The sequence below is a fragment of the Streptomyces sp. NBC_00377 genome (assembly GCF_036075115.1).
Taxonomy (GTDB): Bacteria; Actinomycetota; Actinomycetes; order Streptomycetales; family Streptomycetaceae; genus Streptomyces.
Map to the genome: position 1 here is coordinate 3262722 of NZ_CP107958.1, position 57671 is coordinate 3320392.

Sequence of the window (57671 nt, forward strand, 5' to 3'; positions counted from 1 at the left end):
AGCCGAGCAGGAACCGGTACCAGGGCAGGTCGAAGGCGAAGAAGGACACGTCGAGGTGGAACTGCGGGTCCTCCTGGTGGAAGGGCACCCCGTTGACCCACATCAGCCAGGTCCGCCACTGGCCCGCCGCCGAGGCGCCCGCGATCAGACCGACCAGGGCGGTGATGCCGAGCAACAGCCAGGTCTTGTACGGCGCGATGCCCATGCGATAGCGGTCGAGACTCTGCTGCTCCACCGACATCGCGCTGAGCGGCGGCCGCAGCCGGTGGGCCAGCCAGATGTTGAAGCCGACCGCCAGGGCCATCAGCAGGCCGAACACGAAGAACAGCCCGATCTTGGTCCACAGCGTGGTCGTGAAGACCGACGAGTAGTTCACCGAGCGGTACCAGAGCCAGTCCGTCCAGAACCCGGCGAACATGGTGAACGCCATGCCGAGCACGGCAAGGACGCCCAACGTCATGAGCAGGGTCCGGACGCGCCGGGACGGGCGGCCCACTCTGATCCGCGGCCCCGTGGGGCCTCCGCCGCGGTCCGGCATCTGGAAAGCCAAGGTGCGCACCTCGAAAGTCGCGATTGATCCGTCAGGCCCGCGTGTTCGTGGACCGTTCGTGGCCCCCCGTGATCGCGGGCCCACACCTATGCAACTTACTCACCGTTTACTCGGTTCCCGATTCCGCCCATGAACGAGGCAGGATTGTGACCATGTCCAACACTCCCATGGCAGCGAGCCCGCTCACCCGGGCCGTACTCGAGATCGACGAGTACGCCTCCGGCCTCGGCTGGGACCAGCCCGCCCGCCTTTTCGCCCTCGTAGACACCGCTCGGCTGCGGACCCAGGAACCGTCGCTCGCCGCACAGCTCGGCCTTCAGGACGAGCCCGAGACCACCGGTCTCACCCCGATCGAGCAGGAGGAGGTGCCGACGGACAAGCCGCTCGACGAGTTCCTCGCCACGATCGCCTGGCCCGACGCGGTGGTCGGCTGCGCCCTCACCGTGGAGCGGCTGATGCTGCCCCCGTCCGCCGAGGCCCAGGTCCCGAAGGGCCTGAGCGACGCGAAGCTCGCGACGTGGGTCGGGGAGCACCCCGACCGTCAGGAGGTCCGGATGACGGTGGGCGTCCTGCGGGACGGCACCCGCGACTCGGCCCTGCGGCTGCGCGAGAAGGATGCCCCCACGGAGGTCCTCACCGGCGCGGGCCTGGTGCCCGGTCTCGCCGAGGCGCTGTCGGCGACGTTCGCGGAGTAGCCCGCCGGGCTACTTCGTGCACTTCGGCAGGTCCGCGGTGTCGCCGTCGCGAATGTCCCCGAGGGCGGTGAGGGCGTCGTCGATGGTGTTCACCTTGACGAGCCTGAGCCCCGAGGGGGTGTCCTTGGCGGCGGCCGCGCAGTTTTCCACGGGCGTCAGGAAGTACTGGGCGCCCTGGCTGCGCGCGCCGACCGTCTTCATCTCGATCCCGCCGATCGGCCCCACCTTGCCGGCGTCGTCGATGGTCCCGGTGCCGGCGACGAACTTGCCGCCGGTCAGGCTGCCCGGGGTGAGCTTGTCGTAGATGCCGAGCGCGAACATCAGGCCGGCGCTGGGCCCGCCCACGTCCGCGAGCTTGATGTCGATGGTGAACGGGAAGGTGTGGTCCGTCCCGGCCGAGATCCCGACGATGGCCCGCTTCGCGCCGCTGTCGTCGGAGGTCGCTGTGGTGATGGTGACGTCCTGGGTCTTCGTGGCGGCCTTGTTCGCCTTCTCGGCGGCCGCCTGTTCCTTCGCCGGGACGATGCGGAAGACGACCTTGTCCCCCGGCTTGTGCCGGGTCACCAGCTTGGCGACGTCGCCCGGCTGTTTCACCGCCGCGCCGTCCACCGCCTTGATCACGTCACCCGCGTGCAGCCGGCCCTCCGCCGGGGAACCCTTGACCACCGTGGAGACGATCACCCAGGACGACACCGGGACGTTCAGCTCCTTCAGGGCGGCCACCTTGGCGCTCTCCTGGGACTGGCTGAACTCCTCGGCGTTCTCCTGGGTGGACTGCTCCTCGGTCTTGCCGTCCGGGTACAGCGTGTCGTGCGGGACGACCTTGTTGTCGTGCGCGAGCCACCCGTAGACGGCCTCGACGAGGTTCATCCGGTAGTCGGCGCTGGTGACCCGCACGGTGGTCATGTTCAGGTGACCGGAGGTCGTGTATGTCCTGCGTCCGGAGATCTGGAGCACCGGCTCGCCGTCGTGATCGCCGAGTGTGTTCACCGTCGGCCCCGGGGACATCTCCGCGTACGGCACGGGGATGAGCACGCCCGCACACAGGAGCGCGATCAGCATCAGGGTGGAGGCGAGCATCGTCGCGGTGCGGCGTGGCATGCCTCGACATTACGGGACGCGTCTGTCAGCGCACCGTCAGGGCTGCCACCCGGGTCACGTATGCGAGTGGGGCCTCTCCATGGCCGCACGGAAGCGCGCGTATCCGTCCAGCTCGGGACCGTCGCCGCGGGCCTTGCGGGTCCGGTTGGCCCAACTGCCCCACAGACCGGCGCCGATCGCGGCGACGAGCGGAATCAACAACCAGGCGAGCGCAGCCATGCCGGCCTCCCAACCCCAATGAGCCACTGCAACTGACTGATCAGCAGATTAACCATTCGCACTGACAACGCTCACGGCAGGGGTGTGGTTACGCAACCGGACGGACGGCACGGCCGGCGGCCGGGTGGGGCGAGGGATTCAGCAGGCGCCCACCCACTCGTCGGTGCCGTCGGAGAACTTCTGGTGCTTCCAGATGGGCACCTCGTGCTTGAGGTCGTCGATCAGCTTCCGGCAGGCCTCGAACGCCTCCCCGCGGTGCGGGCAGGAGACGGCCACCACGACGGCGAGATCACCGACCCCGAGGTCCCCCACCCGGTGCACGGCGGCCAGCGCCCGCACCGGGTACTCGGCGACGACCTTCTCCGCGATCCGCCGCATCTCCGCCTCGGCGCCGGGATGGCAGGAGTATCCGAGCGCGTCGACGTCGGCGCCCCCGTCGTGGTTGCGGACCGTGCCCACGAACAGCGCCGTTCCGCCGGCCGAGTCGTCCCCGACGGCCCTGAAGACCTCGTCGAGGGAGAGCGCGGTGTCACGGATGGCGATCAGCTTGATGGGGTCCTGCGCTGCTTGCTCGCCCGGATGCTCGTCGATGGCTGCCATACCTCCATCGTGCCGCACCGCAGTGAGCGGGCGAAACTGCGTGATCACCCGGCACACGCGCGTACCTCTTTGGAGCGACCTCCGAAGTCGGCTAGTCCGGGTGCACCCGCTCCGCCGGAGTCGCGAGGGCCGGGGCCCCTTCAGGGCCGAAGGGAGGGTGTGCGGTCTTTAGCCTCCCCCGGAGGGGGAACGGGGCAGGGAACGGGCGGCGGGGGCGGGAAAGGCCGGCCGCGCACCCCGCGCTCACCTCCGCCGGGCCTTGCGAGCCCGTCGTACGACGGCCGCCGCACCCAGCAGAGCGACCGTCGCGCCTGCCGCGCCCGCCGCCGTCGCGTCCTTGCGCCCGAGCCGCCGGCCGACGACGGTGTGCCGTCCGGCCACCTCCTCCAGCAGCTCCGCGAGGACCTCCTCGTTGGTCCACTGCGGCCGCCACCCCGCATCGTGCAGCCGGCTCCCGCTCACCACCCAGGGGTACATCGTGTACGCCAGGTCCCCGGCCGGGGAGGGCGTCAGCCCGATCCGGTGCAGCCGGGCGGCGGCGCCCAGCGCGACCGCCGAGGGCAGCTCCATGCGCCGGATCCCGCTGAGCTCCTCGACCTCCTCCTGCTCCAGCCAGCCGTCGCAGCCGACGGCCAGCTCGCCGTCGACCTTCTCCAGGACGGCGTACTCCAGCGCGCTCACCAGGTCCTCGGCATGGCAGAACTGCCAGGCCGGCCGTGAGCCGGCGACGACCAGCAGCCGCGGGGACTCGAAGTACCGCGTCAACGCGGTGTCCGTGCCGCCGACGAGCACCGCGGGCCGCACGACGGTGACGTTGAGCCCCGGATGCGCCCGGGGCGCACGCCGGGCGAGCCGTTCGATCTCGAGCAGGTCCCCGACGCCGGTCGCCTCCGCCGTCGCCCTCAGCTCCGCGTCCTCCGAGAGCGGCAGCTCGTTGTCCTCGAGCGCGCCGTAGACCATCGCCGAGGTGCACAGCACCACGCGGCGCACCCCGGCCGCGGCGGCGGCCGTCAGCACGGTCTGCGTGCCCCGCACGTTGTAGGCCGTCCGGGCGGCGGCGTCACTCCCCAGGTCGAGGTCGAGCGCGAGGTGGACGACGACGTCCACACCGCGCAGCTTGTCGGCGATCGCCGGGTCACGGACGTCGAGGATGTGCCACTGCGCCGCGTCGCAGTCGCCCCGCCGCTCGTCGACGGCGACGACCTGCTTGACCTCCTCCGACGCGGCGAGCCGCTCGGTGAGCAGCGCGCCGATCCCGGTCGCGGCGCCGGTCACGGCGACGACGGGCCCGCGCGCACCGGCCGGGGTCGGGCGGTTTCGCGCTGCGCGAACCTGCGGATCTGGGGAACTCACCAGGTGTCTCCAGCGGTTGTCTTGGCATACGGGCGCGAGTAGAGCGTACGTACCAGGTGGCATCCATCCTGCCGCAGGCCGGGAGTCGGCGAAGCACCGAGGCCCGATCGAGCCGGGGTGTCTACGCTGGGTGGTGTTGCAGGGCAGCCGCCGCCGGCCGAGAACCGGTGGCCTTACCAGCCGAGGAACCCCGTGAGTGACACCCCATTCGGATTCGGCCTTCCGCCGGAGGAGCCGGAAGACGGCGACGAGGGCAAGAAGAAGGACTCGCAGAGCGGCGGTGGTCAGGGACCGGCCAACCCGTTCGGTTTCGGCGGCCTGCCCGGCGCCGGGGGCTTCGGCGCCCCGGGCGGCCCGGGTGCCGAGAACCCGCTCGCCGCGATGTTCGGTTCGCTGAACCCCAACGACCTGGGTGCCGCGTTCCAGCAGCTGGGCCAGATGCTCTCCTACGAGGGCGGCCCGGTGAACTGGGACATGGCCAAGCAGATCGCCCGGCAGACGGTCGCCCAGGGCACCGCCGACGGCGTGAAGGACTCCAGCATCGGCCCCTCGGAGCGCACCGCGGTCCAGGAGGCCGTCCGCCTGGCCGACCTGTGGCTGGACGACGCGACGTCCCTGCCGTCCGGCGCGGGCACGGCGGTGGCGTGGTCCCGCGCGGAGTGGGTCGAGGCGACCCTGCCCGCGTGGAAGGAGCTCGTCGACCCGGTCGCCGAGCGCGTCGGCGCGGCCATGGGCGATGTCCTGCCGGAGGAGATGCAGGCCATGGCCGGCCCGCTGATCGGCATGATGCGCTCGATGGGCGGGGCGATGTTCGGCTCGCAGATCGGCCAGGCCGTGGGTGTGCTCGCGGGCGAGGTCGTCGGCTCGACCGACATCGGTCTGCCGCTCGGTCCGGCCGGGCGCGCCGCGCTCCTGCCGGCGAACATCGAGGCGTTCGGCAAGGACCTGGGCGTACCGCAGGACGAGGTGCGGCTCTACCTCGCCCTGCGCGAGGCCGCCCACCAGCGCCTCTTCGCGCACGTGCCGTGGCTGCGCTCGCACCTGTTCGGCGCGGTCGAGGGTTACGCGCGCGGGATCAAGGTCGACACGGCCAAGCTGGAGGACGTGGTCGGTCAGTTCGACCCGCAGAACCCCGAGCAGTTGCAGGACGCGCTCCAGCAGGGCATGTTCCAGCCCGAGGACACCCCGGCGCAGAAGGCCGCCCTGGCCCGTCTGGAGACGGCTCTGGCGCTCGTGGAGGGCTGGGTGGACGCGGTGGTGCACGCGGCCGCGAAACCGCGCCTGTCGTCCGCCGACGCGCTGCGTGAGACGCTGCGCCGTCGCCGCGCGTCCGGCGGTCCCGCGGAGCAGACGTTCGCGACGCTGATCGGCCTGGAGCTGCGGCCGCGCCGCCTGCGGGACGCCTCCCGTCTGTGGGCGTCCCTCACGGACGCGCGCGGTGTCGACGGCCGCGACGGCCTGTGGGCCCACCCGGACATGCTGCCCACGGCGTCCGACCTGGACGACCCGGACGGCTTCGTCCACCGCGAGCAGCTGGACTTCTCCGAGCTGGACAAGATGCTCGGCGAGGCGGCGAGCGGTGCCTCCGGCGAGAAGCCGAACCTGAAGAAGGACGACGCCGCCACCGACTCCGAGGACGACGACACCGAGTGAGCCTGTACGACGACGCGGTCCTCGTCCTGAAGGGGTACGAGGGCCAGGAGGAGCTGTGCCAGGCCTACCTGGACCATCTCGCGACGCACCCGGACGGCATGTGGAAGGCCTGCGGCGACGGCCACGTCACGGCGAGCGCGCTGGTGATCGATCCGGAGTCGGGCCGGGTGCTGCTGACCCTGCACAAGAAGATGCGGATGTGGCTCCAGATGGGGGGCCACTGCGAACCGGTCGACGAGACGCTGCGGGCCGCGGCGCTGCGCGAGGCGACCGAGGAGTCCGGTATCGCAGGGCTGACCCTGCTCCCGGGCGGTCCGGTGCGCCTGGACCGGCATCACACGCCGTGCGCCTGGCACTACGACGTCCAGTACGCGGCGCTCGCCCCGGCCGGGTCGGTGGAGACCATCAGCGACGAGTCCCTCGACCTGCGCTGGTTCGGCTACGACGAGGTGGCGGACGTGGCCGACGAGTCGGTCGTACGCCTGCTGGAAGCGGCCCGCGCCCAACTGTGAACCGGAACGAGTAAGGGGCGACCTTCCGGCGGCCGCCCCTTACGTCTGCTTTCCCGGACGGTCAGCTCCAGGCGTTGCCCTGGTTCTGCGCCCGCACGCCCTGCTGCCCCATGCCGTACTGGGCGCTCAGACCGGAGCCGATCTGGGCGTTCTGCGGCGGCAGCAGCTCGCTGGGCTGGACGAGCGCGTAGCCGCTGCCCATGAAGCTGAGCTCCCAGCCCTCACCGGTGTTGCCGCGCCGGCGCCACACCCCCGAGGAGTGCGTCTGGGCCTGCATCTGCACCCGCAGCCCGGTGGACCAGGCGACGATGGCGTCGGCGTCGCAGTTGACGTACTTGTCGGGCGTGACCTGCATCATCAGCGGCGCGCCCGAGGTCATCAGGGCGACCTTGCCGCGGCCGGTGATGTTGAGCTGGTACTTCCCGGAGCCGGAGATGCCGTAGAGGCTGTCCACCGCGATGACCTCGTGGTGCAGCGAGGAGTCCATGGCGAGGACATAGCTGCTGTCCACGGTCAGGCCGTCCTGCTCCACGTCGAGCACATGGATGTGCTGGGCCAGGTTGGCGAGGTAGACCGTGCCCTGCCCGTGGCAGCGCATCAGGTCCAGGCCCTCGCCGGTGTACGCCCGTGCCCGCCCCTGCTGGTTGTTCTGGTACTCGGCGTCGAACTCCATCAGGCCCTGGTAGGCGACCATCGTGCCCTTGCGGGCGAGGATGTCGTCGTGGCCCTCGAGCGTGACCCGGAGCATCTGCTTGTTCTGAAGACTCCAGCGCTCCTGGGTCTGCGAGTCGTTGTGTGCGAAAAGTGAGCTCTGCATGGCGTTTCTGGCTCCCCCTCAGCCCCGGACCCGGAGGCGGTCGGTGCTGTCCTCACTGGGCTGGACGACGACGATGCCCTGGCCGGAGAAGGCCATCTGGTAGGCCTCGCCGCTGCCCCGGCCGATGAGCGACTGCGCCTTGAAGCTGCGCTTGCCCTTCACCTTGAGATTCGGGGACCAGGCGACGAGCGCGTCGGGGTCGACGTACGTCTCGTCCTCGCCGCCGCCGCAGTCGACGACGATCGGCTTGCCCCGGGAGGTCAGCGCCACCCAGCCCTGGCCGGAGATCTTGGTGTTCCACAGGCCCTGGCCCGCGAACTTCGCGAGCCCCTTGACGCGCTCGACGCCCCAGGTGAGGTGCGCGTCGAAGGCGAGCAGGTTCGTGGCGTTGACGGAGATGCCGTCGCCGTTGAGGTTGATCACCACGACATCGGCGCCGTAGTCGGCGAGGTAGAGCAGGCCGTCGCCCGAGCACTTCATCAGGGGCGCGCCCTCGCCGGTCATCCAGTCGCGGGCGATCTGGCGCACGGCCAGCGGATTGGGCTCGTACTGCACGAAGCCCTCGTAGGCGACCATCGAACCCACGCGCGCGAGGAGGTCGTTCCCGGTCTGGAGGGCCACCTTCAGCATGTGGTTGCCGTGGTTCTCCATACGGGCGGTGACGGGTGCGGGGGCATAGCCCGCGAGTGGCTGGTTCATGACGGGCTCCCTCAGACCTCGTACGGCTGGACGACGATGAAGTTGCCGGGGGCTGCCCGGAACTGGAGGTTGACGCTCTCCCCGGTGTCGCCGGGATAGGCGTTGCGGCGCATCCGGACCTGGCTGGAGACGACCACCTGGGCGGCGGACGACCAGGCGACGACGGCGTTGCAGTCGGCGAACGTGGTGGGGGTGACCGGCAGGACGACGGGCGTGCCGTGCGTCTTCACGACGATCGTGCCGGTGCCCGTGAACTGCATGGTGAACAGGGCTCCGCCCGGGATGCCGTGCCCCTCGATCCGGCGGACCTCGTACTGGAGGCTCTCGTCGAAGGCGAGGACGTTCTCCGCGGAGACGCAGATGCCGTCGCCCTGGAGCTCGATGGGGTGCAGCATCGTGGAGTTGTCGGCGAGGAACACCTGGCCCTGGCCGGTGCAGCGCATCAGCTGCATCTCCTGGCCGGTGGCGTTGCCGACGATCCGGCCGGCGAATCCGGCGCCCTTGTAGCTGAAGTCGACCTTGCCCTGGTAGAGGACCATGCTGCCCTGGCGGGCGAGGACGGGCTGGCCGCCCATCCCCAGGTCGACGCGGATCAGCTTCTTGTTCTGCTGGGTCCAGCGCTGTCCGGTGGGCGTTTCCTTGAACTTCTGGAGCGCCGCGGTCACTCCGGCACCGGCCTGGGGCGCGCCCTGCGGTACGCCGTACGCCTGCTGGCCCGGGACCTGCCCGAACGGGGGCTGCTGGCCATAGCCGGGCGGCTGGCCGTAACCGGGCGGAGCCTGCGGGGCCTGAGGCTGCTGGCCGTAGCCGGGCGGGGCCTGCGGGGCCTGCTGGCCGTAGCCGGGGGGCATGGGCGCGGTCGGCGCGGGGCCCTGACCGTACGGCTGCTGGGGCGGCTGGCCGTACGGCGCCGGCGCCGGCGCGGGAGGCGGGACGTGGCCGCCGCCGGGCGGGGCCAGGGGCGCGACGATGGTCGGCGCGGCGTGCACCGAGGGCGCGGGGGCCGGAGCGGGTGGCGCGGTCGCGCCGGGCGGGGGCGCGAAGCCCTGCGCGGCGGGCTGCGGCTGCGCCGGAGCGGGCGCGGGCGCGCCGAACGCGGGCGGGGCGAAGCCGGGAGTCGCGGCCCCGGTCTGCTGCTGCGGCGCGGCGGGCGCCTCCTCCTCGGCGACCTCGCCGCCGAAGTTCTTCAGCAGGGCGTCCAGGCCACCGTCGAAGCCCTGTCCGACGGCTGCGAACCGCCAGACGTCCTTCAGGTAGAAGTCGCCCAGCATCACGGCCCGCTCGCTGGAGAACTCGGAGCCGTTGAACGCGTAGCGGGCCACTTCCTCACCGCCCGCGACGATGCGGAGGTAGCCGGGGTTGATCTGCGACATCTGCCCGGCGCCGTCGAGGGTCGCCGTGAAGGACAGCTTCTTGATCTGCGGCGGGACCCGGTCGAGAGTGATGCGGAAGGACTCCGTGTCGCCCGCCTGCGCGCCCAGGAGCTGGATGGACTCCTCGGGCGACTTCGGCTGGTTGAAGAAGACGAAGTACCGGTCGTCCGAGAGCCGCTCGTCGGCGTCGAGGCCGAAGCAGCTGATGTCGAAGGTCAGCCCGGGGGCGGTGATCTGCACGCCTACGTACAGATCGGTGCCCGCGGTGAGGTCACTGATCCTGGCCTTGTGGCCGCGCTGGAATTCCCTGGACATGCGTAACGACCGTCCCCCATCCCGATTGTGAATGCGTCGCGTCAGGCTAACGGCAAAGTCGGACAACGGACGATGTCGGTACAGACCCGGTACACAACCCGCTGCGCGCACCCCGGGGCGCGTTCACCCCGCGCGCGCCGCAGGTCACTCCTCGCTGGTACCGGGTGGGTGGGGCAGCCGTTCGGCCGCGACGACGCCCTCGAGGTAGCCACGGGCGCGCTCGGTGCGCGGGTAGGCCTCCAGCAGCCGCCAGAAGTCGGGGCCGTGGCCGGGCACGAGCAGGTGGGCGAGTTCGTGGGCGAGGACGTAGTCGATGACGTACTCGGGCATGCCCTTCAGGCGGTGCGACAGGCGGATGCTGCCCTCGGCCGGCGTGCACGAGCCCCAGCGGGTGTTCTGGTTGGTCACCCAGCGCACGGAGGCGGGCCTGGCCCGGCCGCCGAAACACTGGGCCGACAGCCGCCGCGCGCGCTCGGCCAGCTCGGCGTCGCCCGGCACGCGCCGGCTCTCCTGGGCGGCCAGCTTGTCGAGCATGACGCTCACCCAGCGTTGCTCCTCGGCCTCGGACATCCGGGCAGGGATGAGCACGATGGTGCGGTCGCCCTCGCGGTACGCGGAGACCGTACGCCGTCGGCGGGAGCTCCTGCGGACCTCGATCGCGCTCGCCCGTGAGCCGCTCGGCGGCTGGCTCGTCGTACTGCGCTGTGGTGCTCCGGCGCGTTGCAGTGGGTCGGCGGACACGCCCCGACGTTACCTGCTGCACCTGGGGGAAGTCCCGACTCCGGGGCGGTCCTGTTCCGATCCGACCTGCCGTTTTTGCCTCGTACGACGCATTTGTACGATGAATGCTTCGGCCTGTGGACAACTTCGGGCGGGCTTCCGGCGGGTCCGGGCATGCTGGCATTCGTCGGCGGAGCGAGGACACCCCACGCCCCCGCTCCGCCGATCCGACGGGGAGTTCTCCAGACATACGGGGGCCTTGATGCATCCGATGGTGAAGCCGGCGCTGCGGCGCGGCTGGCGTGACCTCGACACCGTGCAGTTCGGAATGACACCGGCACACGCAGTGACGCTCGGCCCGGTGGACACGGCGACGGGCAGTTTCCTCGACCTGCTGGACGGCACCCGCGGACTCGCCCTTCTGCGTGAAGAGGGCCGCCGTATGGACCTGCCCGACGGCCATGTCGACCGGCTGGTGGAGCGCCTCGCGCAGGCAGGGCTCCTGGACGACGCGCGCGGCGGCGGACCGAAAGCCGATGCCCTGCGGGAGAGGAAAGAGGTTCTGGACCGGCTGCGCCCCGACCTGGCCACGCTGTCCCTCCTCACCTCGGAACCGGGTGACGCGATCGAGCACCTGACCGCCAGGCGCGGGCTGCGGGTGCAGGTGCGGGGTGCGGGCCGGGTCGGCGCGGTGCTGGCCGCACTGCTGTCTGGCGCGGGAATCGGCGAGGTCGACGTGCGGGACGGCGGCCGGGTGGAACCGGGGGACCTCGCACCGGGCGGTCTGCCCGCCGAGTCGGTCGGCGAACGGCGGGACGAGTCCGCCCGCCGAGCCGTGCGCCGGGCCGCCCCCGGCCCCGCACCCCGCAGAGGCCCCGGGTCACCGGCCGAGGCGGACACCCCCGGCCTCTCGCTGGTGATCATCGCTCCACGGGAGGACGTGTCCGTGCACGTGCCCGGTCCTGCGGCGGCGGAACCCCTGATCGCCTCGGGCACACCGCACCTCTACGCCGGGGTCGTGGAGGGAACCGGCGTCGTCGGCCCACTCGTGCTGCCGGGCGAGACGGGCTGTGCCGGCTGTCTGCACCAGGTACGGACCGACCAGGACCCGGCCTGGCCGCGACTGGTCGCCCAGTGGCAGTCGGGGCGCCGGCGTGGAGCACGCGCCTGCGATGTGACGCTCGCCACGACCGTCGCCGGGCTGGCGGCCGCCCACGCGCTCACGTTCCTCGACGGCAGGACCCCCTCCAGCGCGGGCGCCCGCTGGGAAGTCTCCCTCCCCGCCCTGCGGTGGGACGCACGACCGGTGCGGCCCCACGCCGCCTGCCCCTGCGGGGCCGCGGAGAAAGGTAAGCGGGAACACACCCCCGAGGACCGGGGAGCACACGCGACAATGGCAGTGCAGCATTCGACGGAGTTTCGCCGTAGGACGGACACGGCGCGGCTGCCTGGGACCTGGAGGGCGCATGTCTGATCTTCCCCGGAAGGCGGTCACACGGACCGCCAAGCTCGCCGCGCTTCCGCTCGGCTTCGCCGGGCGGGCGACCTGGGGCCTCGGCAAGCGGATCGTGGGCGAATCCGCGGAGATCGTCGGCCGCGAGCTCCAGCAGCGCACCGCTGAGCAGCTTTTCAAGGTGCTGGGCGAGCTGAAGGGGGGTGCGATGAAGTTCGGGCAGGCCATGTCCGTCTTCGAGTCCGCCCTCCCCGAGGAGGTCGCCGGTCCCTACCGGGCGGCCCTCACCAAACTCCAGGACGCGGCCCCGCCGATGCCGACCCGCACCATGCACTCCGTGCTCGCGGAGCGGCTCGGCGAGGACTGGTCCGAGCTGTTCCTGGAGTTCGACGACAAGCCGGCCGCCGCGGCCTCGATCGGCCAGGTCCACCGAGCGGTGTGGCACGACGGCCGCGAGGTCGCGGTCAAGGTCCAGTACCCCGGGGCCGGCGAGGCCCTGCTGTCCGACCTGAACCAACTCAGCCGTTTCGCGCGCCTGTTGGGCCCGCTCATCCCGGGGATGGACGTCAAGCCCCTGATCGCCGAGCTCAAGGACCGGGTCTCCGAGGAGCTCGACTACGCCTTGGAGGCACAGGCGCAGCAGGCCCACGCGGACGAGTTCGCGGACGATCCCGACGTGGTGGTCCCGGCGGTGGTCCACCAGTGCGACCAGGTCCTGGTCACCGAGTGGATCGACGGTGTGCCGCTGTCCGAGGTGATCACCGAAGGCACCCGGGAACAGCGCGACCGCGCCGGCCAGTTGCTGTCCCGGTTCCTCTTCTCCGGCCCGGCCCGCACCGGACTCCTCCACGCCGACCCGCACCCCGGCAACTTCCGTCTCCTGCCCGGCGGACCGGACGGGCCGGACGACTGGCGGCTGGGCGTCCTGGACTTCGGCACGGTGGACCGGCTCCCCGGCGGCCTGCCCGACCCGATCGGCGAGTCCCTGCGCCTGACCCTCGACGGTCAGGCGGAGGCGGTCTACGAACTCCTGCGCAGGGAGGGCTTCGTCAGGGACTCCATCGAGCTGGACCCCGACGCGGTCCTCGACTACCTCCTGCCGATCATCGAGCCGGCCCAGGTCGAGGAGTTCACCTTCACCCGGGGCTGGATGCGCAGCCAGGCGGCCCGGATCGCCGACATCCGCTCCCCCGCCCATCAGCTGGGCAAGCAGCTCAACCTCCCGCCCGCCTACCTGCTGATACACCGGGTGACGCTCAGCACGATCGGCGTGCTGTGCCAGCTCGGCGCGACGGTCCGGCTGCGCGAGGAACTGGAGGAGTGGCTGCCCGGCTTCCTCGCCGCGGACGACCTGGAGGACTTCGAGGCGGAGGGATCCGTCGCGGAGGCCTGAGCCGCGAGCGAGGCCCCGCGAGGGGGCACCCTCTCGTCGACCTGTGACGCATTTCACCCCGCCCTCGGTCCGGATCGTCCTCGGCCACTCGGGGTCCGCACCTGCTCTTGCCGCTCAGGGTCCGGGCGCGACACTGCGGAGGCCGGTCGCCCCTCGACACTCCGGGGCCGGGTCGTCCCCCGATCGCCCTGCGGCTCTCGGGCGGAACCCCCTCGCAACGCACCGCGGGGGCCGGTCCGTTCGGACGGACCGGCCCCCGCGGAAAGCTTCGCCTCCTGCCGGGAGGCCACCGCTTCAGGTGTGGGTGATCACTGCATCACGGCCATGGCGAGCGCCCGCCGGGCGCGCATCGAGGCGCGCTCGGCCCGGCGCTGCATCCGGCGAGCGGTCGCCAGGCGCAGGGCCCGGCGTTCCCGCTCGGCCTCGTGCAGCCGGTCGTGCATATGCGCACGAGCCAGGGCTTCTGGGATGAGTTGCATCTCGCGTGTCCTGTTCTGACGCGAGTCGTACGCGCCGGTGGTGGTGATGTCTTCGGTCGCGGAGCCTGCGGGCTCGCTGGGGAACGGCTTCATCGGGGCCTGCTTCTTGGGGTCTTGCGTGAGGGGGCGGTCGATCGTTCCTGCGGTGTTCATGCTGTGACCGGGTTCTTGCGCGGGCGGCCACGCGGCCGCTTGCGGGCGACGACGACACCCTGGACGAACAGCTCGCCGCCCCAGACACCCCAGGGCTCGCGCCGCTCCTTGGCGCCGGCGAGGCAGGCCTCCATCAGCGGGCAGGTACGGCAGAGGGACTTGGCGTACTCGACGTCGGCCGGCGACTCGGCGAAGAAGACCTCCGGGTCGTAGGAGCGGCAGGGGACGGGCACGCCGAGGTTCTCGATGGCGTCGTCGAGCGCGGTGAGCGCCGTGAGCGGGGTCAAGGTGGAGTCCTCCGTGAGGCCGGGCGGGGGGATCGTTTCGGAAGGCGGTACTGACGGGGCGTGCGCTTCGAGTTGCACGGTCGTCTTTCCTCGTCTGTCGGTCCGGTCCTGTGGGACCGGGTGTCGGCTGGGTACCGGGTTCTTTTCTTGTCCCGAGGCCCCTTCGCTCCGTCATCCCCGTTCGGGGAAAACAGAAGGGCCGCGGATCCCGGGTGGGGTTCCGCGGCCCTGAAGGCGCCGGCCTGATCGACGATCAGGCTGGATCACTCCAGGGTTCTGGCCCACGGAAGGCCCACATCAGGTGGTGCTGCGTCGTCTGCTTCCGGTCTCCGGCACCGGCTGCCGCAAAGGCATAGGCATGCGCCTGTGCTCCTACTGCTTCCAGTGCCTCGGTCGGTCGCTCATTGCGCTCGCGGCTGGGAAGACCCACGGAGGCAACGGAGGAGGACGCCGGCCGGTCGGCACGGATGCCGGACAGACCGGTGCCCAGGATCGAGGCGTCGAGGATGCACGTGGAGACGACCGAGTGATCGGTCAGTTTGGCGGTGGAGCTGCGGTTGATGATCGTCACTGGAATCGCCTCCTCTCGGCGTCTCGGGGGACCGGGGGTGAATCCGGTCCGGCGGGTATGCAAGTACAGCACGGAATCAGGGCCTTCGAGAAGGCCGCCGTTCCCGTGCCTAAGAACCTATGGGGATTGCCGGGGCATGCGCAAACTATTTTTCCGACGAGTTCGGATCAGTTCCTGGACCCCTCGTCCTCAGTCCGCCTCGTCGCCCGTCCCCACCTCTTGGCCTGCGCAGATGGCCAGGACATCGGCTCCGTAGCGATGGAGCTTGCGCACGCCGACCCCCGGGATCCGAGCGAGCTCGCCCTCCTCCTCGGGGACGGTCTCGGCGATCGCCATGAGCGTCTTGTCGGTGAAGACGCAGAACGCGGGCTGTCCCGCCCGCCGGGCCTGGACCGCCCGCCAGTCGCGCAGCCGTTCGTAGAGCCCCTCGTCCATGTCGGAGGGGCACTCCTCGCAGCGCATCAGCTTCATCTCGCCGGCGTCGGTCAGGGTGCGCCCGCAGACCCGGCAGCGGGCCGGCGTCCGCTGGGTCCGCCGCCGTACGACGGGGGCGCCCGCAGCGGCGCCGCCGAAGCCTCGCTCGATGCCTCCCCCGCCTCCTCCGCCACCACGCCCTGCCGCGGCGCCCGAGCCGGGGCGCAGACCGTCGAGGAAGCGGCTGGGCCGACGGCTCGGGCGGCCGCCCGGTGAACGGGAGAGCGCCCAGGAGACATGGAGGCGCTCACGGGCCCGGGTGACCCCGACGTAGAGGAGCCGGCGCTCCTCCTCGATCTGCTCGTCGGTTCTGGCGTAGGTGATCGGCATCATGCCCTCGGCGACGCCGACCAGGAAGACGACATCCCACTCCAGACCCTTGGCCGAGTGCAGGGAGGCCAGGGTGACCCCCTGGACGGTCGGGGCGTGCTGGGCGTTCGCCCGTTCGTCGAGCTCGGCCACCAGGTCGGCGAGTGTGGCACCGGACTGTGCTGCGGCGAAGTCCTGCGCGAGGTTGACCAGCGCGGCCAGGGACTCCCAGCGTTCCCTGACAGCTCCGGAACCGGCCGGCGGCTGCGGGGTCCAGCCCTCTCCCGAGAGGACGGCCCGGACCTGGGAGGGCAGGTCGACGGCGTCCTCCAGCAGGGCGTCGTTGCCGCCGAAGCGGGCCGCGCCGCGCAGGGCGACGCCCGCCTTGCGCACCTCGGGGCGGTCGAAGAAGCGCTCGGCCCCGCGCAGCTGGTAGGGGATCCCGAGGTCGGCGAGGGCCTGCTCGTAGGTCTCCGACTGCGCGTTGGTGCGGAACAGGACGGCGATCTCCGCGGCCGGGACCCCGGCGTCGAGGAGCTCGCGGATCCGGCGGGCCGCGCCCTCCGCCTCGGCGGGCTCGTCGGGGTACTCGGCGTAACCCGGCTCGGGTCCCGGGTCCCGCTGGGAGACCAGCTCCAGGCGGTGGTCGGCGGCGCGGCCGCTGGCCTGGGAGAGCAGACCGTTGGCGAGGTGGACGACCTGGGGGGTCGAGCGGTAGTCACGCACGAGCTTCACGACGGTGGCGCCGGGGTGACGGGTGCGGAAGTCGAGCAGGTGGTCCGGGGTGGCTCCGGTGAAGGAGTAGATCGTCTGACTGGCGTCCCCCACCACGCACAGGTTGTCGCGCTCACCGAGCCACAGCTCGAGCAGCCGCTGCTGGAGGGGGCTGACGTCCTGGTACTCGTCGACCACGAAGTGCTGGTACTGGGCGCGGACCTGCTCGGCGATGTCCTGCCGGTCCTGCAACACGGCGACGGTCAGCAGCAGGACGTCCTCGAAGTCGATGACGCCGCGCTGCCTCTTGAGGTCCTCGTAGGCGGCGTAGAGCTGGGCGATCTCGGCCGGGTCGCGGGGGACCTCACGGCCGGCCTTGACGGCGGCCGGGGCGTAGTCGGCGGGGACGGTCTGGGTGACCTTGGACCACTCGATCTCCGCGGTGACGTCCCGCAGCTCACCCCGGTCGAGCCGGATGCGGCAGGCGGCCGCCGAGTCGGCGACGAGCTGGATCTTGCGGTCCACGAGCCGGGGCAGGGAACCACCGATCGCTTTCGGCCAGAAATACTGCAGCTGACGCAGGGCCGCGGAGTGGAAGGTGCGGGCCTGGACCCCCTGCGCGCCGAGCTGGCGCAGCCGGCCCCGCATCTCCCCGGCGGCCCGGTTGGTGAAGGTGACGGCCAGCACGCTGGAGGGGTGCAGGATGCCGGCGCGCACACCGTAGGCGATGCGGTGGGTGATCGCCCGGGTCTTGCCCGTGCCCGCTCCCGCCAGCACGCACACCGGACCGTGCAGGGCGGTGGCCACCTCGCGCTGCTCGGGGTCGAGCCCTTCGAGCACCGCGTCGGCCGAGTCCGGTACCTGCGGGAAAAGGGGGGAGTGCGTTGCTGCTGTCACATGGCCATGCTGCCAGGTCGGCGGAGACGGGCGGGCCGGTTGTCCACAGGCGGGCCCTCGCGGTCGTACTAATGCGGCGCGTGTCACTCCCGGCTTCCGCACCGAACAGCGCCACGCGGGAATGGTGGCCCTTTCACGTACGTTCCCCTCCTGCGGCCACCTGTTCCCCGACCCGCCGAAGGAGCACAAGAGACATGCTGGGCACTGTGACGATGTACAGCACCACGTGGTGCGGCTACTGCCAGCGGCTGAAGAAGCAGCTCGACCGCGAGGGCATCGGATACACCGAGATCAACATCGAGCAGGACCCGGAGTCCGCGGCGTTCGTGGAGAAGGCGAATGGCGGAAACCAGACGGTCCCGACCGTTCGGGTAGTGCCCTCCTCGGGCGGCAACGAGGTCGTGATGACGAACCCGAGCCTTGCCCAGGTGAAGCAGGCTCTCGCGGTCTGACGCTCCCCAGCGCTGCGGCCCCCTCCGGTCATGGTCACCGCACGAACCACTTGCCGGCGCAGGTGAAGCAGAAGATCGGCGTGTGCGTGCAGCGGTAGCGCACCGGGCGGCCCCCGAGGTTTTCGGGGGCCGCCCTTTTCACGCCGTGGGTCAGGTGAAGCTGCGGGTGGGCAGCGGCTTGCCGTACCAGAGCTCGATCAGCCGGGCCGCGATGGAGATGCCGTAGGGGGGCAGCACCTCGCCGGACTCGAAGGCGGCGCCGAGTTCGTCGCGGGAGAACCAGCGGGCCTCGTGGATCTCGTCGCCGTCCACCTCGATGTCGGTGGACGTGGCGCGGGCCGTGAAGCCCAGCATGAGGCTGGACGGGAAGGGCCAGGGCTGGCTGGCGACGTAGTCGACCTGGCCGACGGTGATGCCGGCTTCCTCGAAGACCTCGCGGCGCACGGACTGCTCGATGGACTCACCGGGCTCGACGAAGCCGGCGAGGGTCGAGAAGCGTCCCTCCGGCCAGTGGACCTGGCGGCCTAGGAGGATGCGGTCCTCCTCGTCCGTGACCGCCATGATCACGGCGGGGTCGGTGCGCGGGTAGTGCTCGGCGCCGCAGGCGGGGCAGCGGCGGATGTGGCCGGCCGCGGCGATCACCGTGCGCTCGCCGCAGCGGGAGCAGAAGCGGTGCAGGCGCTGCCAGTTCTCCAGGGCGACCGCGTGGACCATCAGCCCCGTGTCGCGCGGCGACAGCAGCAGGCCGGCCTCGCGCAGTCCCGCCGGGCGGGCGGACTGGTCGATACGGCCGGGCAGCGCGTCCTTCTGGAGGGCGAAGTAGCTGACGCCGTCCTCGTCGGTGCCCAGGAAGTAACGGTGCGCCTCGGTGAGGGGCGCCTCGAACGACGGGGTCATGACGAGTTCGGTGTGGCCGTCGGAGGTCTCGTCGATGAGGACCTGACCGCCGGAGACGACGAAGCAACGCGTGGTGGGGTGGCTCCACGCGGCGGCGAGCCACGCCTCGTCGAGCCGGTGGTGGGCGGCCCGGTCGACACCGCTGGGCGCGGTGAGCGAGATGGGTCGATCGGCGTTCTGGTCGGTCCAGGTGGTCACGGGTACTTCCAACTCCCCCGGTGGAACGGTTGTTTCGGCGGGCGGTTCAGCGGGACGTACGGCAGAGGACCGGTTCCGGTGCGGTGTCGCGGTGCGGGGCGGCCTGTCCAGTGTGCCCCGCGCGCGTGTCCCGTCCGGACCGAGCGGGGGCGTCAGGGCGCACGGCGCCAGTTCTCGGAGAGGTCGCTCCAGAGGTACGCGGTGGTCTCGACGCCTTTCATCAGGAGATCCAGCTCGACCTTCTCGTTCGGCGCGTGCCAGCCGTCCGAGGGGACGGAGATGCCGAGGAAGAGCACCGGAGCGCCGAGGACTTCCTGAAGGTCGGCGGCGGGTCCGGAGCCGCCCTCCCGGGTGAAGCGGACAGGCCCCCCGAAGGCGCGGCCCATGGCGCGGGCCACGGACTGCAGGGCCGGGTGGTCGAGCGGGGTCAGGCACGGTCGTGTGGCCGGGCTGAACGTGATCTCGTGCCGGATGCCGGCGGGCAGCTGCTCGGCGGCCCAGGCGCGGACGGCCTTCTCCACGTGCTCGGGGTCCTGGCCGGCGACCAGCCGGAACGAGAGCTTCACGAAGGCCGAGGACGGGATGACCGTCTTGCTGCCGGGGCCCTGGTAGCCGCCGCCGATGCCGTTGACCTCGGCGGTGGGACGGGCCCAGACGCGCTCCAGGGTGGTGTGTCCGGCCTCGCCGTGCGTGGCGTGCGACCTGGCGGTGCGCAGCCACTGCTCCTCGTCGAACGGCAGCTCGGCGAAGAGCCGGCGCTCGCGGTCGGTCAGCTCGACGATGCCGTCGTAGAAGCCGGGAACCGCCACGCGCGCGTGCTCGTCGTGCAGGGCGGCGACGAGACGGGCGGCCGCGGTGGCCGGGTTGGGTACGGCGCCTCCGAAGGAGCCCGAGTGGATGTCCTGGTCGGGCCCGGAGAGCCGGATCTCGCACTCGGCGAGGCCGCGCATGCCGGTGCAGACGGTGGGGGTGTCCTCGGACCACATTCCGGTGTCGGAGACGATCACCGCGTCCGCGGCCAGCCGCCCCGCCCGCTCCTCGACCAGCGCGCGGAAGTTCGGGGAGCTGGACTCCTCCTCGCCCTCGATCAGCAGCTTGAGGCCGACGGCCGGCGTGCGGCGGCCGGTGGCGGCGAGGTGGGCGCGGATTCCGAGGGTGTGGAAGAAGACCTGGCCCTTGTCGTCGGCCGCGCCCCGCGCGTACAGGCGGTTGCCGCGGATCACGGGCTCGAAGGGGTCGGTGTCCCAGCCGTCCTCGCGAGCGGCGGGCTGCACGTCGTGATGTCCGTAGACGAGGACGGTGGGGGCCTGCGGATCGCCGGAGGGCCACTCCGCGTAGACGGCCGGCGCGCCCGGCGTCTGCCAGACCTCGACGGTGGGGAAGCCGGTCTCCTTGAGCTTGGCCGCGAGCCAGTCCGCGCTGCGCCGTACGTCGGGGGCGTGGTCGGGCTGCGCCGACACCGACGGGATGCGCAGCCACTCCGCGAGGTCGTCGAGGAAGGCGGCGCGGTGCTGCTCGATGTATGTGCGGACGGCGCTGACGGCACTGTCAACGGTATGGCTCATGGTCACGAGCCTATCGGCCCGCGCCGACATCCTCGCCGGGCCCTTGGGCGGCGTCCGCTCGCGCTGCCTCTGCGCCGTGCTCGTCCGCGGCGCTCGTTTCCCCGGTCAGCAGGCGCTCCAGGGCGGCACGGCCGGGCAGACCCGGCGGTCGTACGACCTCTCCGGTACGTACGTAGAGGAACGCCGCTGTGACGGATTCTACGGGCACACCCTGCTGCTCGGCCCAGGCGAGCCGGTAGAGGGCGAGCTGGAGGGGATCGGCGGTGCGGGCCCGGTGGGTCTTCCAGTCGACGATGTCGTAGGTGGCCGAGTCCGCGTCGCCCTCTTTGTAGACGGCGTCGATACGGCCCCGTACGACGCGACCGGCCAGGGCGAGCTGGAAGGGGGCCTCGACGCGGTAGGGCGTGCGGTGGGCGTACTCGGTGCGCTCGAAGGCTTCCTTGAGGGCTTCGAGGTCGCGCTCGTCGGCGATCTCGGCGTCCTGGCCGGGCAGCTCGTGCGGCTCGAGCAGGGGGAGCGTCAACTCCTCGAAGCGGGCCTCCACCCATGCGTGGAAGCGGGTGCCCCGGCGCGCGGCCGGTTGCGGGGGGCGTGGCATGGGACGTGCGAGCTCCTGCGCGAGGCCGTCCGGGTCGGCGGCGAGCCGCAGCACCTGCGAGGCGGTCAGGGTCGTGGGCAGGGGTACGTCGGTGACGCTGCGGCGGGTGCGCAGCAGTTCGCCGGCGAGCGCGTCGAGGTCACGGTCCCAGGAGGCGACGGCGCGGGCTTCCTCGGGGGTGAGGGAGGTCCGGCGCGGGCGGCTCGCCGCACGCCCGGGAGCCGTGGCCTGGTGGGGCACGGCGGGGCGGCCGGAGGACCACGGGCCCTGGCCGGCGGTGTCCTCCGGATGCGGGGGGCGGTCGAAGGGGACGTTCTCGTGGGGCACGTCCTCGTTCGGCACGTCTGTGTGGGGCGCGTCTGTGGGGGGCACGTCCTCGAAGCGCGTGTCCTCGAACGGATCGGACTCGCCGTACGGCGGCTCGTCGTCCGGGGGGCCGCCGTACCCGGGTTCGTCGTAGTGCGGCTCTTGGGCGAGTTCGTCCTCGTCCGGCGGTGGGGGCCAGTCCGGGTCGTCGTAGGTGTCCGGGTCGTGGGTGGCGTCCGAGTGGCCGTCCTGATGCGAGGCGACGTCGTCCAGGTGGGCGAGGACGGTCTCGGCGGCGGCCCGACGGCGGGCGAGGGCGTCGTCGTCCAGGGGGAGCGGCCAGACCTGGTCGGCCGTCGCCGCGTGCAGGACGGGGTTCTCCTCGTCCTCCTCCGGTTCGTCCGCCCAGACCTCGATCTCGCCGTGGCCGGCCGCGCAGTGCTCGTACAGCTCCTGGAGGAAGTCGGACGGGCCGCGGGGCTTCTTCTGGGTGGGGCCCCACCAGTGGCCGGAGCCCAGGAGCAGGGAGCGGGGGCGGGTGAAGGTGACGTAGCCGAGGCGGAGTTCCTCGGTGTGCTGGTGGTCCTTCATGGCCTCGTGGAAGGCCTTCATGCCCCGCGCGTCCCAGGAGCCGAGGTCGGGGAGGGTGGCTGCGTCACCGCGCAGTCCGTGCGGCAGCACCTTGGCCTGGGCGGTCCACTTCTCGCGGCCCTGGCTGCTGGGGAAGGTCCCGCTGACCAGGCCGGGGACGGCGACGACGTCCCACTCCAGGCCCTTGGACTTGTGGGCGGTGAGCACCTTGACGGTGTTCTCGCCGCCGGGGAGGGCGTTGTCGAGGCCCTTCTCGTACTGTGCGGCGGTGCGCAGGAAGCCGAGGAAGGCCAGCAGGCTCGCCTGGCTCTCGCTCGCGGCGAAGGAGGCGGCGATGTCGAGGAAGTTGGACAGCGTCTCGCGGCGCCGCGCGGCGAGGGCGTGGGGCGAAGCCGACAGTTCGACCTCGAGGCCGGTCACGGCGAGGACGCGGTGCAGGACGTCCATCAGGGGGTCGGCCAGGGACCGGCGCAGGTCGCGCAGTTCGGTGGCGAGTCGCGCGAACCGCACGCGCGCGTCCGGCGAGAAGGGCAGCCCGTCGTCGTCCCCGGTACCGCCGTCGCTGTAGAGGGGCGTCTCCAGGAAGGTGTCGAGGGCGTCCGCGAGCGATATCACCTCGGAGGGGTCGACCCCCTCGACGGCCTCGGCGAGGCGTCGGTCCCGGTCGTCGTCTGCGCCGCCGCGCGCGTGGCCGACGAGCAGCCGTGCCCGTCGGCCCAGGAGAGCGAGGTCGCGGGGGCCGATGCGCCAGCGCGGGCCGCTGAGCAGGCGGACCAGCGAGGCGTTGGCGCCGGGGTCCTGGAGGACCTCGCAGACGGCGACCAGGTCGGCGACCTCGGGCAGGTGCAGGAGGCCGGAGAGACCGACGACCTCGACGGGGACGTCCCGGGCGACCAGCGCGGCCTGGATCTGCGCGAAGTCGGTGGCCGTGCGGCACAGGACGGCGATCTCGCCGGGGGCCTTTCCGGTGCGCACGAGGTGGGCGACGGAGTCGGCGATCCAGTCCATCTCCTCGGCGTGGGTGTTCAGGAGGGCGCAGCGGACCGCTCCGTCGCGTTCGGCGCCGGGGGCAGGGCGCAGCGCCTCCACGCCCGCGTGCATGGCGCGCAGGGGCTCGGCGAGGCCGTTGGCGAGGTCCAGGAGGCGGCCGCCGCTGCGGCGGTTCTCGCTGAGCGACTGGCGTCGTGCCGTGCTTCCGTCGGCATGCGCGAAGTGTTCGGGGAAGTCGTCGAGGTTGGCGACGGAGGCGCCGCGCCAGCCGTAGATGGCCTGGCACGGGTCGCCGACGGCGGTCACGGGGTGCCCGGTGCCGCCGCCGAAGAGACCGGCCAGGAGGATGCGCTGGGCCACCGACGTGTCCTGGTACTCGTCGAGGAGGACCACCCGGAACTGCTCGCGCAGGATCGGGCCCACCTCCGGGACCTGGGCGAGCCGGGCTGCCAGGGCGATCTGGTCGCCGAAGTCGAGGAGGTCGCGCTCGCGCTTGGCTGTCCGGTAGCGCAGCACCAGGTCGGCCAGTTCGCGCCGGGCGGCGGCCGTCTCGGGCACCTTGCGCAGGTCCGCGTTGGTGAGCCTGGCGCCCTCCAGGCCGCTGAGCAGTGCGGCGTCCCACGCGCGCAGGTCCTCGGGGCGCACGAGGTGCTCGGCGAGTTCGGCGTCGAGTGCGAGGAGGTCGCTGATCAGGTCGGCGAAGGACCGGGTGAGCGACGGGTAGGGGCCGGGGGCCTCGCGCAGCACGCGCGCGGCGAGCTGGTAGCGGGTGGCGTCGGCGAGCAGACGGGACGTGGGCTCCAGGCCGATGCGCAGGCCGTGGTCGGTCAGGAGGCGGCCCGCGAAGGCGTGATAGGTGGAGATCACCGGCTCGCCCGGCGGGTTGTCCGGATCGATGACGTCGGGGTCGGTGACGCCTGCCCTGATCAGTGCCTTGCGGACGCGCTCGGCGAGTTCTCCGGCGGCCTTGTTGGTGAAGGTGAGGCCGAGGACCTGGTCGGGAGCGACCTGGCCGGTGCCGACCAGCCACACCACGCGTGCGGCCATCACCGTCGTCTTGCCCGACCCGGCTCCGGCCACGATCACCTGCGGGGCGGGCGGCGCGATGATGCAGGCCGTCTGCTCCGGGGTGAAGGGAATCCCGAGGAGCTCCTTGAGCTGCTCGGGATCACTGATACGGGCGGGCATGGGGAGAGGCTAGCGGCGGGCACCGACAGTCGATGACAAATCGCCTGCGAGGATCGAGAGAAGCGCAGGTCAGCGCGTGTGGTGCGGTCCGTCACACGGTTCTGTCACTCGACCACGTGCCGGCCCTCGGGCCGGGCGCTGCACGAGGCGCGGAATGCGCAGTGGGTGCACTGCTGGCCGGCGGTCGGGGTGAACCGCTCGTCGAGGACCTTGCCGGCCGCCGTGGCGAGCAGCTCACCGACCCACTCCCCCGCGGCGCCGCCGTCGAGGGCTTCCTGCGCCTGCACCTTGGGCAGGGTCTCGCCGCCGTCCCGCTTGGCGGCGCTCTGGCGCAGCTGGACGAGTTCGGCGCCGCCCGGTGCGGGCCGTACGCCGTCGAAGGCCTCGTCGACGGCGCCCTCGCGGACGGCCAGCTGGTACACGGCGAGCTGGGGGTGGCGCTCCATCTCGCGGGCGGTCGGCGCCTGTTTGCCGGTCTTGAAGTCGACGACGTAGGCGCGGCCTTCGGCGTCGGCCTCGACGCGGTCCATCTGGCCGCGGATGCGCACCTCGTACTCGCCCGCTTCGAGGGTGACGTCGAAGTCGTGCTCGCTGGCGACCGGTGTGCGGCCCGCGCGGTCCATCACGTGCCACTTCAGGAAGCGTTCGAGCGCCACACGCGCGTGCGTCTTCTCCTGCGTGGACTTCCACGGCGCGTCGAAGGCCAGCGCGTTCCACACGGAGTCAAGGCGCTCCATGAGGACGTCGAGGTCGGCCGGGGTGTGCCCGGAGGCCACTTCGTCGGCGAGGACGTGAACGACGTTGCCGAAGCCCTGGGCGACGGTGGCGGGGGCGTCGGCCTTCACCTCGCGGCCCAGGAACCACTGGAGGGCACAGGTGTTGGCGAGCTGGTCGAGGGCGCTGCCGGAGAGCACGACGGGCTGGTCGCGGTCGCGCAGCGGCACCTTGCTCTCGGTCGGCTCGAACATGCCCCACCAGCGGTACGGGTGGGCGGACGGCACCAGGGGCCTGCCGTCCTCGTCGGAGAGCGCGGCCAGCCGGGCCAGTCGGCGCGCGGCGGCCTCCCGGAGGGTCGCGGACGCGCGCGGGTCGACGGTCGTGGCGCGCAGTTCGGCGACCAGCGCGGAGACCGCGAGGGGGCGGCGCGGGCGGCCTGTGACGTCCTTGGGCTCGACACCGAGTTCGGTGAGGAAGCGGGAGGGCTGGTCGCCGTCGTCGGCGGGCGCCTTCACGGCGGTGACGACGAGACGCGCGCGTGCACGCGTGGTGGCGACGTAGAACAGGCGGCGTTCCTCGGCGAGGAGCGCCCCCGGGGTGAGCGGCTCGGCGAGTCCGTCGCGGCCGATGCGGTCCGCCTCCAGGAGTGAGCCCCGGCGGCGCAGGTCCGGCCACAGGCCCTCCTGGACGCCCGCCACGACGACCAGGCTCCATTCCAGGCCCTTGGCGCGGTGGGCGGTCATCAGGCGTACCGCGTCGGGGCGCACCGCACGCCGGGCGAGGGTGTCGGCTGCGATGTCCTCGGCCTCGATCTCGGCCAGGAAGTTCAGGGCGCCCCGGCCGCCGGTGCGCTCCTCCGCGCGCGCGGCCGTGGCGAACAGGGCGCACACGGCGTCGAGGTCCCGGTCGGCGTTGCGGCCGGCCGCGCCGCCGCGTCGGGCGGCCCGCTCCAGCCGTCCGGGCCAGGGTGTCCCGTCCCAGAGGGCCCACAGCGCCTCCTCTGCCGTACCGCCACGCGCGAGGCCCTCCCGGGCCTTCGCCAGCAGTGCGCCGAGGCGCTGGGCGCCGCGCGCGTACGTCGGATCGTGGGCGACCAGCCGCTCCGGCTCGGCCAGGGCTCGCGTGAGCAGCTCGTCGGAGGGCGGGGGCAGGGCGTTGCCCGCGGCGCGCTCCTCCTCGCGCAGGGCCCGTCCGAGGCGGCGCAGATCCGCGGCGTCCATGCCGGCGAGGGGGGAGGCGAGAAGGGTGAGGGCGGTCTCGGTGTCGAGCCAGCAGGGGCCCGGGTCAGCCTCGCTGGCCTCGCTTCCCGCCGGTGACGCGGCGGCCTCGGCCGTCGCCACTGCCCGCAGGGCCGTCAGCAGGGGGGCGACGGCCGGTTCATGGCGCAGGGGGAGGTCGTCGCCGTCGATGTCGAGGGGGACGCCTGCGGCGGTGAGGGCGCGGCGGACCGTCGGGATCGACCGGGAGCCGGCGCGTACCAGTACGGCCATCTCGCTCCAGGGCACGCCGTCCTCGAGGTGGGCGCGGCGCAGGATGTCGGCGACGTTGTCCAGCTCGGTGCCGGAGGTCGGGTACGTGTAGACCTCGAGGCGGCCGCCGTCGCGTGCCGCGGTCAGTTCGCGGTGGGCGCGGACCTTCTCGGCCGGGAGGCGGGTCAGCGGCATCCGCCGGGTGAGCAGCCGGGTGGCGGCCAGGAGGCCGGCGCCGGAGCGGCGTGAGGTGCGCAGGACCTCGACGGGGGCGGGACGGCCGTCGCGGCGGGGAAAGTCGTCGGGGAAGTCGAGGATGCCGTTCACGTCGGCGCCCCGGAAGGTGTAGATCGACTGGTCGGGGTCGCCGAAGGCGACGAGGGTGCGGCCGCCGCCGGCGAGGGCGTGGAGCAGCCGTACCTGGGACGGGTCGGTGTCCTGGTACTCGTCGACGAAGACGGCGTCGTACTGCGCGGCGAGCCGTTCGGCCGTCTCGGGGCGGTGGGCGAGGAGGACCGCGCGGTGGACGAGTTCGGCGTAGTCGATCACGCCGTGCAGGTCGAGCACGTCGAGGTACTCGGCGAGGAAGGCGGCGGCGGCGCGCCAGTCGGGGCGGCCGATGCGGTGCGCGAAGGCGTCCAGGGACGCGGGGTCGAGGCCCAGTTCGCGGCTGCGGGCGAGCACCGCGCGGACCTCGTCGGCGAAGCCGCGGGTGGTGAGGCAGGCGCGCAGTTCGTCCGGCCAGCGCACATGTGCGAGGCCGAGCCGTTGCAGGTCGAGCTGGCCGGCGAGCAGCTCGCGGACGGCCACGTCCTGCTCGGGGCCGGAGAGCAGCCGCAGCGGTTCCACGAAGAGGTCGGCGTCCTGGTGGGCGCGGACCAGGGCGTAGCAGTACGAGTGGAAGGTGGTCGCCTGGGGCGCGTGGGCGGCGCCCATGCGATGCGCCATCCGGTCCCGCAGCTCCACGGCGGCCTTGCGGCTGAAGGTGAGCACCAGGATGCGGGCGGGATCGCCGCCGCGGGCGACCCGGGCCGCCACGGACTCGACGAGTGTGGTGGTCTTCCCGGTGCCCGGTCCCGCGAGGACGAGCAGCGGACCGGCCGCGTGGTCAACCACGGAGCGCTGTGCGGCGTCCAGACCAGGGGGAACCACCCGCGTCGGCGGGGTACGCACCAGTCGGTAAGCGCCACGGTTCCCCTGTCGCCCCTGGGGGTGCGACAGGCGCCTGATGGAGGAAGAGGAGCTCACGTGGTTCGCCGGTCCTGGTGGGTGTACTGGTTGACGGAGCACCGCCCGGAAAGAGCGGTGATCACGGGATGAGGGGGACGCGTGCAGCCGACGCTACGCCGAGGAACAGTCCGGAAGGATGGCTTCTGCTTCATCTCTCCCGGCTCGCACGGCCCTCACGTCCCGCACGTCCCTCACCCCCCTCACGGCCCGCGCGCTACGCGCGTCTCTCGCCCCTCGAACGTACGCCATCGCGCGGACGTGCCCCCTTTGCGCCGTTTCCCCCGTACGGGCCACAAGCTCCCGCGAACCCCGTCCGATGGCGGAAGCTGTCAGGTGTGACCTTCCGCGCGTTCGCCGCCGTCCCACCGCGCTCGCTTCATGTCGAGGCGCGGCAGGTGTCCCCCGGCGGCCCTGCTCGCCTCCTTCAGGGGGGTGCCCTCGACCCGGTAGCGGTCCAGCGCCCGCAGCTCGTGCCCCGGGAGCAGCACTCCGTCCGCGCGCACCACACGCCACCACGGGACGGCGCCGCCATAGAGGGCCATCACCCGGCCGACCTGCCTCGGGCCGCCTTCGTCCAGCCACTCCGCGACGTCTCCGTACGTCATGACCCGTCCGGGCGGGATCAGCTCCGCGACCTCGAGGACCCGCTCGGCGTACTCCGGCAGCGCGTCCGTGTACTCCGGGCGGGCGTCGTCCGGCAGGCTCTGCTCGCTCATCCGCCCCATCCTGCCCCACGGCACCGACAATGCGACGGGCCCGCGACCCTGTGTGACCCTCGCCCCGGGGCTGCGCTTCAGGCAGACTGTGCGCCCCCGCGTCTGCACCCTGATGCCCCCGTGTGTCGGTGCGGCATGCCACCATCGTGCGGGCGGTGACCGGTGATACGAGACCAAGAAGAGACGATGAAGCAGCAGGGCGTGCATCCTGAGGGCGCGGAAGGCACCTCTGACGCTGCGTCGCGCCCGGACACCGCCGACGAGGCACGGGAAGAAGTGCACATCGACGAGGTCGAGGGCGACGAACCGCTGCTTCCCGCGCGCGTGCACCGCCCTTCCGACCTCATGCGACTGCTGGTCGGCGTGCTCGCCGTCGTCCTCCTGCTGGGCATCGCCGCCTTCGCCCACGGGACGACCTCGGGCCTCGAACAGGACATCAACAAGGGCACCGGACAGGCACCCGATCTCCTCATCAAGATCGCGGGTCTGGCGTCGAGCATCGCGATCCTGCTGGTGCCGGTCGCCTTCGCGATCGAGCGGCTGATCAAGCGGGACGGACTGCGCATCGCCGACGGCGTACTCGCCGCGGTCCTCGCCCACGGTGTGACGCTCGCCACCGACCTGTGGGTCGCCAAGGCCGCCCCGAACTCCATCCAGGAGGCGCTCACCCAGCCCTCCCCCGGCGACATCCACGCCCTCACCGACCCGGTGCACGGCTACCTGGCGCCCGTCATCGCCTATATGACGGCCGTCGGCATGTCCCGTCGGCCGCGCTGGCGCTCGGTTCTGTGGATCGTGCTGCTCCTCGACGCGTTCTCGATGCTCGTCACCGGCTACACGACACCGTTCTCGATCATCCTCACGGTGCTGATCGGCTGGACGGTGGCGTACGGGACGCTGTACGCGGTCGGCTCCCCGAACGTGCGCCCCACGGGACGGACGCTGATGGCGGGCCTGCGGCACGTCGGCTTCCGCCCGGTGAGCGCGGCCCGTGAGGAGACTCCGGACGCGGCGGAGAGCGACCGGGGCAGACGCTACTTCGTCACCCTGGAGAACGGCCCACCGCTGGACGTCACGGTGGTCGACCGGGAACAGCAGGCGCAGGGGTTCTTCTACCGCGCGTGGCGCAATCTGACCCTGCGCGGCTTCGCCACCCGCAGCAGTTTGCAGTCGCTGCGTCAGGCGCTCGAGCAGGAGGCGCTGCTCGCCTACGCGGCCATCGCGGCCGGCGCCAACGCGCCGAAACTGATCGCGACCTCGGAGCTCGGCCCCGACGCGGTGATACTCGTCTACGAGCACACCGGCGGCCGCACCCTCGACTCACTGGCCGACGACGAGATCACCGACGATCTGCTGCGCAACACCTGGCACCAGGTGCAGGCGCTCCAGTCGCGGCGCATCGCGCACCGCCGGCTCGCGGGTGACGCCATCCTGGTGGATCGTTCCGGCACGGTGATCCTCACCGATCTGCGCGGCGGCGAGATCGCGGCCGGCGACCTGCTGCTGCGTATGGACGTCGCCCAGTTGGTCACGACGCTCGGCCTGCGGGTGGGCGCCGAGCGTGCGGTGGCCTCCGCGGTGGGCGTGCTGGGACCGGACGCGGTCGCGGACTGTCTGCCGATGCTCCAGCCCATCGCGCTGACCCGCTCCACGCGCGCGACGCTGCGCCGGCTGGCACGCGAGCGTGCGCAGCGCGAGCGCGAGGCGGTCCTGGACGCCTCCCAGCAGGCCAAGCAGGCGCGGCTGGAGGCGGCAGGGCACGGCACCGCGCCCGTCGTGCTGGAGAAGCCGGACAAGAAGGCGGTGCGCGCGGAGGCGCGGGCCGAGAAGCGGGCCATCGACGACGCGCTGGAGGAAGCCCGCGAGGAGGATCTGCTGACGCAGATCCGGCACGAGGTGCTGCTGATCCGGCCCCAGGCGCCGGTCGAGCCGGCCCGCCTGGAGCGGGTGCGGCCGCGGACCCTGATGAGCTTCATCGCCGGTGCCATCGGCGCCTACTTCCTGCTGACGCAGCTCACCCACATCGAGTTCGGTCCGCTGGTCGCCCACGCCGAGTGGGGCTGGGTCGCCGCGGCCGTGCTGTTCTCCGCGGTGAGCTACGTGGCAGCGGCGATGAGCCTGCTGGGTTTCGTGCCGGAGCGGGTGCCGTTCCCGCGGACCGTGGCCGCCCAGGTCGCCGGATCGTTCGTGAAGATCGTGGCGCCCGCCGCGGTCGGCGGGGTCGCCCTCAACACGCGCTTCCTCCAGCGCGCGGGGGTGCGGCCCGGGCTCGCGGTGGCCAGCGTCGGCGCCTCGCAGCTGTTCGGGCTCGGCTGCCACATCCTGATGCTGCTGTCGTTCGGCTATCTGACCGGCACCGAGAAGACCCCGTCACTGTCGCCGTCCCGCACGGTCATCGCGGGCCTGCTCACGGTGGCGGTGCTCGTGCTCGTGGTGACCTCGGTGCCGTTCCTGCGCAAATTCGTCTCCACGCGCGTGAGGTCGCTGTTCGCCGGCGTCGTGCCGCGCATGCTCGACGTGCTCCAGCGGCCGCAGAAGCTGGTCACCGGCATCGGCGGCATGCTCCTGCTGACCGCCTGCTTCGTGATGTGCCTGGACGCGTCGATCCGCGCGTTCGGCGACGAGTCGACCTCCCTCAGCATCGCCAGCGTCGCTGTCGTCTTCCTCGCCGGCAACGCCCTCGGTTCGGCCGCCCCGACACCGGGCGGAGTGGGGGCCGTCGAGGCCACCCTGACGGTCGGTCTGATCGCGGTGGGACTGCCCAAGGAGGTCGCCGCTCCCGCCGTGCTCCTCTTCCGCCTGCTGACGCTGTGGCTGCCGGTGCTGCCGGGCTGGCTGGCCTTCAACCACCTCACCCGCAAGGGCGCCCTGTAACAGGGCACGGGCGCCCGTACCTCGTACGGCCCGCGGCCCCGCGCGCGTGCCCCGGCACAACCGCAGGATGGGCTCATGCCGAACCGCTCCCGGCTGCGCGCCGCCGCCGTGACCGCCACCGCCCTTCTGCTGTCCTGCGTGGCGGCGGGCTGCGGCGACGAGCCACGGGACGAGGACCTGACGGCGCAGCTACTGAGCTGGAAGGACTGCCCTGCCCCGGCCCGGTCGGAGGGCGGGGGCAGCGCCCCGTCCCCGCTGCCCGACGGCGACCGGTGGCAGTGCGCCACGATGAAGGCACCCCGGGACTGGGCCGACCCCGAGGGCGGCACGATCGGCATCGCGCTGATCCGGGCCGCCGCGAGCGGCGAAGGGAACGACCGGATCGGCTCGCTGATCTTCAACTTCGGTGGTCCCGGCGGCTCGGGCGTCTCCGCCCTTCCTGCCTTCGGTGACGAGTACACGGCCCTGCGCACCCGCTACGACCTGGTCAGCTTCGACCCGCGCGGGGTCGGCCGCAGCGCCGGCGTGCGCTGCGAGAACGACCGGCAGCTCGACGCGTACTTCCAGCAGGACAGCACTCCCGACGACGCAGCCGAGCGCACCGCGCTGCTGGACCACACCAAGGACTTCAACGCGGCCTGCGAGAAGAACTCCGCGAAGATGCTGCCGAACGTGCGGACCACGGACGCGGCCCGCGACATGGACCTGATGCGCCAGGTCCTCGGCGACGACAGGCTGTACTACTTCGGCGTCTCCTACGGAACCGAACTGGGCGGCGTCTACGCCCACTTGTTCCCCAGGCACGTGGGACGCGCCGTCTTCGACGCGGTCGTCGACCCGACCCAGACGTTCGAGCAGGGATCGCTCGCGCAGGCCAGGGGCTTCCAGCTCGCGCTCGACAACTTCGCCGAGGACTGCACCTCCCAGAGCCAGGACTGCCCCGTCGGGGACACCGCGCAGGACGTCGAGGACCGCGTCATCCGGCTCCTCGAGAGCCTCGACGGCAAGACGATCCCGGGCATCTTCCCGCGCCGGCTGACCCAGAGCGCCGCGACCAACGGCATCGTGCAGTCGCTGTACTCGAAGGACTTCTGGGAGTACCTCACCGAGGGCCTGGAACAGGCCTACGCCGGGGACGGCAAGATCCTGATGCTGCTCTCCGACCTGATGAACGGCCGTAACGAGAACGGCGAGTACAGCAACATCACGGCCGCCAACGTCTCCATCAACTGCGCCGACGACAGGCCGCGCTACTCCCTCGCCCAGGTGCAGCGCAAGCTGCCGGAGTTCCGGGCCGCCTCCGGCGTGTTCGGGGACTTCCTGGCCTGGGGCTTGGTCAGTTGCACCGACTGGCCCGTGCCCGGCGCCGCCGGCCATCCCGATGTGAGCGCCCCCGGGTCGGCGCCGATCCTCGTCGTCGGCAACACCGGCGACCCGGCGACCCCCTACGAGGGGGCCCGGAAGATGGTGGAGGCGCTGGGCCCCGGGGTCGGTGTCGAGCTGACGTACAAGGGGCAGGGTCACGGCGCCTACGGGAGCAAGAACACGTGCGTGCAGACGGCGGTGAACGGATATCTGCTCAACGGCAAGCTGCCGGCCGCAGGCGCCGTCTGCTCCTGACAGCGCCACGAATCCCAGAGAAACAGCAGGTCAAACAGTTATCCACAGGCCCCGACAGGTGCATCGTGCGCCGCCTAGTATGGCCCGACAGCCATTCGCCACCGAGTGCGGACGGCCTGCTGGGGGGAGGGCGCGCATGACGCGATTCGTACGGCGGACGGCGCTGGGAGCCGCCGCCGCGCTGCTGGTGGCGGGTTGCAGCGGCGGCGCGTCGGGCGGGGACGGCAAGGGCGGTACGGCCGACGCGCGGCCCCCGGCCGCCACGACCGGCACGACCGGTACGACCGGTACGACGGCCGCGTTGCCCGCCTCGCTGACCGGCCAGAAGCTCGACTGGGGGCGCTGCACGGCGACCGCGGACTCCGCCGCGCCGGGCGGCGACTGGCAGTGCGCGACGCTGAAGGCGCCGCTGGACTGGTCGAAGCCGGACGGCAGCACGATCGGCCTCGCCCTGGTGCGCTCCAGGTCCCGTGCCGACGGAAGCGACCGGATCGGCTCGCTGCTGTTCAACTTCGGCGGACCCGGCGGCTCGGGAGTGTCGACGCTTCCCTCCTACGGTTCCACGTACTCCTCGCTCCGCGAGCACTACGACCTGGTGAGCTGGGACCCGCGCGGGGTGGGCGCCAGCGAAGGCGTGCGCTGCCGCGACGACAAGGACATCCAGGCCGCCGAGTCCCTCGACTCCACCCCCGACACCCCGGCCGAGGAACAGGCGTACTTCAAGGACGCCACCGCGTTCGGCAAGGCCTGTGCGAAGGCGGCGGGCAAGCTGATGGCGCATGTGTCGACGACCGACACCGCCCGGGACATGGACCTGATGCGCCAGGTCCTCGGTGACGCGAAGACGCACTACTTCGGCATCTCCTACGGCACCGAACTGGGCGGCGTGTACGCCCACCTGTTCCCGAAGAACGTGGGTCGGCTGATTCTCGACGCGGTCGTCGACCCGAGCGCCGACGCGGTGGGCCACGCGCGCAACCAGGCACGCGGCTTCCAACGGGCACTCGACGACTATCTCGAGTCGACCGGCCAGGACCCCACGAAGGGCAGCAAGAAGATCGCGGATCTGCTGGACCGCATCGACAGCGACCCGCTGCCGACGTCGGACGGGCGGAAGCTGACGCAGACGCTCGCGGTTACCGGCATCGTCCTGCCGCTCTACAGCAAGCAGGGCTGGCCGAGCCTGACCAGCGCCCTGAAGTCGGCGCAGGACGGGGACGGCTCCGAACTGCTGACGCTCGCCGACGGCTACAACGAGCGGGACGCCTCGGGGCACTACGGCACGTCGGCCCACTCGCAACGGCTCATATCGTGCCTGGACGACAAGCAGCGGCCGACCGCCGAGGAGACGAAGAAGCTGCTGCCGGAGTTCGAGCGGATCTCGCCCGTGTTCGGGGACTTCCTGGGCTGGGACACGGCCGGCTGGTGCCACGACTGGCCGGTGGCCGGGCAGTACGCCACCCCGGAGGTGAGCGCGGCGGGTGCGGCGCCGGTCCTGCTGGTCGGCAACACCGGGGACCCGGCGACCCCGTACGAGGGCGCGCGGAAGATGGCGGACGAGCTCGGCAAGGGTGTCGGTGTGCTGCTCACGTGGAAGGGCGAGGGGCACGGCGCCTACCGCAGCGGGAGCGACTGCGTCGACTCGGCGGTGGACGCCTACCTGCTGAAGGGAACGGTGCCGAAGGACGGAAAGGTCTGCTCATGACGACGGCGGGGGCTTCGCGCACTCGTGGTGCGCGAAGCCCCCGCCGGTCGGACCGGGTGTCCCGACGGGCCGAGGGGACGGCCGGGTCAGTAGATCGGCTTGCTCGGTTCGATCTGGTTGACCCAGCCGATCACACCGCCGCCGACGTGCACGGCGTCCGCGAAGCCCGCGGACTTCAGCACCGCGAGGACTTCCGCACTGCGGACACCCGTCTTGCAGTGCAGGACGATCTTCTTGTCCTGGGGCAGGCTCTCCAGGGCGGTGCCGAGGAGGAACTCGTTCTTCGGGATCAGCCTGGCGCCCGGGATGGAGACGATCTCGTACTCGTTCTGCTCACGGACGTCGATGATCTCGATGCTCTCGCCGTCGTCGATCCACTCCTTGAGCTGCTTGGGAGTGATCGTCGAGCCGGCGGCCGCCGCCTGGGCCTCCTCGGAGACGACGCCGCAGAAGGCCTCGTAGTCGATGAGTTCGGTGACGGTCGGGTTCTCGCCGCAGACCGCGCAGTCGGGGTCCTTACGGACCTTGACCTGGCGGTACTGCATCTCCAGGGCGTCGTAGATCATGAGACGGCCGACCAGCGGCTCGCCGATTCCCGCGAGGAGCTTGATCGCCTCGTTGACCTGGATGGAGCCGATGGACGCGCACAGCACGCCCAGGACGCCGCCCTCGGCGCAGGAGGGGACCATGCCCGGCGGCGGGGGCTCCGGGTAGAGGCAGCGGTAGCAGGGACCGTGCTCGGACCAGAAGACGGACGCCTGGCCGTCGAAGCGGTAGATCGAGCCCCACACGTAGGGCTTGTTCAGCAGGACGCACGCGTCGTTGACCAGGTAGCGGGTCGCGAAGTTGTCCGTGCCGTCGACGATCAGGTCGTACTGGCTGAAGATGTCCATCACGTTCTCGGCTTCGAGCCGCTCTTCGTGCAGGACCACGTTCACGTACGGGTTGATGCCGAGGACGGAGTCACGGGCGGACGCGGCCTTGGAACGGCCGATGTCGGCCTGGCTGTGGATGATCTGCCGTTGCAGGTTCGACTCGTCGACCTCGTCGAACTCCACGATGCCGAGTGTGCCCACCCCCGCCGCGGCCAGGTACATCAGTGCCGGCGAGCCCAGGCCGCCGGCGCCCACACAGAGCACCTTGGCGTTCTTCAGCCGCTTCTGCCCGTCCATCCCGACATCGGGGATGATCAGGTGGCGGGAGTACCTGCGGACCTCGTCTACGGTGAGCTCAGAGGCTGGCTCGACCAGGGGTGGCAGCGACACGGGGACTCCGTTGGTCGGTCGATCACTACAGTTGTTCTCCCCGTAACACTGCCATGGCCTTCTTCATTCCGAGACACCTGTTCCGATCCGCGAGACGAGTTCGTCCCAGTAGCCGGGCATGGTCTCCCAGGGGCCGGTGAGGCCGCCGCGGTCTGTGCCGTCGGTGAACCAGATCGTCGCGGCCCCCTGCCAGCGGGCGATGCGCAGTGCCTCGTCGAGGTGGCCGCGCGGTACACCGTGCACGAAGTGGCAGAAGCGCTCGGGCGGGTGCTCCGCGGTCCACTCGGCGACCTGCGACCAGCGGTAGTCGCTCCAGGGACCCGAGAAGGTGACCAACTGGTCCGCGTGCTCGGCGTAGCCGGGGTACGGGTGGGTGCCGTGACCGAGGACGATGTGGGTCGTGTCACGCAGGGTGCGCAGGGCACGGACCGTGCGGCTCAGCTCGGGGAGGGCGGTCCGCCCGGCCGGGCACCCGTCCAGGAGGAAGCCGTCGACCTGGTACCAGTCGAGGTGGCGCTGCGCGTCGGAGATCACCTCGGCGAAGCCGCGGGCGCCGTGGCGGAGTCCGAGGTTCCCGAGGACACGGACGCCGGCGTTGCGCAGCCGGCCCGCCGCCTCCAGGCAGCGCGGGTCGGGGCGGACGCCGGGGCCGTCGGCCACGTCGAGGGCGACCCAGTGCAGGGGCCGGCCGGGGCGGGCGAGTTCGACCCACTCGGCCGGGGCGAGGAGGGGGTGCGCGATGCCGGGAACGCCGAAGCCGGTACGGACACTGGTGGTGCCGGCCCTCGCGGTGCCTGCCGGGGTTCCGGTCAGATACGACATGCCGCCTCCATCCAGATGTCGGCGAGGGACTCCTCGAGGTTGATGCGCGGCCGCCAGCCGAGCCGGTCGCGGGCGGTGCGCACATCTGCCTGCTGCCAGCTGCCGCAGCCGTCCGGATACGGGTACGCGACCGGGCCCCCGTGGTCCGGTTCGGGGCGGGGGTGGCCGATGGCGGGCCGGAGGTGGGCGCCGGGCGGGCCGTCCAGTTCGTGGAGGGCGCCGCCGTACCCGGCCACCCGCGCGAGGACCGCGGCGGCGTCGCGCAGACGAACGGCGCGGCCCGAGCCGATGTTGATGACGCCCTGTGCGGCGGAGAGGGAGGCCGCGTGCACGGCGCGGGCGACGTCCCGGACGTCGAGGAAGTCGCGCTGCACGCCGAGTCCGCCGAGTTTGAGCTCGCCGTCACCGGACTGCATGGCACGGCGCATGGCCTCGGCGAGTCGGCCCAGCGGGGAGCCGGCGGGTGTGCCGGGTCCGGCGGGCGAGAACACCCGGAGCACGACGGCGTCCAGTCCTGAACCGAGGACGAGTTCGGTGGCGGCGAGTTTGCTGACCCCGTACGGGCCACCGGGGCGCGGTACGGCGTCCTCGGCCGTCGAGGAACCGGGCTGGCTCGGACCGTACTCGGCGCCGCAGCCGATCTGCACCAGCCGTGCCCCGCATCCGCTGCGGCGCAGGGCCTCGCAGACGGTGGCGACGGCGACGGTGTTGTGCCGGGTGAGTTCGCGGGCGCCGCCCCGGGTGGTGCCCGCACAGTTGACGACGACCTGGGGATGGACGGCGTCGAGGAAGCGGGTGAGTGCTCCCGGGCTGCCGGACGCGAGGTCGAATCGGACGTCGGCGTCGTCGCCGCGGCCGAGCGCGGTGAGCTGGACGGCCGGGTCGGCGAGCAGTCGGTCGGCGACGAAACGGCCGAGGTAGCCGTTGGCTCCGATCAGCAGAACCCTCATCGTGCGGCTCCCGTGGTGTGCGCCATGGCGGCCTCCGGGGCGTGGGCTTCGGTCGCCCCGTGCCCTGCGGTCGCTCCTGCGACCGCGGGGGCTCCTGCGACCGCGGGTGCCCCGGCGGCTCCGGTCGCTCCGGATCGGGAGGTGGTCATCTGGTCTCTCCTTCGAGGGTGTTGCGGTGGGCTGCGGCTGGGGGGAGGAACGCGTGCGGAGTGCGGTCCCCGTCCGGCGGGGGCGGCGCCGCGCACAGGACCGAGGCCCCGCCGACAGGTCCCGGGTGGGGGCGGGCGCGCGTCAGCACGGCTGGTCCGTTCGTACGTGGGCCGAGGCCCTGGTCAGCGTGCGGGTCGCATGGAACAGCAGGGTCAGGGCGGCGGCTCCGCAGACGAGGGACGGGACACCGGCCGGGCCCCAGGCGGTCACCAGGGTCTCCACGGGGGTGGCAAGGAAGCCGCAGCCGGGAAGCCGGCCCGCGAGGACCGTGGCCGGAGCGAGCGCCTCCGCCGTGCCGACGGCCGCGAGGACGACAGCCGGGGCCTGGGTGAAGCCGTGGACGACGAGGAGACGGGCCAGGAAGAGAAGGACGCCCAGCGTGAGGGTGTGTGCGTAGCCGGCCGGCTCGCCCAGGGCGGCGGCGCACAGGGGAACCAGGGCGGCCAGCGCGCACAGGAACAGGGCGCAGGTGCCGAGCAGCAGCGGTTGCACGGAGGCGGCGAACTCCTCCAGGCCACGGCTCGTGTGCAGCCGGCGCCGGGCCCGCACGGCGAGGAAGTGGGCGCTCCACGCGGCGGGCGCGCAGGCCAGTGCGAGGGCCAGCAGCGGGGCGGCAGCGAAGGGCCAGGGGCCGTCGAGCGTCCCGTCGGGCAGACCGTCGGGACCCCCGGCGACGGCGACCCGCAGGAGGCTGTCGCCGAGGGCCGCGTAGCAGAGGAGCCAGCAGGTCCAGGCGCCCGTCCGGTGCGGGCCGGGGCGGGCGCCGCGGTGCGGGCTCAACGGGCCGCGGCGCAGCACCGCACGCAGCGCGAGGGCGACGGCGAGGACGCCGGCGGCGGCCACGAGCAGGCTCGTGTGCCCCTCGGTGAGGCGCACACCGGTCACGGCCGCGGCCCACAGGACGCCCGGCAGGAGGGTGAGCAGTGCCCGGCCCGGACGAGGTCGCGGGATCACATGGGCTGTGGCGGCCGCGGTGAGCGGGGGCGCGTCGCCGTCGCGGGGTACGCGGGCGTACATCTCCTCCGCGAGGGAGAAGACGTCCCGGTGCCGGAAGCGTGCGGCGGTGCGGTCGGTGACCCCGTGGGCCTCCAGGCCCGCAGCGATCTCCAGCGGGTCGACGGCCCGTTCGCACAGTTCGCGGTGCCGGTGCATGAGGGCCTTGACCGGGTCCGCGGCGCCCCGGCGTGGAGCGGCCGGCCTGCGCCCGTCGGCGACGGGTCCGTCGAACGCCCGGGAACTTCCGCCGGGCGTCTCCGTCCGCGCCGACGCCCGGGGCGTTCCTGATGGTCCCCTCGATCCCGGTGCGTCCGACGCACCGGGCGCGGCCACCGATCCCGGTGCTCGCAGCACTCCCGGCGTTTCCGGCGCTCCCGGCGCTCCCGGTGCTCCCGGCCCTCCCGGCCCTCCCGGCCCTCCCGGTGCTCCCGGCCCTCCCGGTGCTCCCGGTGCTCCCGGTGCTCCCGGTGACAGTGGCCCCGGGTCCCCCGCCGCTCCCACCGCGCCCAGTGCCCGTCCTGCCGCCGATGCTCCCACCGGTCCCACCGGTCCCGCGGGTCCCACCGATCCCGCGGGTCCCGCGGGCGTCACTGTTTCCGGCCGGTCCAGTTCGTCGAGCCCGCTCATCGTGCCCCCTCCGTCGCGGCGACGGGCGAGGTGCCCCGCATGGGTGGCCCCGCCGCCCAGCTCGGGCCGCGGCGGGCAGTGGCGCGGGCGTCGTGACCGGTCCAGTGGCCCGGCAGACACGCCTCGGCGGGGACGGCGAACGGACGGGGTTCACCGTCGTCGAAGAGGAACCGGCGCACCGGGGCCCGGGAGACGAGCTCCAGATAGATGCCGTGAAACGCCGTGATGTTCTGCTCGACCGTGAAGAGTTCGAGGGCGCGGGCTCGGGCAGCCGCGCCCAGGCGCGCACGACGCTCGGGGTCGCGCAGCAGCGCCACGCACGCCTCCGCGAGCGCCCGCGGATTGCGCGGCGGAACGACCAGCCCCGTGCCGCCGATGACCTCGACCACCGCGCCGACATCGGTCGACACGGTCGCCCGGCCGCAGAACATCGCCTCGACCAGCCCGACCGGGAAGCCCTCGACGACACTCGACAGGACGACCACCGCACCGGACGCGTACGCCTCGGCGAGGGTGGGCGCTTCGGGCCCGCCGATCTCCTCGAAGGACACGGGGTTGTCGCCGACGGCATGCGGCCCGTCCGCCTCGTCGGGGAAGATCTGCGCGGCCAGCATCCTGCAGTGGCCGAGGTACGCCTGCCCCTCCGCCCCGGTGGGAGCGCCGACGATCCGCAGGCGCGCGCGGGGTTCCTCCCTGCGGAGCTCCGCGAAGGCGTGCAGGAGGGACACGAGGTCCTTCGCCGGTTCCACCCGGCCCACCCAGACCAGGGTGTGCGGGTCGGCGGTGTCGGAGGAGTCGCCCACCTCGGCGAACCGGGACGCCTGCATCCCGGGGTAGACGGTACGCAGCTTGGCGCGGTCGGCACCGCATCTCTCCTGCCAGCGGCGGGCGTGGGCGTTCCCGGGGGTCACACAGTCCGCCTGCCGGTAGACCTCGGCGGCCAGCCGGTTGTGGAAGGCGGCCACCAGAGCGCGGACGGCGGGAGTGCCGGGGGCTGGGGAAGCGGCAGGCTCGGTGGAGCCGGCTTCGCCGGACGGCGTACCGGTGGAGCCCGCGGAACCCGTGGAGCCCGCGGGGGAAGGAGTGATCCCCGAGCTCAGGTAGTGCGTCCGCAGCCGTACTCCGTACTCGGTCACCAGCAGCGGCACCTCGAAGAAGTGCCGTGCGAGCAGCCCGGGCAGCGCCGCCGCACCACCGGACGTGGCATGGCACAGGTCGACGGCGCCGAGCCCTTCGCCACCGTCGTTCCCGTTGCCCCCGTCGGCTTCGTACCAGCGGAGCGAGAGGGGGCGCAGGGCACGTTCGAGGTGCTCGGCGACGGCGAGCAGATCGGGTACGCGCGCCTCGCGCGCCGTACGCAGCGCGCCGGGCGCGCGACAGGCACGTTCCAGGGCGCGCACGGCGCTCTCGGAGCGGAGCGCTCCCACGAGTCCGCCCTCGTCGCGGGCGAGTTCGGCGAGGCCGTACAGCGCACTGGCGAAACGGTCCGCCTGAGGGGCGGGGGCGGCTCCCGGGGCATCCGCCGGCTTCGGGGGGTCCCCCTCGCAGAGTGCGGCCACCAACTCGCCGTAGGACTCCGCGAAGCGCCGGCGCGCCCGTCGGCCGTAGGTGACGCCGTCGTCCTCAGCCGTCCACAGCGGGGCCCTGCGCACTCGCTTGACCTGCGGAGGAAGCTCGACGAGGCCCGCGTTCTCCTGGTGTTCGGCGCGGCTGAGCGCGTAGACGTCGAATTCATGCTGCCCGAGCCCGCGCACGAGCCGGTCGCACCAGAGCCCGGCGTCCCCGCTCAGATACGGATAGCCCCCCTCCGTCAGCAGTCCGATGCGCACGCACACTCCCGATCTCCCGTTTGGGGAGCCGCCGTTGACCCGGCGGCTCGCAGCGGGACGAACGTATGCGGACAAGGTGGTGGTGCGACGGACGGTTGTCCGTCGCACCACCAAAAGGGGTGAACGGTCGTAACTTTCCGGTGCAGGTCGCGTTCCGTCGCGCTAAGAGATCATCCGACCGCGAAACGTCACCTCACGTGGGTCGCACGGGGAACGCCTCCGACGCCGTGGCCGGCTGTCAGGCCATGGCCGACGAAGACGAGCACGGGCCGGCTTCGCGCGTGGGTCACCGAGCAGGGCGACCACCGCAGGGCGACCACCGGGGCCCGGCCGGTCTCCTCGAGCGGAGACCGGCTCGTCGCACACGCTGACCCGTGGGGCTCAACTGCCGGGATACGGCCAGGCGTTGGGCAGGCAGTGGATCCCGTCGTGGTCGAGGAACTTCGTCTGCTGCTGCATGACCGGCGCGAGCTCGCCGTCCTTGTCGCAGGTGACATGGCTGTAGCCGAGGCGGTGTCCGACCTCGTGGTTGATCAGCATCTGCCGGTAGGCGTACATCTTGTCGCCGAAGGTCTTCGATCCCTGCGCCCACCGGTAGGCGTTGATCATCACGCGCTCGGTGGCCGCCGAGTCGCAGGAGACGTTGTCCTCCGTGGTGTCCAGACCGGACTTGGCGCACCACACGGCGGTCGTGCCAGGACTGGCGAGCGTGATGACGAAGTCGGCCTTGCCCGAGTGGATCCGCTCGAAGGTGCGGGCGCCGTCGTGGGCCCAGCTGCGGGAGTCGTTGAGCGTCGCCTGCACGGCCTGCGCGAACAGTTCACCGTCGAGGCCGAGGCCGTGTTCCACGTCGACGCGGTAGGTGTATTTCCGCCCCTTGCCGGGCGCCTTGGCGACGCCCGCCACCGCGTCGAACCTCCCCGATCCCTTGAGCTGGGCACCGAGGGGATATCGCACGCTCATCCGCTGCGCGTAGGTCAGCGTGACCGCACCGGAGCCCGCGGCGGGCGACGCCGGCGCGCTCGGGCGGTCGTCCCCGCGCGCGGTGTCGTCGACGGCTTCACGGGTCCGGCCGGTGGCGGACTGCGACCGGACCGCGTCGTCGTCCCGTCCGGCGGTGACCTGTCCGGCCACCACGACGGCCAGCACCGTGGTGACGGCGGCAGCCGCGATACCGGCGAAGGCCCGCCCCTTGGCACTCGGGGCAGCCGGGGATCCGTCCGTGGACGGCTCGCCGCCCACGCCGTCGCTTCCGCCGGCGCCGGCGCTCGCACGAGAGGCGGCGTCCCGGTCAGCGTCGGAGATGTAGGGATCCTGCACGCGCGTGGCCGTGTACGGCGTCCTCGCGCGCGTGAAGACGTCCTCGTCGTCCTCGCCGAAGGCGTCGAGGTACTCCTGACGAGGGCCCCGGCGGGAGCCCGGGCGGGGGCCCTTGTGCGGGCCGTCCTGCGGAATGGTTCGCTGACGCGGTATCACGGGCTGCCCGGTACCCGCTGATCGTCCTCTCAAGTCACCCCAGCCGCCTCCCCCTTCGGGCTGCTCCGGGTGACCGCCCCGCACCTGCGGAAACCCGTGGGCCGGGGTCCCGTCGGGGAGGAAGAAGCGGGGCACCCCGTGCGAGGGGGTGCCGTCGGTCCCCGCGGGCGGCGCCTGGACCCGGGCGCCGCGCGGATCCCCCTGCGGAGGCGGCTGCGGGTCGGCTCCCTGCGACGCACCTTTGGCAGCGCCGTCCGCGGCACTCCTGGGCGCGGGTCCACGCCGGCTGTGGCGTCCCACGTCGGCCTCAGCCCCCCGAGATCTCGGTCGTGCGGGCGGTGTCCGCGAGGAGCTCCCGGAAAGCCGTCGCCACCGTGTCGGGGTACTCCATCATCGCCACGTGGCCCGCGTCGGGCAGCGTGAGCAGGCGGGAGTCCCGGAAGGTCCGGGCGGCGCGCTGCGCCATGCGGAAACCGACGAGCTGGTCGCGACCGCCGTAGACGAGGAGGGTCGGGGCGAGGACGCGTTCGGCCTGGCGCCAGAGCCCGTGCTGACCACCCAGCGTGTACGCGCTGAGCAGCCCGCGCGTGGAGCGTGTCAGCGCGTCCCAGAAGTAGGGCAGCTGAAGCCGCCGCTCGAGCTCGTCGACCGCGTGGCGGAACGCGTCCGGGCTGACCCTCCCGGGATCGCCGTAACAGAGCGCAGTGACCCCGCGAACGCGCTGCTCGGCCGTCCACTCGCGGGTGAACCGGGTGAACAGCGCTGCGACGCCGGGCAGCCCGACCAGTCCCGTGGGCACCGCCGTCCGCTGCACCCGCAGCTCGGGCAGCGCGGGCGAGACCAGCGTCAGCGTCCGTACGAGGTCGGGCCGGACCGCGGCGACGCGCGTGGACACCGCGCCGCCCAGGGAATTGCCGAAGAGGTGCACGGGGCCGCGGTCGACGGCGTCGAGGTAGCGGATGACGGCACGCGCGTGTGCCGTGATGGAGTAGTTGCCATCGTCCGGTGGCGGGGAGTCGCCGAAGCCCGGCAGATCCACCGCCTCGCTCGCCACCACCCCGTCGAGCAGCGCCATCAGCGCCGACCAGTTCTGCGAGGAACCGCCCAGGCCGTGCACGTACAGCGCGGGCTGGAGCCCTTCGCGCGCGGGGGGCCTGGAGCGGATCGTGAGCGTGATGCCCGGCAGCCCCACCGACCGGAGCCGTTCGCCCTCGGCGACCCGGACGGCAATCGCCTTCGGGAGCACGCTGGTGGGCGGCACGGAGGGCAGCTCGGTCGAAGACATGCGGGCAATGTTACGAGACGATCACGCGCGACTTTGTGTGTTCGCCGTCACACGCGCGGGTCGCGTGCGCCCGGGAGGGGTAGGCAACGACACCGCGCCCGCACGGCATCCGCACCGCACTCACACCGCCCCGACGCCATACCGAGGCGGATCAGGGGCACTCCGCACAGCGATCGCATAGCGTCCGAAACGGGTGTCTCCTAGGCTCGTATCGAGGGCACCCGCTTGTGGCCCCTGCAGCTCGCAGGGACGTTCGTAGGAAGGGAGCCCACCATGGCCATTGACCCCACCGACCCGGAGACGTTCGAAGAGGACGACGACTTCGGGGAGATCGACGTCGAGGCGCCGGAGAACGACGCCGCCGAGCAGTACACGGACGTCATCCCGAAGCGCGACGACTCCCTGGAGGACGTGGATCCCGCCCGGGCCGACGAAGCCGATCTCGTCGAACAGGCTCGCGTGGTCTCGCTCGACGAGGACGACTATCGCTGACCGGTCCGAGCTGGAGCGGGCCGGAGTATGCCCGTAACATCCCGTTCCAAAACAGTTTCTACCGCTTTTGTCGTCGTCCAGTCCGTGAAATTCTGCACTCGCACCGCGCACAGCACGGTTACCGAAAAGTACGATGGCGGCGCGGCGCTCACCGCAAGAGGACCACTTTGGGAGGCGGCGTGACAGCCATCGAGCAGACAGAGGCGGCGCGCCCGCGGGGCACCCGCCTGCCGCGCCGTGCCCGACGCAACCAGCTGCTGGGCGCCGCCCAGGAAGTCTTCGTGGCGCAGGGCTACCACTCGGCCGCCATGGATGACATCGCCGAGCGGGCCGGCGTCAGCAAGCCGGTGCTCTACCAGCACTTCCCCGGCAAGCTCGACCTCTACCTGGCCCTGCTGGACCAGCACTGCGAGTCGCTCATCCAGGCCGTGCGCGGTGCGCTCGCCTCGACGACCGACAACAAGCAGCGCGTCCGCGCCACGATGGACGCGTACTTCGCGTACGTGGAGGACGACGGCGGCGCCTTCCGTCTGGTGTTCGAGTCGGACCTGACGAACGAGCCCGCGGTGCGCGAGCGTGTCGACAAGGTCACCACCGAGTGCGCCGAGGCGATCTGCGAGGTCATCGCGGAGGACACCGGCCTGTCGCGCGCGGAGTCCATGCTGCTCGCCTCGGGCCTGGGCGGCCTCGCCCAGGTCGTGGCGCGGTCCTGGCTGCACAGCGACCGCAGCGTTCCGCGCGATCAGGCGGTGCAGCTGCTGGCCTCGCTGGCCTGGCGCGGCATCGCCGGTTTCCCGCTGCACGGGACCGATCAGCACTGACCGCGGGGGCGGTCGGCCGTTTGTTCCCGCCCGCTGTTCGCTCCTGGCGTGGACGGCCGCGCCGTGTACGTCCCCTCACCGGGCTAATGTGTGCAGCGTACGGCGCGGACGCCCGCGCACCTCGTGACCGTCGGAGGGACATAGCCGTGGAGGTCAAGATCGGCGTGCTGCACGCGCCTCGCGAGATCGTTCTGGAGAGCGGTCAGACTCCCGAGGAGGTCGAGCGGGTGGTGGCCGAGGCCCTGGCCGGGAAGTCGCAGCTGCTCAGCCTCGTGGACCAGCACGGCCGCAAGGTCCTGGTTCCGGCCGACCGTCTGGCCTACGTCGAGCTGGGCGAGCCCGCCCCGCGCAAGGTGGGCTTCGGCGCACTGTAGGCGAAGCAACACGAGAGGGGCCCGGCGACCGGAAGGTCGCCGGGCCCCTCTCGCATGCGTGCGCCGGGCCCCTCTCGCATGCGTGCGCCGCAGGGCGAACCCGACCGGAATCGCGGCCGGTTTTCGCTGTCGGCGTTTCCTTCACAGATGGAGCACAAGTCGGCCCCAGGGGAGGATTGCATTCCGCAGGTCACGGGTATGACGGGCTACGACCTTGGTGCACAGCCCCACCGTCCGGGAGGGAACCACATGATCTTGGAAGCGCTCGGCTCCGCTGTGCTCGGTCTGGTGCTCGCGTGGGCGGCGGTCCACCGCTTCTCCCACCGCCTGCCGGTCCGCAGCCTCGTCCTCGCGACGGGCGTCGCCGGAGCCCTGTTCGGTGACTTCGTCACCCACAGCGCGCTGGGCCCCGGCACCGTCCTGGCGAGTCTCCTCGGCGCGGCGATCGTCTCCGCCGCCTCGGTCTCCCTGCTGCTGCGGCCGGCCGGCCGCCTCAGGCGACGATCGGCCCCGGCGTAGGCCGCCGGGCCGACACCGTTCCCGGCGGAGCTAGGCCGCGAGCCCCAGCGCCGCCATCCGCTTGGTGTGCGCCTCGGTGATCCGGGAGAACATCCGGCCGACCTCGGCGAGGTCGAAACCGTCCGCCACACCGCCCACGAGCATCGTCGACAGCGCGTCGCGGTCCGCGACCACCCGCTGGGACTGCGACAGGGCCTCGCCCATCAACCTCCGTGCCCACAGCGCGAGTCGGCCGCCCACCCGCGGCTCCGCGTCGATCGCGGCGCGCACCCGGTCCACGGCGAAACCGGCGTGGCCGGTGTCGTCCAGCACGGCCAGCACCAGGGCGCGGCTGTCGGTGTCGAGGCGCACCGCGACCTCCCGGTAGAAGTCGCTGGCGATCGAGTCGCCGACGTACGCCTTCACGAGGCCCTCGAGCCAGTCCGACGGGGCCGTCTGCCGGTGGAAGCCGTCGAGCGCGGCGACGAACGGTTCCATCGCCTGCGTCGGCTCCTCGCCGATCTCCGTGAGCCGGTTACGCAGCCGCTCGAAGTGGTGGAACTCGGCCGACGCCATCTTCGCCAGCTCCGCCTTGTCCCCCAGCGTGGGCGCCAGCTTGGCGTCCTCCGCGAGCCGCTCGAACGCCGCCAGCTCGCCGTACGCCAGCGCACCCAGCAGATCCACGACCGCGGCCCGGTACTGCGGGTCGGCGGAGGCCGTCGCCCAGTCCTGGGCTGCGATGCCGGTAGCGGTGTTCTCGGGCTTGTCAGAGGTCGTCATGAAGCGCACAATAGCCCGCTCGTCGCACGGTGGAAGGCCCTGGTCAATCAGTGTGACGACGAAGACGTACGGGACCACCTCAGGCACTGTGACAACCACAACGTGACCGAATCGGCCATCGCGTGTGCGCGATTCCGGGGTATGGTGGTAATGCGCCTGCCGAATATTCGACGGGCCGCACGTATGAGGATGCCCGGTCGGTGGCCCGATCGGCTCCGACCCGACAGCCCTCCTCGCCCGTACGGCACTGTCCGTACGGAACCCGGAGGGGACCCCCTCAGCGGTACGAGCGCTAGAGCGTCGGCAGAGGTCCCGTGTCCTGACGGCTGGCCCGTGAGGCAGTCGACGCCCCCGGCACGGTCCTGACACGACCCCCGCGCTCGCCTCGCACCGCGCACACAGAAGAGGCAGCACCCTGACTACGTTCCGAGAGCTCGGCATCCTTTCCGAGACCGCCGAGGCCCTGGAGGCCGTCGGCATCACCAGCCCCTTTCCCATCCAGGAGATGACGCTGCCCGTGGCCCTCACGGGCACGGACGTCATCGGCCAGGCCAAGACCGGCACCGGCAAGACGCTCGGCTTCGGACTCCCGCTCCTCGAGCGCGTGACCGTCCCCGCCGACGTCGAGGCCGGCCGCGCCCGGCCCGAAGACCTCACCGACGCCCCGCAGGCGCTCATCGTGGTCCCCACGCGTGAGCTGTGCACGCAGGTCACCAATGACCTGCTGACGGCGGGCAAGGTGCGCAACGTGCGCGTACTCGCCATCTACGGCGGCCGCGCCTACGAGCCCCAGGTCGAGGCCCTGAAGAAGGGCGTCGACGTCGTCGTCGGCACCCCGGGCCGTCTTCTGGACCTCGCGGGCCAGAAGAAGCTCGACCTCAAGCACATCAAGTCGCTCGTCCTGGACGAGGCCGACGAGATGCTCGACCTCGGCTTCCTGCCCGACGTCGAGAAGATCATCAACATGCTTCCGGCGAAGCGTCAGACCATGCTGTTCTCGGCGACCATGCCGGGCGCGGTCATCGGCCTCGCGCGCCGCTACATGTCGCAGCCGACGCACATCAACGCCACGTCGCCGGACGACGCGGGCCGGACCGTCGCGAACACCAAGCAGCACGTGTACCGCGCGCACAACATGGACAAGCCCGAGATGGTCGCCCGCATCCTGCAGGCCGACGGCCGCGGCCTGGTCATGGTGTTCTGCCGTACCAAGCGCACGGCGGCCGACCTCGCCGACCAGCTCCAGCAGCGCGGCTTCGCCTCCGGCGCGGTCCACGGGGACCTCGGCCAGGGCGCCCGCGAGCAGGCGCTGCGCGCCTTCCGCAACGGCAAGGTCGACGTCCTCGTCTGCACCGACGTCGCCGCCCGCGGCATCGACGTCGAGGGCGTGACGCACGTCATCAACTACCAGTCCCCCGAGGACGAGAAGACGTACCTGCACCGCATCGGCCGCACCGGCCGCGCGGGCGCCAAGGGCATCGCGATCACGCTGGTCGACTGGGACGACATCCCGCGCTGGCAGCTCATCAACAAGGCGCTGGAGCTCGACTTCAGCGACCCGCCGGAGACGTACTCCACCTCTCCGCACTTCTTCGAGGAACTCGGCATCCCGGCGGGCACCAAGGGTGTCCTTCCGCGCTCGGAGCGCACCCGCGCCGGGCTCGACGCGGAGGAGCTCGAGGACCTGGGCGAGCCGGGCGGCCGCGGTGCACGCGGTCGCAACGACCGCGGTGACCGTGGCGGCCGTGACCGGGGCGGTCGTGGTGACCGTGGCGGCCGGGGCGAGTCCCGTTCCGGCGAGCGGTCGTCCGACGAGCGCGAGCGGTCGGCCCGTACGCCGCGCCGCCGTCGCCGTACGCGCAACGGTTCCTCGCTGGACGCGACGTCGGCGCCCGCCGGCACCGCTGCCCCGGAGCAGGCCCCCGCGGCCCAGTCGACGCCCGTGACGGAGGAGGCCGCCGGTCCGCGTACCCCGCGCCGTCGCCGCCGCACCCGCAACGGATCCGCGCAGGAGGCCGTCGTCGCGACGACCGTGCCGGCTGCCGAGCCCGTCGCGGAGGCCGCGGAAGCGGCCGTGACGACGGCCGAGGGCCCCGCCCTGGACGCCCCGCAGACCGCTCCGGAGGGCGCTGCGGCACCGCGCCGCCGCCGCACCCGCAAGACCGCGGAGACCGTGACCGCCGCCGGGACCGCCGCCGGGACCGCACCGGCCACGGTGACGGAGCCGCCGGCCGCCGGGGCCCCCGCGGCCGAGACGGTCGTCGACACGGCCGAGGCGACCGAGGCCAAGCCGCGCCGCCGCACCCGCAAGACGACGGCCGCGGCCGAGACCGTGGCGAGCGTCGAGACCCCGGTGGCGGCCACGGCCGCCGAGACCGTGGTCAAGCCGCGCCGCACCCGCAAGACGGCAGCCACCGCTCCGGCCGAGGCCGCTCCCGCCGAGGCCGCTCCCGCCGAGGCCGCGCTCGACACGGCCGAGGCCACCGAGGCCAAGCCGCGCCGCCGCACCACCCGCAAGGCCGCCCAGCCCGAGACGACGGCCACCACGGCCGACATCCCGGCCCAGGCCACGCAGGAAGCGGCAGCCGTCAAGCCGCGCCGCACCCGCAAGGCCGCCGCCACCGCCCCGGCCACGGCCGAGGCCGAGACCGCGGTCGACACGGCCGAGGCCAAGCCCCGGGTGCGCCGCACCCGCAAGGCCACGGTCCCGGCCGAAGCCGCCGTGGACACGGCGGAGGCGACCGAGGCCAAGCCGCGCCGCACCCGCAAGGCCGCCGCCACCGCCGTCGAGGCCACGGCGACCGCCGTCGAGGCCCCGGCGGTCGCCGAGGCCAAGCCGCGTCGCACCCGTAAGGCAGCGGCTCCGGCCGAGGTCGCGGTCGACACGGCCGAGGCCACGGAGGCCAAGCCGCGCCGCACCCGCAAGACGGCCGCCACGGCGACGGAGCCGATCGCGGAGGCCGCCGCGGCCGCCGCGGCGGCGGTCAAGCCGCGTCGCGCCCGTAAGACGGCAGCCGCGGCCCCGGCCGAAGCCGCCGTCGACACGGCCGAGGCCACCGAGGCCACGCCGCGCCGCCGCACCACCCGCAAGGCCGCCCAGCCCGAGACGACGGCCACCACGGCCGACATCCCGGCCCAGGCCACGCAGGAAGCGGCAGCCACCAAGCCGCGCCGCACCCGCAAGACCGCCGCCACCGCCCCGGCCACGGCCGAGGCCGAGACCGCGGTCGACACGGCCGAGGCCAAGCCCCGGGTGCGCCGCGCCCGCAAGGCCACGGCCGCCGCGGAGCCCGCGGACGGCTGACCGGACCGCACGGCACGACGCCCGACGGCCCGGCCCCTCCTCGTCGAGGGGCCGGGCCGTCGGCGTTCCCCCGGGCGGGGTCCCGCCGACGGTGCGCGGCGCGGCCTCCCGGTAGCCTCGGGACGTGACCAGTGCGAGCGCCACCAGCCCCTTCCCGCCGCCCCCTGGCGCGCGTGCGTACCACCTGCGGACCGGGCGCGGTGAGTTCGCCGTGGTCGACTCGCCCGTGCCCGCGGGGGTCGAGCCGCGCGGTGTCGCGCTGCTGCTGCCCGGCTTCACCGGCAGCAAGGAGGACTTCCACCGGCTGCACGAACCGCTCGCGGCCCGCGGCTACCGGACGGTCGCCGTGGACGGGCGGGGGCAGAACGAGTCCGACGGGCCCGCCGACGACGAATCCGCGTACGCGCGTGAGGAATCGGCGCGGGACGTGCTGGCGCAGGCGGCGGCCCTCGGCACTCCCCTGCACCTCGTCGGGCATTCTCTGGGCGGTCAGATCGCCCGGGCCGCCGTGCTGCTGGACCACTCCGCCTTCGTCTCGTTCACGCTCGTCGCCTCGGGTCCGGCCGAGATCTCGGACTCCCAGAAGCAGCGCGTGAAGCTGCTGCACGACGCGCTCGCGGTGATGACGATGCCGGAGGTCTGGGAGGCGATCCTCGCGATGGGTCCGCCGGAGGAGGTGGGCGGCCCGGCCAGCGGCTTCGGCGCACCGGAGCTGCTGCGGCAGCGCTGGCTGAACCACAAACCCGCTCAACTCCTCGCGACCGGGCGCCAGTTGTGCGTCGAGCCGAACCGGGTCGAGGAACTCGCTGCCGTCCCGCTGCCGCTCCATGTCCTGTCGGGTGCGCTGGACGACACCTGGCCGGTCCCCCTCCTCGACGACATGGCCGTGCGGCTGGGCGCACACCGGACGATCATCGCGGGCGCCGAGCACTCACCGAACCAGGACCAGCCGCTGCCGACGGCCCGCGCGCTCGCCGACTTCTGGGACCGCCACCCCGGACACCGGCAACCGTCGTAGTCCGGACTCGCCCCCGGCCCTGCCCGCCCGGTCCTGGTACCGCTCAGGTCCAGGTGCTGCTCAGGTCCAGGTACCGCTCAGGTCCTGATACCGCCCAGGTCCTGGTGCTGCTCCAGCCCAGGTACCGCCGCGTCCTAGTACTGCGTCTGCACGTGCTCCCAGAAGCCGTCCCGCAGCGCGCGTCGCAGGTCCGCCTGGCCGCGCAGGGAGTACTGGAGAATTCCCTCCGCCTCCACCAGGAGGTCCTGGTCGACGGAGCCGGGGAGGTAGGGGTGGCCGGGCAGCAGCTCGGCCAGTGCCTCCCTGCCCCGCGCCGAAAGCCACTTCGCCGCGACCTGCGCACCGGCGAAACGGACGGCCTCGCGGGTGGGCCGGTTCACGCCGGCCTGTTCGTAGGCCGCGGCAGTGCGCCGTGAGACGTACGGCTTGAAGAAGTCCAGGTCGAGGGTGCGCTGACTGTCGACCTCCCAGAGCAGCGGCTCGGCCTGGTTGCGGCCTTCCGGCGCCTCGATGCCCCACAGGTGCACCCGGGCGCCGTACCCCTGCGCGGCCTCCACCGCCGAGACCAGGTCCTCGTCGCCGCCCAGCAGGGCCGCGTCACTGATGGCCCGGTGCCGGGCCAGGGACTCGAGGTCGGTACGGATCAGCGAATCGACGCCCTTCTGCTGGTTGTTGGCGTTGAGGTTGCCCAACCGCACCTTCACGTCCGGCAGTTCCGCGATGGACTGCTGCTCGGAGGTGTGGATACGGCGCCGGGCGCCGTCGTACCAGTAGACGCGCAGCAGCCGGCTGTCGGCGAAGATCGAGCGGGCGCGGTCGATGAGCGCCTCGATCAGGCCCTCGGCGTCGACGTCGAAGGCCCGGCGGTCCTCCGTCCCGGCCACCAGGCGTCCCGCCGCCGCGTACAGGTACCCCGCGTCGACGAAGATCGCGTGGGTCGAGGGTGTCTTGGCCACCTCGGCGAGCATGCGGGTGAGCAGCTCGTTCGTGCGGTCGATGCGGGCGGCGAGGGCCGGGAGGTCGTCGTTCATCGCCTCCATTGTTCCGGTGGTCACGCTGCGAACACAACCGGTCCCGTTCAGTCCCCGTGAACCCTCTTACCGGTGAGTAATTAGCCGTTCGAAAAATTTCTTTAGCGTAGGGAATGTTTGTAACACGCATCCCGTTGACTCCCTACGTAACCAAGTAGTTCTCCTCAGGAGGATGACCAGACGAAGGGAGAAGCCATGCGCTTCGAAATCATGCGACTCGACGACGTCGACGGCACCGCCGTGGACAGCACCGTCGTGGACGCCGCCTCCGTCAACCGGATCGTTCAGCAGGCCGCCGCCATCGGGCAGCGGCTGTGGATCCGTCCGGCCGACACCTCGGCCTCGTAACGCGGGTCCCTTACAGGTTTCAGAGCCCCCTACGGCGACGCCGTAGGGGGCTCTGCTGTGCCCGGGCCGGTCAGCCGCCCCGGATCACCTGCGTGACACCGTTGATGATCTGCTGCACCGCGATCGCCGAGAGCATCATGCCCGCGAGCCGCGTCACCAGGACCACGCCCCCGTCCTTGATGACCCGGATGATCAGCAGCGAGTAGCGCATCACCAGCCACAGCACGACATGGATGGCGAGGATGGCCGCCCAGAGCGACACCTGCGTCGTCACGCTGTCGGCCTTCTGCACGGCGAGGATGACGGACACGATCGCACCGGGGCCCGCCAGCAGCGGCATACCCAGCGGGACGAGCGCCACGTTGACGTCCTTGGTCTGCTTCGGCTCGTCGTTCTTGCCGGTGAGCAGGTCCAGCGCGATCAGCAGGAGCAGCAGCCCGCCCGCGATCATCAGGGCGGGCACGGAGACATGCAGGTAGTCGAGGATCTGATGCCCGAGGAGCCCGAAGACGGTGATCACACCGCCCGCCACGCAGACGGCCTGGAAAGCCATCCGCCGCTGCACCTTGGCGGGGCGCCCGGCGGTGAGCGCGAGGAAGATCGGGGTGATCCCGGGGGGATCCATGATGACGAAGAGGGTGAGGAAGAGGGAGCCGAAGACGGCAATGTCGAACATCAGTACGGAAACCTTGCGGGGAGTAGGACGGACCAGGGGTGCGGAGGTGAGCCTCAGGCTCCGCCGGTCCCCGGCACCGGGAACGCCCCGGTCGCCCGCCGGGTGATCTCCCCGTACACCTCGGGGTCGGTCGTGTACTCGCCGAGCACGCAGGTCTTGCGGCTGCCGTGGTAGTCCGACGAGCCGGTGACCAGCAGCCCCAGATCGGCGGCCAGCCCGCGCAGTCGTGCGCGCGTGTCCGCGTCGTGGTCCATGTGGTCGACCTCGATACCGTCGAGGCCGGCGGCGGCCAGCTCGGCGATCGTGGACTCCGGCACCGTACGACCGCGCTTGCTCGCGCCCGGGTGCGCGAAGACGGTGACCCCGCCCGCGCCCTTGACCAGGCGGATCGCCTCGAAGGGGTCAGTCTCGTGCTTCGCTACGTGGGCCCGGCCGCCGTCGGCCAGCCAGTCTCCGGTGAAGGCGTCGTTCACGGTCGGTACGACGCCGAGCTCGACCAGGGCGGTGGCGACGTGCGGTCGCCCGACGGACCCCTCGCCCGCGATGCGCGCGACCCGCTCCCAGGTGACGGGCACGCCCAGCTCGTTCAGCCGGGCGACCATGGCCCGCGCCCGCGGCACCCGGTCGTCGCGCACCAGCTCACGCTCGGCGAGCAGGGCGGGCTCCTCGGGGTCGAACAGGTAGGCCAGCATGTGCATGCTGACGCCGTCGACACGACAGGACAGCTCGGCACCGGTCACGAGCGTGAGCCCGGACGGCAGCGCGGCGACGGCCTCGGCATGTCCGCGGGTCGTGTCGTGATCGGTCAGCGCGACGACGTCCAGACCGGCGGCACCCGCGTTGCGGACCAGCTCGGCCGGGGTGTCCGTCCCGTCGGAGGCCGTGGAGTGGCAGTGCAGATCGATGCGCACGACACAGACTCCAGGCGATGACGGAACGAAAGAGGACGCCTCAGCATAACCGCTCATCACCCCACCCCTGTCACACCCGAAACCCCCAAGCACCCCCTACACCTCGCCCCCGGGGGCCGCACAGCACGGACGACACCCTGACCCCTCAGGGGCGCGGGCAACCGCGCGACCGGGCAAGGCGGCGCAGCAGACGACGACGAAGCCCTTCCCCCTCCAGGGGCGCGGACCCCTGCGCGACCAGCCACGACGGCGCAGCAGACGGCGAAGCCGCGCAAGCCGCACGCACTCCGGTCACCCCGCAGCCCAGCGGAGCGCTAAGGCTTCAGCAGCCGAGGCGACAGCGCCCCGCACGGCACCAGTTCCACCTCGGCCCCGGCGTCGCGCAGATCCGTGAGCACCAGCTCGTCGTACATCAGCAGTCCGGACTGCTCGGGCCACACCACAGCCCACAGCCACAGCCCTCGCGCCTCGCCCGCGAAGACGGCCCGGTCGTCCGGGGTGGCGGACACATGCCACAGCGGAGTCGGGCGGCCGGCGGCGAGGACCTTGGCCTGCGGCGGTTTCTCGACGCTCATGTACGGGCCGGGATCCGGGCCGTCGACACCGGCGTACCGCGCACCGAGTCCGACGCCCAGTTCCTCGGCCACGAGGATCAGCTCGCCCATGCCGCCGAGCGGGCCGGGCCCGGTGCAGGCCACGGCGGTGGCACGGCCCCCGCTGCGGTCGTCCCCCGCGTACGTCACGCCCGTGAAGAGCCAGCCGACCGGCAGCGGCCACGGCATCCACACCGGTACCTGGGTGCGGTGCACGACGACGCTGAGGGCCTCGACGCTGGGCGGGATCACGGGCTGAAGCGGATACACCGTCCCGTGCGCGTCGCACTGCCAGGAATCGGCGAAGAGTCCGGGAGCCCTGACCCGGCCACCACACTTCGGGCAACTGGGTTCGCCCCTCATAGAGCCCCACGGTCCTACCCGAGCCCGCCCACGTCAAGGACGATCACCCGTCCGGACGGAAGTGACCGCCCGGAAGGCTTTACATGTAGCTTGCATTTATTAGGCGCCCTAACGTACTGTATGTATATACCAACCATCTTGCTGAGGGGTGAGGGGAACCATGGACACATTCGACGCGGGAGCGGGAAGCATCCTGCGGCAGCCGAAGGCGGTGTGGGCGACGGCCGGCGCGTCCGTCGTCGCCTTCATGGGCATCGGCCTCGTCGATCCGATCCTGCCGTCCATCGCCCAGGGGCTGGACGCCACGGCCGGCCAGGTCTCCCTGCTCTTCACCTCGTACTTCCTGATCACCGCCTTCGCGATGCTGGTCACCGGCTTCGTCTCCAGCCGTATCGGCGGCCGCCGGACGCTGCTGCTCGGCCTCGCCGTCGTCGTCGTCTTCGCGGGCCTCTCGGGCACCTCGGGCTCGGTCGGCGAACTCGTCGGCTTCCGCGCGGGCTGGGGCCTCGGCAACGCGCTGTTCGTCTCGACCGCCCTCGCGGTGATCGTCGGGGCGGCGGCCGGCGGCAGCGCGGCCGCCATCCTGCTCTACGAGTCGGCCCTGGGCCTCGGCATGGCCTGCGGCCCCCTGCTCGGCGCGGTGCTCGGCGACGCCAGCTGGCGCTACCCCTTCTACGGCACCGCGTTCCTGATGGCCGTCGGCTTCCTGTGCATCACGGTGTTCCTGAAGGAGCAGCCGAAGCCGGCCCGGAAGATCTCCCTCCTGGACCCGCTCAAGGCGCTCGGCCACGGCGGTCTCGCCTCCGCCGCGGCCTCGGCGTTCTTCTACAACTACACGTTCTTCACCGTGCTGGCCTTCACCCCGTTCGTGCTGGACATGAGCCCGTACAGGTCGGGGGCGGTGTTCTTCGCCTGGGGTGTGCTGCTCGCGGTCTTCTCGGTTCTCGTGGCACCGCGGCTACAGGCGCGGTTCGGCTCACTCAAGGTGCTCGGCGGCTCGCTGGCGCTGCTCGCCGTCGACGTGCTGGTCCTCGGTTACGGCGACCACACCACCGCGATCGTCTGCACCATCCTGTCGGGCGCGTTCATCGGCGTGAACAACACCGTCTACACCGAGTTGGCGCTCGACGTCTCGGACGCCCCGCGTCCGGTGGCCAGCGCCGGCTACAACTTCGTGCGGTGGTTCGCGGCGGCGGCCGCGCCCTACTTCGCCCCGAAGATCGAGGAGTGGACCGACATCCACGTCCCCTTCGTCGTCGCGGCGGTCACCGCGGCCCTCGGCGCGGTCGTGGTCGTCGTCCGACGCAAGGCGCTGACGCACGAAGCCGAGGAACTGGAGCCGAAGCACGCCACACAGGACGGCGTGTCGGTCTTCGCCGGCTGAGCCGAGGGGACCGACCGGGCCGCGCGAGCGGTCGGCACGTCAACTGACGGACGTTGGCCGGGCGTTGGTGACCTTCCTCACGAGGGCTTCGGTCGGGGCGTCAGTCGAGCGGGACGGATTTCCGGGACGGATCCCGGAGGTCCGTCCCGTTCGTCAGCCAGCGCTCCTGGAGGGCCTGGGCGCCGTGCACCCGCTTCCAGGCGGCCTCGTTGGGGGTCATGGGGAGCAGAGGCAGGAAGCGGACCGGGTCGAGAGGCTCGTCGAGGCCGAGGTCCTCGACCAGACCGCCCGGCTCGGCCACCAGGACCGAGGTGAACGGAGCCCCGGGCCACAGGGGCTCGCCCACGTCGAGGGAGCTGCCGGGGGCCACGACCGCGCCCTCGACCTGCGGGGACGCGGCGAGCACGGCGAGCGGCCTGAGCACCTTGTCGGTGTCGGCGGCGCCGGGCCGCACGGACAGCACCAGCTCGGCGCGCGGACCCTTCACCGGGTCGGCGAGCACCGCCGTCGGGTCACTCATCGGCTGCGCCGACATGCCCAGCGTGGCGTAGCGGACGAGGTCGCCCTCGTGGAAACGCAGCACCTCCAGGCGGTCCGTACCGAGGAAGGTGACCGCCGCGCGGGCGTCCGGTTCGCCCAGCGCGCTGCGCAAACGGGCCTCGACCAGAGGAAGAACTTCTGCCATGCGGCGAGCATAGAACTCGTCCGCGCGGGGCAAAGCAGCGCCTTGACACTTCAGTCGACTGCTACTCTTGCCCGGTAGTTCGGGGTAGCGCGCAGATGGGGTTCCCCCCAGGCTTTGAGGCACTGGGGGAGTCGCGATCTTGCCCCGACACAGACGAGACTCCCTTACGAGGGACCGGCTGGAGGAGGTGGGGCTGTCATGGATCGAAGTCACCCGTGCAGTACCACTCGCTCTTCCGGCCGCTGACGCAGCTGCTCCGGCTTCCCGGCCTCCGGCTGGTCGCCATCTCTCGCGCTCATCTTCATGCGGAAGAGCACTTCGTTTTGTTCTTTACCTGATCTGCCCGATCCATCCGGTCTGCCAGATCTCTCCGGTCAGATTCAGCAGCGAAGCTCGCCACCGCGACGGAGCGGTGCTCCCCGCTTTGTGGACGTGCCGACATCCCCAGCCAGGACGTCCTCATTCCGGGCAGTTCCACCC

Annotated in this window: 49 protein-coding genes (1 of these 49 only partly in view); 17 read left to right on the forward strand and 32 right to left on the reverse strand. The window is 72.2% G+C overall.

What is annotated here, in order from left to right:
* Positions 1–538 carry the beginning of a UPF0182 family membrane protein gene (locus tag OHS71_RS14580; protein WP_328484514.1) on the reverse strand. Its footprint begins 2441 nt before the window's first position, so only the first 538 of its 2979 coding nucleotides appear in the window; its start codon is at positions 536–538; the stop codon falls past the left edge of the window.
* A gap of 164 nt (positions 539–702) precedes the next feature.
* On the opposite strand from OHS71_RS14580, the gene OHS71_RS14585 reads away from it, so the two are divergent.
* Positions 703–1245: a PPA1309 family protein gene (locus tag OHS71_RS14585; RefSeq protein ID WP_328479807.1), complete on the forward strand. Its 543-nt coding sequence runs from the start codon at positions 703–705 to the stop codon at positions 1243–1245.
* A 9-nt stretch (positions 1246–1254) separates the two neighbouring features.
* Here the strand turns inward: OHS71_RS14585 and OHS71_RS14590 are convergent, their stop codons facing one another.
* The 4 genes from OHS71_RS14590 to OHS71_RS14605 all read right to left on the reverse strand — a co-directional run bounded on the left by OHS71_RS14590 (position 1255) and on the right by OHS71_RS14605 (position 4518).
* Positions 1255–2346: a YlbL family protein gene (locus tag OHS71_RS14590; protein WP_328479808.1), complete on the reverse strand. Its 1092-nt coding sequence runs from the start codon at positions 2344–2346 to the stop codon at positions 1255–1257.
* A 54-nt stretch (positions 2347–2400) separates the two neighbouring features.
* Positions 2401–2565 (reverse strand): hypothetical protein, encoded by a 165-nt coding sequence (locus OHS71_RS14595; protein WP_328479809.1) that lies wholly within the window; start codon positions 2563–2565, stop codon positions 2401–2403.
* A gap of 138 nt (positions 2566–2703) precedes the next feature.
* A complete protein-coding gene (locus tag OHS71_RS14600; RefSeq protein WP_328479810.1) occupies positions 2704–3165 on the reverse strand; it encodes a molybdenum cofactor biosynthesis protein MoaE in 462 nt (153 codons plus the stop codon).
* Positions 3166–3408: 243 nt separating this feature from the next.
* A complete protein-coding gene (locus OHS71_RS14605) occupies positions 3409–4518 on the reverse strand; it encodes an SDR family oxidoreductase (protein ID WP_328479811.1) in 1110 nt (369 codons plus the stop codon).
* Positions 4519–4710: 192 nt separating this feature from the next.
* Here OHS71_RS14605 and OHS71_RS14610 point away from each other — a divergent pair, with 192 nt between their 5' ends.
* Both OHS71_RS14610 and OHS71_RS14615 read left to right on the forward strand, forming a co-directional pair.
* Complete coding sequence (locus OHS71_RS14610; RefSeq protein ID WP_328479812.1) at positions 4711–6171, forward strand: zinc-dependent metalloprotease; 1461 nt, start codon at positions 4711–4713, stop codon at positions 6169–6171.
* On the forward strand, positions 6168–6683 hold the full coding sequence (locus OHS71_RS14615) for an NUDIX hydrolase (protein ID WP_328479813.1): 516 nt from the start codon (positions 6168–6170) through the stop codon (positions 6681–6683). The genes OHS71_RS14610 and OHS71_RS14615 overlap by 4 nt, the downstream gene beginning before the upstream one ends.
* A gap of 61 nt (positions 6684–6744) precedes the next feature.
* Here OHS71_RS14615 and OHS71_RS14620 read toward each other — a convergent pair whose 3' ends face one another.
* The 4 genes from OHS71_RS14620 to OHS71_RS14635 all read right to left on the reverse strand — a co-directional run bounded on the left by OHS71_RS14620 (position 6745) and on the right by OHS71_RS14635 (position 10628).
* Positions 6745–7500 (reverse strand): AIM24 family protein, encoded by a 756-nt coding sequence (locus OHS71_RS14620; RefSeq protein ID WP_328479814.1) that lies wholly within the window; start codon positions 7498–7500, stop codon positions 6745–6747.
* Between the two features lie 18 nt (positions 7501–7518).
* The gene (locus tag OHS71_RS14625) at positions 7519–8199 is read right to left on the reverse strand and encodes an AIM24 family protein (RefSeq protein WP_328479815.1); all 681 of its coding nucleotides are present in this window, start codon (positions 8197–8199) and stop codon (positions 7519–7521) included.
* Between the two features lie 11 nt (positions 8200–8210).
* Positions 8211–9887: a TerD family protein gene (locus tag OHS71_RS14630; RefSeq protein WP_328479816.1), complete on the reverse strand. Its 1677-nt coding sequence runs from the start codon at positions 9885–9887 to the stop codon at positions 8211–8213.
* A gap of 144 nt (positions 9888–10031) precedes the next feature.
* Positions 10032–10628: a M48 metallopeptidase family protein gene (locus OHS71_RS14635; protein WP_328479817.1), complete on the reverse strand. Its 597-nt coding sequence runs from the start codon at positions 10626–10628 to the stop codon at positions 10032–10034.
* A gap of 241 nt (positions 10629–10869) precedes the next feature.
* On the opposite strand from OHS71_RS14635, the gene OHS71_RS14640 reads away from it, so the two are divergent.
* Together OHS71_RS14640 and OHS71_RS14645 are read left to right on the forward strand one after the other, a co-directional pair.
* The gene (locus OHS71_RS14640) at positions 10870–12081 is read left to right on the forward strand and encodes a TOMM precursor leader peptide-binding protein (protein WP_328479818.1); all 1212 of its coding nucleotides are present in this window, start codon (positions 10870–10872) and stop codon (positions 12079–12081) included.
* The gene (locus tag OHS71_RS14645) at positions 12074–13453 is read left to right on the forward strand and encodes an ABC1 kinase family protein (protein ID WP_328479819.1); all 1380 of its coding nucleotides are present in this window, start codon (positions 12074–12076) and stop codon (positions 13451–13453) included. The genes OHS71_RS14640 and OHS71_RS14645 overlap by 8 nt, the downstream gene beginning before the upstream one ends.
* A 308-nt stretch (positions 13454–13761) precedes the next feature.
* Here the strand turns inward: OHS71_RS14645 and OHS71_RS14650 are convergent, their stop codons facing one another.
* The 4 genes from OHS71_RS14650 to OHS71_RS14665 form a co-directional block, all read right to left on the reverse strand.
* On the reverse strand, positions 13762–14085 hold the full coding sequence (locus OHS71_RS14650) for a hypothetical protein (RefSeq protein WP_328479820.1): 324 nt from the start codon (positions 14083–14085) through the stop codon (positions 13762–13764).
* Positions 14082–14450 carry a WhiB family transcriptional regulator gene (locus OHS71_RS14655; RefSeq protein ID WP_005480495.1) on the reverse strand — a complete coding sequence of 123 codons (369 nt, stop codon included), beginning with the start codon at positions 14448–14450 and terminating at the stop codon, positions 14082–14084. The genes OHS71_RS14650 and OHS71_RS14655 overlap by 4 nt, the downstream gene beginning before the upstream one ends.
* A gap of 175 nt (positions 14451–14625) precedes the next feature.
* The gene (locus tag OHS71_RS14660) at positions 14626–14943 is read right to left on the reverse strand and encodes a hypothetical protein (RefSeq protein WP_328479821.1); all 318 of its coding nucleotides are present in this window, start codon (positions 14941–14943) and stop codon (positions 14626–14628) included.
* A gap of 189 nt (positions 14944–15132) precedes the next feature.
* Complete coding sequence (locus OHS71_RS14665; protein ID WP_328479822.1) at positions 15133–17337, reverse strand: ATP-dependent DNA helicase UvrD2; 2205 nt, start codon at positions 17335–17337, stop codon at positions 15133–15135.
* Positions 17338–17531: 194 nt separating this feature from the next.
* Between OHS71_RS14665 and OHS71_RS14670 the strand changes: the two genes are divergently transcribed.
* Positions 17532–17789 carry a mycoredoxin gene (locus OHS71_RS14670; protein ID WP_328479823.1) on the forward strand — a complete coding sequence of 86 codons (258 nt, stop codon included), beginning with the start codon at positions 17532–17534 and terminating at the stop codon, positions 17787–17789.
* 150 nt (positions 17790–17939) lie between these two features.
* On the opposite strand, the gene nudC is transcribed toward OHS71_RS14670, so the two are convergent.
* The 5 genes from nudC to OHS71_RS14695 form a co-directional block, all read right to left on the reverse strand.
* Positions 17940–18884 (reverse strand): NAD(+) diphosphatase, encoded by a 945-nt coding sequence (nudC, locus tag OHS71_RS14675; RefSeq protein WP_328479824.1) that lies wholly within the window; start codon positions 18882–18884, stop codon positions 17940–17942.
* A 152-nt stretch (positions 18885–19036) separates the two neighbouring features.
* A complete protein-coding gene (locus OHS71_RS14680) occupies positions 19037–20449 on the reverse strand; it encodes a dipeptidase (protein ID WP_328479825.1) in 1413 nt (470 codons plus the stop codon).
* 10 nt (positions 20450–20459) lie between these two features.
* Positions 20460–24122, reverse strand: a complete 3663-nt coding sequence (locus OHS71_RS14685; RefSeq protein ID WP_328479826.1) for a UvrD-helicase domain-containing protein — start codon at positions 24120–24122, stop codon at positions 20460–20462.
* A gap of 104 nt (positions 24123–24226) precedes the next feature.
* Positions 24227–27556: an ATP-dependent helicase gene (locus tag OHS71_RS14690; RefSeq protein ID WP_328479827.1), complete on the reverse strand. Its 3330-nt coding sequence runs from the start codon at positions 27554–27556 to the stop codon at positions 24227–24229.
* Positions 27557–27867: 311 nt separating this feature from the next.
* Positions 27868–28254, reverse strand: a complete 387-nt coding sequence (locus tag OHS71_RS14695; protein ID WP_328479828.1) for an MGMT family protein — start codon at positions 28252–28254, stop codon at positions 27868–27870.
* A 186-nt stretch (positions 28255–28440) separates the two neighbouring features.
* Here OHS71_RS14695 and OHS71_RS14700 point away from each other — a divergent pair, with 186 nt between their 5' ends.
* From OHS71_RS14700 to OHS71_RS14710, 3 genes are all read left to right on the forward strand, one after another.
* Positions 28441–31128 (forward strand): lysylphosphatidylglycerol synthase domain-containing protein, encoded by a 2688-nt coding sequence (locus tag OHS71_RS14700; protein WP_328479829.1) that lies wholly within the window; start codon positions 28441–28443, stop codon positions 31126–31128.
* 75 nt (positions 31129–31203) lie between these two features.
* Complete coding sequence (locus tag OHS71_RS14705; protein ID WP_328479830.1) at positions 31204–32748, forward strand: alpha/beta hydrolase; 1545 nt, start codon at positions 31204–31206, stop codon at positions 32746–32748.
* 136 nt (positions 32749–32884) lie between these two features.
* Positions 32885–34453 (forward strand): alpha/beta hydrolase, encoded by a 1569-nt coding sequence (locus OHS71_RS14710; RefSeq protein WP_328479831.1) that lies wholly within the window; start codon positions 32885–32887, stop codon positions 34451–34453.
* An 86-nt stretch (positions 34454–34539) separates the two neighbouring features.
* On the opposite strand, the gene moeZ is transcribed toward OHS71_RS14710, so the two are convergent.
* The 8 genes from moeZ to OHS71_RS14750 all read right to left on the reverse strand — a co-directional run bounded on the left by moeZ (position 34540) and on the right by OHS71_RS14750 (position 43913).
* A complete protein-coding gene (moeZ, locus tag OHS71_RS14715; protein ID WP_328479832.1) occupies positions 34540–35718 on the reverse strand; it encodes an adenylyltransferase/sulfurtransferase MoeZ in 1179 nt (392 codons plus the stop codon).
* Between the two features lie 63 nt (positions 35719–35781).
* Positions 35782–36540 (reverse strand): spherulation-specific family 4 protein, encoded by a 759-nt coding sequence (locus tag OHS71_RS14720; RefSeq protein WP_328479833.1) that lies wholly within the window; start codon positions 36538–36540, stop codon positions 35782–35784.
* Positions 36528–37490 carry an NAD-dependent epimerase/dehydratase family protein gene (locus OHS71_RS14725; protein ID WP_328479834.1) on the reverse strand — a complete coding sequence of 321 codons (963 nt, stop codon included), beginning with the start codon at positions 37488–37490 and terminating at the stop codon, positions 36528–36530. Before OHS71_RS14725 ends, OHS71_RS14720 begins: the two co-directional genes overlap by 13 nt.
* The gene (locus OHS71_RS14730) at positions 37487–37639 is read right to left on the reverse strand and encodes a hypothetical protein (RefSeq protein WP_328479835.1); all 153 of its coding nucleotides are present in this window, start codon (positions 37637–37639) and stop codon (positions 37487–37489) included. The genes OHS71_RS14725 and OHS71_RS14730 overlap by 4 nt, the downstream gene beginning before the upstream one ends.
* 142 nt (positions 37640–37781) lie before the next feature.
* Entirely contained in the window at positions 37782–39047 is a 1266-nt protein-coding gene (locus OHS71_RS14735) for a hypothetical protein (protein ID WP_443061145.1), read from the reverse strand.
* Positions 39048–39319: 272 nt separating this feature from the next.
* A complete protein-coding gene (locus OHS71_RS14740; protein ID WP_328479837.1) occupies positions 39320–41152 on the reverse strand; it encodes a DUF3492 domain-containing protein in 1833 nt (610 codons plus the stop codon).
* A gap of 381 nt (positions 41153–41533) precedes the next feature.
* Positions 41534–42628, reverse strand: a complete 1095-nt coding sequence (locus tag OHS71_RS14745; RefSeq protein WP_443046951.1) for a DUF3152 domain-containing protein — start codon at positions 42626–42628, stop codon at positions 41534–41536.
* 307 nt (positions 42629–42935) lie between these two features.
* Positions 42936–43913, reverse strand: a complete 978-nt coding sequence (locus OHS71_RS14750) for an alpha/beta fold hydrolase (protein ID WP_328479839.1) — start codon at positions 43911–43913, stop codon at positions 42936–42938.
* Positions 43914–44186: 273 nt separating this feature from the next.
* Here OHS71_RS14750 and OHS71_RS14755 point away from each other — a divergent pair, with 273 nt between their 5' ends.
* The 4 genes from OHS71_RS14755 (at position 44187) to OHS71_RS14770 (ending at position 46119) form a co-directional block, all read left to right on the forward strand.
* Positions 44187–44405 carry a hypothetical protein gene (locus OHS71_RS14755; protein WP_328479840.1) on the forward strand — a complete coding sequence of 73 codons (219 nt, stop codon included), beginning with the start codon at positions 44187–44189 and terminating at the stop codon, positions 44403–44405.
* A gap of 179 nt (positions 44406–44584) precedes the next feature.
* Positions 44585–45226, forward strand: coding sequence for a TetR/AcrR family transcriptional regulator (locus OHS71_RS14760; protein WP_020130830.1), 642 nt, complete (start codon positions 44585–44587; stop codon positions 45224–45226).
* A gap of 146 nt (positions 45227–45372) precedes the next feature.
* Positions 45373–45600 (forward strand): DUF3107 domain-containing protein, encoded by a 228-nt coding sequence (locus OHS71_RS14765; RefSeq protein WP_020130831.1) that lies wholly within the window; start codon positions 45373–45375, stop codon positions 45598–45600.
* Between the two features lie 249 nt (positions 45601–45849).
* Positions 45850–46119, forward strand: coding sequence for a hypothetical protein (locus OHS71_RS14770; protein ID WP_328479841.1), 270 nt, complete (start codon positions 45850–45852; stop codon positions 46117–46119).
* Positions 46120–46149: 30 nt separating this feature from the next.
* Here the strand turns inward: OHS71_RS14770 and OHS71_RS14775 are convergent, their stop codons facing one another.
* Complete coding sequence (locus OHS71_RS14775) at positions 46150–46887, reverse strand: ferritin-like fold-containing protein (RefSeq protein WP_328479842.1); 738 nt, start codon at positions 46885–46887, stop codon at positions 46150–46152.
* A gap of 496 nt (positions 46888–47383) precedes the next feature.
* Between OHS71_RS14775 and OHS71_RS14780 the strand changes: the two genes are divergently transcribed.
* Together OHS71_RS14780 and OHS71_RS14785 are read left to right on the forward strand one after the other, a co-directional pair.
* Positions 47384–50182, forward strand: a complete 2799-nt coding sequence (locus tag OHS71_RS14780) for a DEAD/DEAH box helicase (RefSeq protein ID WP_328479843.1) — start codon at positions 47384–47386, stop codon at positions 50180–50182.
* A gap of 124 nt (positions 50183–50306) precedes the next feature.
* Complete coding sequence (locus OHS71_RS14785; protein ID WP_328479844.1) at positions 50307–51200, forward strand: alpha/beta fold hydrolase; 894 nt, start codon at positions 50307–50309, stop codon at positions 51198–51200.
* Between the two features lie 134 nt (positions 51201–51334).
* On the opposite strand, the gene OHS71_RS14790 is transcribed toward OHS71_RS14785, so the two are convergent.
* Positions 51335–52231 (reverse strand): NYN domain-containing protein, encoded by an 897-nt coding sequence (locus OHS71_RS14790; RefSeq protein ID WP_328484515.1) that lies wholly within the window; start codon positions 52229–52231, stop codon positions 51335–51337.
* Between the two features lie 195 nt (positions 52232–52426).
* Between OHS71_RS14790 and OHS71_RS14795 the strand changes: the two genes are divergently transcribed.
* Positions 52427–52579, forward strand: coding sequence for a hypothetical protein (locus tag OHS71_RS14795; protein WP_328479845.1), 153 nt, complete (start codon positions 52427–52429; stop codon positions 52577–52579).
* Between the two features lie 70 nt (positions 52580–52649).
* Here the strand turns inward: OHS71_RS14795 and OHS71_RS14800 are convergent, their stop codons facing one another.
* From OHS71_RS14800 to OHS71_RS14810, 3 genes are all read right to left on the reverse strand, one after another.
* A complete protein-coding gene (locus tag OHS71_RS14800; protein WP_328479846.1) occupies positions 52650–53255 on the reverse strand; it encodes a MarC family protein in 606 nt (201 codons plus the stop codon).
* 53 nt (positions 53256–53308) lie between these two features.
* Positions 53309–54166, reverse strand: coding sequence for a PHP domain-containing protein (locus OHS71_RS14805; RefSeq protein ID WP_328479847.1), 858 nt, complete (start codon positions 54164–54166; stop codon positions 53309–53311).
* Positions 54167–54480: 314 nt separating this feature from the next.
* Entirely contained in the window at positions 54481–55122 is a 642-nt protein-coding gene (locus OHS71_RS14810) for a DUF6758 family protein (RefSeq protein ID WP_189920023.1), read from the reverse strand.
* 160 nt (positions 55123–55282) lie between these two features.
* Here OHS71_RS14810 and OHS71_RS14815 point away from each other — a divergent pair, with 160 nt between their 5' ends.
* Complete coding sequence (locus tag OHS71_RS14815; RefSeq protein WP_328479848.1) at positions 55283–56506, forward strand: MFS transporter; 1224 nt, start codon at positions 55283–55285, stop codon at positions 56504–56506.
* A gap of 100 nt (positions 56507–56606) precedes the next feature.
* Here OHS71_RS14815 and OHS71_RS14820 read toward each other — a convergent pair whose 3' ends face one another.
* Positions 56607–57191, reverse strand: coding sequence for a suppressor of fused domain protein (locus OHS71_RS14820; RefSeq protein WP_328479849.1), 585 nt, complete (start codon positions 57189–57191; stop codon positions 56607–56609).
* Positions 57192–57671: the final 480 nt, after the last annotated feature.

What these genes read in the sequence shown, in the direction of transcription:
- OHS71_RS14730 (WP_328479835.1), bottom strand. Translation starts at nt 37,639, where the DNA reads ATGACCACCTCCCGATCCGGAGCGACCGGAGCCGCCGGGGCACCCGCG.
- OHS71_RS14815 (WP_328479848.1), top strand. Translation starts at nt 55,283, where the DNA reads ATGGACACATTCGACGCGGGAGCGGGAAGCATCCTGCGGCAGCCGAAG.
- OHS71_RS14680 (WP_328479825.1), bottom strand. Translation starts at nt 20,449, where the DNA reads ATGAGCCATACCGTTGACAGTGCCGTCAGCGCCGTCCGCACATACATC.
- OHS71_RS14770 (WP_328479841.1), top strand. Translation starts at nt 45,850, where the DNA reads ATGATCTTGGAAGCGCTCGGCTCCGCTGTGCTCGGTCTGGTGCTCGCG.
- OHS71_RS14710 (WP_328479831.1), top strand. Translation starts at nt 32,885, where the DNA reads ATGACGCGATTCGTACGGCGGACGGCGCTGGGAGCCGCCGCCGCGCTG.
- OHS71_RS14640 (WP_328479818.1), top strand. Translation starts at nt 10,870, where the DNA reads ATGCATCCGATGGTGAAGCCGGCGCTGCGGCGCGGCTGGCGTGACCTC.
- OHS71_RS14705 (WP_328479830.1), top strand. Translation starts at nt 31,204, where the DNA reads ATGCCGAACCGCTCCCGGCTGCGCGCCGCCGCCGTGACCGCCACCGCC.
- OHS71_RS14810 (WP_189920023.1), bottom strand. Translation starts at nt 55,122, where the DNA reads ATGAGGGGCGAACCCAGTTGCCCGAAGTGTGGTGGCCGGGTCAGGGCT.
- OHS71_RS14700 (WP_328479829.1), top strand. Translation starts at nt 28,441, where the DNA reads ATGAAGCAGCAGGGCGTGCATCCTGAGGGCGCGGAAGGCACCTCTGAC.
- OHS71_RS14630 (WP_328479816.1), bottom strand. Translation starts at nt 9,887, where the DNA reads ATGTCCAGGGAATTCCAGCGCGGCCACAAGGCCAGGATCAGTGACCTC.
- OHS71_RS14625 (WP_328479815.1), bottom strand. Translation starts at nt 8,199, where the DNA reads ATGAACCAGCCACTCGCGGGCTATGCCCCCGCACCCGTCACCGCCCGT.
- OHS71_RS14590 (WP_328479808.1), bottom strand. Translation starts at nt 2,346, where the DNA reads ATGCCACGCCGCACCGCGACGATGCTCGCCTCCACCCTGATGCTGATC.
- OHS71_RS14695 (WP_328479828.1), bottom strand. Translation starts at nt 28,254, where the DNA reads ATGAGCGAGCAGAGCCTGCCGGACGACGCCCGCCCGGAGTACACGGAC.
- OHS71_RS14620 (WP_328479814.1), bottom strand. Translation starts at nt 7,500, where the DNA reads ATGCAGAGCTCACTTTTCGCACACAACGACTCGCAGACCCAGGAGCGC.
- OHS71_RS14780 (WP_328479843.1), top strand. Translation starts at nt 47,384, where the DNA reads ATGACGCTGCCCGTGGCCCTCACGGGCACGGACGTCATCGGCCAGGCC.
- OHS71_RS14595 (WP_328479809.1), bottom strand. Translation starts at nt 2,565, where the DNA reads ATGGCTGCGCTCGCCTGGTTGTTGATTCCGCTCGTCGCCGCGATCGGC.
- OHS71_RS14820 (WP_328479849.1), bottom strand. Translation starts at nt 57,191, where the DNA reads ATGGCAGAAGTTCTTCCTCTGGTCGAGGCCCGTTTGCGCAGCGCGCTG.
- OHS71_RS14720 (WP_328479833.1), bottom strand. Translation starts at nt 36,540, where the DNA reads ATGTCGTATCTGACCGGAACCCCGGCAGGCACCGCGAGGGCCGGCACC.
- OHS71_RS14585 (WP_328479807.1), top strand. Translation starts at nt 703, where the DNA reads ATGTCCAACACTCCCATGGCAGCGAGCCCGCTCACCCGGGCCGTACTC.
- OHS71_RS14750 (WP_328479839.1), bottom strand. Translation starts at nt 43,913, where the DNA reads ATGTCTTCGACCGAGCTGCCCTCCGTGCCGCCCACCAGCGTGCTCCCG.
- OHS71_RS14790 (WP_328484515.1), bottom strand. Translation starts at nt 52,231, where the DNA reads ATGAACGACGACCTCCCGGCCCTCGCCGCCCGCATCGACCGCACGAAC.
- OHS71_RS14645 (WP_328479819.1), top strand. Translation starts at nt 12,074, where the DNA reads ATGTCTGATCTTCCCCGGAAGGCGGTCACACGGACCGCCAAGCTCGCC.
- OHS71_RS14600 (WP_328479810.1), bottom strand. Translation starts at nt 3,165, where the DNA reads ATGGCAGCCATCGACGAGCATCCGGGCGAGCAAGCAGCGCAGGACCCC.
- OHS71_RS14755 (WP_328479840.1), top strand. Translation starts at nt 44,187, where the DNA reads ATGGCCATTGACCCCACCGACCCGGAGACGTTCGAAGAGGACGACGAC.
- OHS71_RS14685 (WP_328479826.1), bottom strand. Translation starts at nt 24,122, where the DNA reads ATGCCCGCCCGTATCAGTGATCCCGAGCAGCTCAAGGAGCTCCTCGGG.
- OHS71_RS14795 (WP_328479845.1), top strand. Translation starts at nt 52,427, where the DNA reads ATGCGCTTCGAAATCATGCGACTCGACGACGTCGACGGCACCGCCGTG.
- OHS71_RS14800 (WP_328479846.1), bottom strand. Translation starts at nt 53,255, where the DNA reads ATGTTCGACATTGCCGTCTTCGGCTCCCTCTTCCTCACCCTCTTCGTC.
- OHS71_RS14670 (WP_328479823.1), top strand. Translation starts at nt 17,532, where the DNA reads ATGCTGGGCACTGTGACGATGTACAGCACCACGTGGTGCGGCTACTGC.
- OHS71_RS14650 (WP_328479820.1), bottom strand. Translation starts at nt 14,085, where the DNA reads ATGAACACCGCAGGAACGATCGACCGCCCCCTCACGCAAGACCCCAAG.
- OHS71_RS14725 (WP_328479834.1), bottom strand. Translation starts at nt 37,490, where the DNA reads ATGAGGGTTCTGCTGATCGGAGCCAACGGCTACCTCGGCCGTTTCGTC.